The sequence below is a fragment of the Spirosoma sp. 209 genome, assembly GCF_002006735.1.
GTDB lineage: Bacteria > Bacteroidota > Bacteroidia > Cytophagales > Spirosomataceae > Spirosoma > Spirosoma sordidisoli.
Genome location: NZ_MVEC01000001.1, coordinates 172,716 through 230,386, shown reverse-complemented (window position 1 = coordinate 230,386; position 57,671 = coordinate 172,716). Strand labels below are relative to the sequence as shown.

General features: G+C 56.0%; 49 protein-coding genes and 1 riboswitch (2 of these 50 cut by a window edge). Of the genes, 25 read left to right on the top strand and 24 right to left on the bottom strand.

What is annotated here, in order from left to right:
- From B1C80_RS00990 to B1C80_RS00950, 9 genes are all read left to right on the top strand, one after another.
- On the top strand, positions 1–521 hold the 3' portion of the coding sequence (locus B1C80_RS00990) for a sugar phosphate isomerase/epimerase (RefSeq protein ID WP_077919179.1). 349 nt of this gene lie to the left of the window's left edge; the window shows 521 of its 870 coding nt (coding positions 350–870); the start codon falls outside the window, past its left edge; the stop codon is at positions 519–521.
- A gap of 62 nt (positions 522–583) precedes the next feature.
- Positions 584–1,693, top strand: a complete 1,110-nt coding sequence (locus tag B1C80_RS00985) for a Gfo/Idh/MocA family protein (RefSeq protein WP_077919178.1) — start codon at positions 584–586, stop codon at positions 1,691–1,693.
- A gap of 106 nt (positions 1,694–1,799) precedes the next feature.
- Positions 1,800–5,621 carry a PVC-type heme-binding CxxCH protein gene (locus B1C80_RS00980; RefSeq protein WP_369822658.1) on the top strand — a complete coding sequence of 1,274 codons (3,822 nt, stop codon included), beginning with the start codon at positions 1,800–1,802 and terminating at the stop codon, positions 5,619–5,621.
- 91 nt (positions 5,622–5,712) lie between these two features.
- Complete coding sequence (locus tag B1C80_RS00975) at positions 5,713–7,236, top strand: arginine deiminase family protein (RefSeq protein WP_077919176.1); 1,524 nt, start codon at positions 5,713–5,715, stop codon at positions 7,234–7,236.
- A 266-nt stretch (positions 7,237–7,502) separates the two neighbouring features.
- Positions 7,503–8,432: a citrulline utilization hydrolase CtlX gene (gene ctlX, locus B1C80_RS00970; RefSeq protein ID WP_077919175.1), complete on the top strand. Its 930-nt coding sequence runs from the start codon at positions 7,503–7,505 to the stop codon at positions 8,430–8,432.
- 113 nt (positions 8,433–8,545) lie between these two features.
- A complete protein-coding gene (locus tag B1C80_RS00965) occupies positions 8,546–9,010 on the top strand; it encodes a MarR family winged helix-turn-helix transcriptional regulator (RefSeq protein WP_077919174.1) in 465 nt (154 codons plus the stop codon).
- Positions 9,011–9,061: 51 nt separating this feature from the next.
- Entirely contained in the window at positions 9,062–9,271 is a 210-nt protein-coding gene (locus B1C80_RS00960; RefSeq protein ID WP_077919173.1) for a hypothetical protein, read from the top strand.
- A 77-nt stretch (positions 9,272–9,348) separates the two neighbouring features.
- Positions 9,349–10,236: an NmrA family NAD(P)-binding protein gene (locus B1C80_RS00955; protein WP_077919172.1), complete on the top strand. Its 888-nt coding sequence runs from the start codon at positions 9,349–9,351 to the stop codon at positions 10,234–10,236.
- Between the two features lie 204 nt (positions 10,237–10,440).
- On the top strand, positions 10,441–11,280 hold the full coding sequence (locus B1C80_RS00950; RefSeq protein WP_236648553.1) for an SDR family NAD(P)-dependent oxidoreductase: 840 nt from the start codon (positions 10,441–10,443) through the stop codon (positions 11,278–11,280).
- A gap of 69 nt (positions 11,281–11,349) precedes the next feature.
- On the opposite strand, the gene B1C80_RS00945 is transcribed toward B1C80_RS00950, so the two are convergent.
- Complete coding sequence (locus tag B1C80_RS00945) at positions 11,350–12,405, bottom strand: porin family protein (RefSeq protein ID WP_077919170.1); 1,056 nt, start codon at positions 12,403–12,405, stop codon at positions 11,350–11,352.
- Between the two features lie 143 nt (positions 12,406–12,548).
- Here B1C80_RS00945 and B1C80_RS00940 point away from each other — a divergent pair, with 143 nt between their 5' ends.
- Positions 12,549–13,262, top strand: coding sequence for an SDR family oxidoreductase (locus B1C80_RS00940; RefSeq protein WP_077919169.1), 714 nt, complete (start codon positions 12,549–12,551; stop codon positions 13,260–13,262).
- A gap of 175 nt (positions 13,263–13,437) precedes the next feature.
- On the opposite strand, the gene B1C80_RS00935 is transcribed toward B1C80_RS00940, so the two are convergent.
- Positions 13,438–15,108 (bottom strand): S8 family peptidase, encoded by a 1,671-nt coding sequence (locus B1C80_RS00935; RefSeq protein WP_236648551.1) that lies wholly within the window; start codon positions 15,106–15,108, stop codon positions 13,438–13,440.
- A 79-nt stretch (positions 15,109–15,187) separates the two neighbouring features.
- On the opposite strand from B1C80_RS00935, the gene B1C80_RS00930 reads away from it, so the two are divergent.
- Positions 15,188–15,919, top strand: a complete 732-nt coding sequence (locus B1C80_RS00930) for a sulfite exporter TauE/SafE family protein (protein WP_077919601.1) — start codon at positions 15,188–15,190, stop codon at positions 15,917–15,919.
- Between the two features lie 3 nt (positions 15,920–15,922).
- Here the strand turns inward: B1C80_RS00930 and B1C80_RS00925 are convergent, their stop codons facing one another.
- From B1C80_RS00925 to B1C80_RS00895, 8 genes are all read right to left on the bottom strand, one after another.
- Positions 15,923–16,327, bottom strand: a complete 405-nt coding sequence (locus tag B1C80_RS00925) for a MaoC family dehydratase (protein WP_077919167.1) — start codon at positions 16,325–16,327, stop codon at positions 15,923–15,925.
- Between the two features lie 29 nt (positions 16,328–16,356).
- A complete protein-coding gene (locus B1C80_RS00920) occupies positions 16,357–17,415 on the bottom strand; it encodes a 3-oxoacyl-ACP synthase III family protein (protein ID WP_077919166.1) in 1,059 nt (352 codons plus the stop codon).
- Between the two features lie 238 nt (positions 17,416–17,653).
- Complete coding sequence (locus B1C80_RS00915; RefSeq protein WP_077919165.1) at positions 17,654–19,156, bottom strand: RagB/SusD family nutrient uptake outer membrane protein; 1,503 nt, start codon at positions 19,154–19,156, stop codon at positions 17,654–17,656.
- 84 nt (positions 19,157–19,240) lie between these two features.
- Complete coding sequence (locus B1C80_RS00910; RefSeq protein WP_236648584.1) at positions 19,241–21,436, bottom strand: SusC/RagA family TonB-linked outer membrane protein; 2,196 nt, start codon at positions 21,434–21,436, stop codon at positions 19,241–19,243.
- Positions 21,427–22,386, bottom strand: coding sequence for a carboxypeptidase-like regulatory domain-containing protein (locus tag B1C80_RS28620; RefSeq protein WP_236648549.1), 960 nt, complete (start codon positions 22,384–22,386; stop codon positions 21,427–21,429). Before B1C80_RS28620 ends, B1C80_RS00910 begins: the two co-directional genes overlap by 10 nt.
- Before the next feature lie 393 nt (positions 22,387–22,779).
- Complete coding sequence (locus tag B1C80_RS00905; protein ID WP_077919164.1) at positions 22,780–23,271, bottom strand: hypothetical protein; 492 nt, start codon at positions 23,269–23,271, stop codon at positions 22,780–22,782.
- A 60-nt stretch (positions 23,272–23,331) separates the two neighbouring features.
- Positions 23,332–24,831 carry a RagB/SusD family nutrient uptake outer membrane protein gene (locus tag B1C80_RS00900; RefSeq protein WP_077919163.1) on the bottom strand — a complete coding sequence of 500 codons (1,500 nt, stop codon included), beginning with the start codon at positions 24,829–24,831 and terminating at the stop codon, positions 23,332–23,334.
- 23 nt (positions 24,832–24,854) lie between these two features.
- A complete protein-coding gene (locus tag B1C80_RS00895) occupies positions 24,855–27,959 on the bottom strand; it encodes a TonB-dependent receptor (protein WP_077919162.1) in 3,105 nt (1,034 codons plus the stop codon).
- Positions 27,960–28,247: 288 nt separating this feature from the next.
- Here B1C80_RS00895 and B1C80_RS00890 point away from each other — a divergent pair, with 288 nt between their 5' ends.
- Positions 28,248–29,585: an amidohydrolase gene (locus B1C80_RS00890; RefSeq protein ID WP_077919600.1), complete on the top strand. Its 1,338-nt coding sequence runs from the start codon at positions 28,248–28,250 to the stop codon at positions 29,583–29,585.
- Positions 29,586–29,671: 86 nt separating this feature from the next.
- Here B1C80_RS00890 and B1C80_RS00885 read toward each other — a convergent pair whose 3' ends face one another.
- Positions 29,672–30,484 (bottom strand): SDR family oxidoreductase, encoded by an 813-nt coding sequence (locus B1C80_RS00885; protein WP_077919161.1) that lies wholly within the window; start codon positions 30,482–30,484, stop codon positions 29,672–29,674.
- Positions 30,485–30,490: 6 nt separating this feature from the next.
- Positions 30,491–31,420 carry an LD-carboxypeptidase gene (locus tag B1C80_RS00880; protein ID WP_077919160.1) on the bottom strand — a complete coding sequence of 310 codons (930 nt, stop codon included), beginning with the start codon at positions 31,418–31,420 and terminating at the stop codon, positions 30,491–30,493.
- A gap of 239 nt (positions 31,421–31,659) precedes the next feature.
- Between B1C80_RS00880 and B1C80_RS00875 the strand changes: the two genes are divergently transcribed.
- Positions 31,660–32,154 carry a nuclear transport factor 2 family protein gene (locus B1C80_RS00875; protein WP_077919159.1) on the top strand — a complete coding sequence of 165 codons (495 nt, stop codon included), beginning with the start codon at positions 31,660–31,662 and terminating at the stop codon, positions 32,152–32,154.
- Between the two features lie 166 nt (positions 32,155–32,320).
- Here B1C80_RS00875 and B1C80_RS00870 read toward each other — a convergent pair whose 3' ends face one another.
- A complete protein-coding gene (locus tag B1C80_RS00870; protein WP_077919158.1) occupies positions 32,321–33,337 on the bottom strand; it encodes an ion channel in 1,017 nt (338 codons plus the stop codon).
- A gap of 163 nt (positions 33,338–33,500) precedes the next feature.
- Between B1C80_RS00870 and B1C80_RS00865 the strand changes: the two genes are divergently transcribed.
- Positions 33,501–34,499: a glycosyltransferase family 2 protein gene (locus B1C80_RS00865; protein ID WP_077919157.1), complete on the top strand. Its 999-nt coding sequence runs from the start codon at positions 33,501–33,503 to the stop codon at positions 34,497–34,499.
- A complete protein-coding gene (locus tag B1C80_RS00860) occupies positions 34,451–35,242 on the top strand; it encodes a polysaccharide deacetylase family protein (RefSeq protein ID WP_077919156.1) in 792 nt (263 codons plus the stop codon). Before B1C80_RS00865 ends, B1C80_RS00860 begins: the two co-directional genes overlap by 49 nt.
- Here B1C80_RS00860 and B1C80_RS00855 read toward each other — a convergent pair.
- Positions 35,235–35,561 (bottom strand): DUF721 domain-containing protein, encoded by a 327-nt coding sequence (locus B1C80_RS00855; RefSeq protein ID WP_077919155.1) that lies wholly within the window; start codon positions 35,559–35,561, stop codon positions 35,235–35,237. The two genes, B1C80_RS00860 and B1C80_RS00855, sit on opposite strands and share 8 nt — an antisense overlap.
- 188 nt (positions 35,562–35,749) lie before the next feature.
- A riboswitch (SAM riboswitch) is annotated at positions 35,750–35,868 on the top strand.
- Between the two features lie 202 nt (positions 35,869–36,070).
- Between B1C80_RS00855 and B1C80_RS00850 the strand changes: the two genes are divergently transcribed.
- The 3 genes from B1C80_RS00850 (at position 36,071) to uxaC (ending at position 40,012) form a co-directional block, all read left to right on the top strand.
- Positions 36,071–37,387: an O-acetylhomoserine aminocarboxypropyltransferase/cysteine synthase family protein gene (locus tag B1C80_RS00850; protein ID WP_077919154.1), complete on the top strand. Its 1,317-nt coding sequence runs from the start codon at positions 36,071–36,073 to the stop codon at positions 37,385–37,387.
- 88 nt (positions 37,388–37,475) lie between these two features.
- Positions 37,476–38,549: a homoserine O-acetyltransferase gene (gene metX, locus B1C80_RS00845; protein WP_077919153.1), complete on the top strand. Its 1,074-nt coding sequence runs from the start codon at positions 37,476–37,478 to the stop codon at positions 38,547–38,549.
- 47 nt (positions 38,550–38,596) lie between these two features.
- A complete protein-coding gene (gene uxaC, locus B1C80_RS00840) occupies positions 38,597–40,012 on the top strand; it encodes a glucuronate isomerase (RefSeq protein ID WP_077919152.1) in 1,416 nt (471 codons plus the stop codon).
- Here the strand turns inward: uxaC and B1C80_RS00835 are convergent.
- Together B1C80_RS00835 and B1C80_RS00830 are read right to left on the bottom strand one after the other, a co-directional pair.
- Entirely contained in the window at positions 40,009–40,818 is an 810-nt protein-coding gene (locus B1C80_RS00835) for a LytTR family DNA-binding domain-containing protein (RefSeq protein ID WP_077919151.1), read from the bottom strand. The two genes, uxaC and B1C80_RS00835, sit on opposite strands and share 4 nt — an antisense overlap.
- 5 nt (positions 40,819–40,823) lie before the next feature.
- A complete protein-coding gene (locus B1C80_RS00830; protein WP_077919150.1) occupies positions 40,824–42,638 on the bottom strand; it encodes a histidine kinase dimerization/phosphoacceptor domain -containing protein in 1,815 nt (604 codons plus the stop codon).
- A gap of 264 nt (positions 42,639–42,902) precedes the next feature.
- Here B1C80_RS00830 and B1C80_RS00825 point away from each other — a divergent pair, with 264 nt between their 5' ends.
- A complete protein-coding gene (locus B1C80_RS00825; RefSeq protein WP_077919149.1) occupies positions 42,903–44,306 on the top strand; it encodes a condensation domain-containing protein in 1,404 nt (467 codons plus the stop codon).
- On the opposite strand, the gene B1C80_RS00820 is transcribed toward B1C80_RS00825, so the two are convergent.
- The 3 genes from B1C80_RS00820 to B1C80_RS00810 form a co-directional block, all read right to left on the bottom strand.
- Positions 44,248–45,525: an amidohydrolase family protein gene (locus tag B1C80_RS00820; protein ID WP_077919148.1), complete on the bottom strand. Its 1,278-nt coding sequence runs from the start codon at positions 45,523–45,525 to the stop codon at positions 44,248–44,250. The genes B1C80_RS00825 and B1C80_RS00820 overlap by 59 nt on opposite strands.
- A 79-nt stretch (positions 45,526–45,604) precedes the next feature.
- Complete coding sequence (locus B1C80_RS00815; RefSeq protein WP_077919147.1) at positions 45,605–46,024, bottom strand: hypothetical protein; 420 nt, start codon at positions 46,022–46,024, stop codon at positions 45,605–45,607.
- Positions 46,025–46,088: 64 nt separating this feature from the next.
- Positions 46,089–46,544: a DUF4920 domain-containing protein gene (locus B1C80_RS00810; protein WP_077919146.1), complete on the bottom strand. Its 456-nt coding sequence runs from the start codon at positions 46,542–46,544 to the stop codon at positions 46,089–46,091.
- 57 nt (positions 46,545–46,601) lie between these two features.
- Here B1C80_RS00810 and B1C80_RS00805 point away from each other — a divergent pair, with 57 nt between their 5' ends.
- Positions 46,602–48,650, top strand: coding sequence for a M13 family metallopeptidase (locus B1C80_RS00805; RefSeq protein ID WP_077919145.1), 2,049 nt, complete (start codon positions 46,602–46,604; stop codon positions 48,648–48,650).
- A 55-nt stretch (positions 48,651–48,705) separates the two neighbouring features.
- Here the strand turns inward: B1C80_RS00805 and B1C80_RS00800 are convergent, their stop codons facing one another.
- Positions 48,706–49,791, bottom strand: a complete 1,086-nt coding sequence (locus tag B1C80_RS00800) for a spore photoproduct lyase family protein (RefSeq protein WP_077919599.1) — start codon at positions 49,789–49,791, stop codon at positions 48,706–48,708.
- Between the two features lie 297 nt (positions 49,792–50,088).
- On the opposite strand from B1C80_RS00800, the gene B1C80_RS00795 reads away from it, so the two are divergent.
- The gene (locus B1C80_RS00795) at positions 50,089–50,610 is read left to right on the top strand and encodes a DinB family protein (RefSeq protein ID WP_077919144.1); all 522 of its coding nucleotides are present in this window, start codon (positions 50,089–50,091) and stop codon (positions 50,608–50,610) included.
- 22 nt (positions 50,611–50,632) lie between these two features.
- Here the strand turns inward: B1C80_RS00795 and B1C80_RS00790 are convergent, their stop codons facing one another.
- From B1C80_RS00790 to B1C80_RS00775, 4 genes are all read right to left on the bottom strand, one after another.
- Positions 50,633–51,562 carry a sensor histidine kinase KdpD gene (locus tag B1C80_RS00790; RefSeq protein ID WP_077919143.1) on the bottom strand — a complete coding sequence of 310 codons (930 nt, stop codon included), beginning with the start codon at positions 51,560–51,562 and terminating at the stop codon, positions 50,633–50,635.
- 174 nt (positions 51,563–51,736) lie between these two features.
- Complete coding sequence (locus B1C80_RS00785) at positions 51,737–52,201, bottom strand: hypothetical protein (RefSeq protein ID WP_077919142.1); 465 nt, start codon at positions 52,199–52,201, stop codon at positions 51,737–51,739.
- 73 nt (positions 52,202–52,274) lie between these two features.
- Positions 52,275–52,805, bottom strand: a complete 531-nt coding sequence (locus B1C80_RS00780) for an RNA methyltransferase (protein ID WP_077919598.1) — start codon at positions 52,803–52,805, stop codon at positions 52,275–52,277.
- 110 nt (positions 52,806–52,915) lie between these two features.
- Positions 52,916–53,536: a hypothetical protein gene (locus tag B1C80_RS00775; protein WP_129600351.1), complete on the bottom strand. Its 621-nt coding sequence runs from the start codon at positions 53,534–53,536 to the stop codon at positions 52,916–52,918.
- Between the two features lie 373 nt (positions 53,537–53,909).
- Between B1C80_RS00775 and B1C80_RS00770 the strand changes: the two genes are divergently transcribed.
- From B1C80_RS00770 to B1C80_RS00755, 4 genes are all read left to right on the top strand, one after another.
- Positions 53,910–54,647 carry a tyrosine-protein phosphatase gene (locus B1C80_RS00770; RefSeq protein WP_201723539.1) on the top strand — a complete coding sequence of 246 codons (738 nt, stop codon included), beginning with the start codon at positions 53,910–53,912 and terminating at the stop codon, positions 54,645–54,647.
- A gap of 290 nt (positions 54,648–54,937) precedes the next feature.
- A complete protein-coding gene (locus B1C80_RS00765; RefSeq protein WP_236648546.1) occupies positions 54,938–56,560 on the top strand; it encodes a glycosyltransferase family 39 protein in 1,623 nt (540 codons plus the stop codon).
- 28 nt (positions 56,561–56,588) lie between these two features.
- Complete coding sequence (locus tag B1C80_RS00760) at positions 56,589–57,452, top strand: lysylphosphatidylglycerol synthase transmembrane domain-containing protein (RefSeq protein ID WP_077919138.1); 864 nt, start codon at positions 56,589–56,591, stop codon at positions 57,450–57,452.
- A 155-nt stretch (positions 57,453–57,607) separates the two neighbouring features.
- Positions 57,608–57,671 carry the start of a capsule assembly Wzi family protein gene (locus B1C80_RS00755; RefSeq protein WP_077919137.1) on the top strand. 1,436 nt of this gene lie beyond the right edge of the window, so 64 of the gene's 1,500 nt are visible here — the first part of the coding sequence; the start codon lies at positions 57,608–57,610; its stop codon lies beyond the right edge, outside the window.

The following is a 57,671-nucleotide window of genomic DNA, read 5'->3' as shown; positions in this document are numbered from 1 at the left end:
GGGCCGCTACAGCTCAGGAGTGGGACTGGTCGGTAACGGCCATGCGGGAGGTTGCCGAACATGCACAAACGCAGGATGTCACGCTGGCCATCGAATCATTGAACCGGTTCGAGATCTACCTGCTTACCTGCGCCGACGATGTATTTCGGTACATTGAAGCGGTTAACCACCCCAACTGCCGGGCTGCTTTTGACACGTTCCATGCCAATAGCGAGGAGAAGAGCCTGGGCGCGGCCATCCGTACCTTAGCGCCCTATCTGGTGCACGTGCAGATCTCGGAAAACGACCGCTCAACGCCCGGCCAGGGGCATATCAATTTCGATGATGTGTTTGCTGCGCTGGACGAGGTAGGTTACGATGGACCTGTCGCTATCGAAGCGTTTGGCCCGAATCCGCCGGAGCTGGCTGCGGCTACGCACATCTTCCGCCCCATGTTTCCCTCGCCCGAGCAACTGGCCGTAGACGGACTTACTTTCCTAAAAAGCGAGCGACATAAAGAACGCAAGAGTATTACTGTATAGCCACTCGTTCGCTGATACGTCAGCGTACTGATTCACTCATTTGCCTTTTCACGCATTACTTTATGAAACTGAACATTGCCATTGTCGGCCTCGGTTTTGGGGCTGAATTTATCCCGATCTACCAGCGGCATCCCAACACCACGATGTACGCCATTTGCCAGCGTAATGTTGAGAATCTCAACAAAATCGGCGATGCGTTCGGGATCGAAAAGCGGTACACCAGTTATGATGAACTGCTGGCTGATCCGGCCGTTGACGCTGTTCACATCAACTCGCCCATTCCGAACCATGCCGAGCAGAGCCTGAAAGCGCTGCGGGCGGGCAAACACGTAGCCTGTACCGTACCGATGGCCACCACGGTAGAAGAGTGTGCCGAGATTGTGAAGGCCTGCCAGGAATCGGGTAAGAAATATATGATGATGGAGACCGTAGTGTACAGCCGCGAGTTTCTCTACGTCAAAGAACTGCACGAAAAAGGGGAGCTGGGCAAAGTTCAGTTCCTGAAAGCCAGCCACCAGCAGGATATGGACGGCTGGCCCGACTACTGGCCGGGTCTGCCCCCCATGCATTACGCCACCCATTGCGTTGGGCCGGTAGCCGGTCTGCTGCGGCTCCAGGCCGATTATGTGTCGTGCTTCGGATCGGGGACCATTCGCGAAGAGCTGGCCTCTATCCATAACTCACCCTTTGCGGTTGAGTCGGCGCATATCAAGTTTAAAGACAGTGATCTTTCGGCTTACGTGTACCGGTCGCTTTTTGACGTGGCCCGGCAATACCGGGAAAGTTTTGAGGTCTACGGCGATAAGAAATCGTTTGAGTGGCAACTGATTGAAGATGAGCAGCCAGTATTACATACGGCCAAGAAACCGGAACCGGAAATTCCTGAAAAGGTAACCGTGCCCGACTACGCGCATCTGCTGCCGGAACCCATTCAGCGGTTTACGACGAAGGGCGTCTATGATGCTGACGAAACCCAGCACCTGTCGTTCACGCAGGGTGGGGGCCACGGTGGTTCCCATCCGCACATGGTCCATGAGTTTGTGTCGGCCATCGTGGAGGATCGCGACCCGTTCCCCAATGCGGCACAGTCGGCAAACTGGACAAGCGTTGGTATCCTGGCGCATGAGTCGGCTCTGCGGGGCGGAGAGATCATAAAGCTGCCGGATTTTTAGCGGTTCCGGACCGGGCGGGTACCAGTAGTGTCGATGCGCCGGCTTCGGAAATGAATAGTATGTCCTCTATCGCCGAAGCCGGAACTTCGGCACTACATGAACATCAATGATGTATCGTACCTACTCTCTTATTGGTCTGCTGCTGACGGCTATTGTCCTAACCCAGTGTACCCGCCAGTCGACCACACAGACTACCGTTCGGTCGGAAGCCGCCAAACCCCGGCGCACCGAGATTCTGTTTCTGGGCGATAACGGCCACCACAAACCCCGCGAGCGCGTGGCGCAACTCATGGCTGCCCTGGGTAATCGCGGCATCAATATTACCTATACCGATCGGCTGGCCGACCTGAATACCGACAACCTCAACCAGTACGACGGGCTGCTGATCTTCGCCAACTGGGACAGCCTGCCCAAACCGCAGGAAAAAGCCCTGCTGGATTACGTGTCGGCGGGCCACGGGGTCATTCCGGTTCACTGCGCGTCGTACTGCTTCCGCAACTCGTCCGAATACGTCGACAAAGTGGTTGGCGGGCAGTTCTGGCGACATCGGATGGATACCATCCAGACGCGGTTCACCCAACCCAACAGCCCCATTACGGCTGGTTTGCCTTCGTTCAAGGCTTACGACGAAACCTACCTGCATACGCACTTGCAGGCCGATAACAACGTGCTGGCCGTTCGCGATATTAAAGCCGACCAGGCTAAAGACAAGCCGGGGGTAGCCGAAGAACCGTATACCTGGACCCGCTCGTACGGCAAGGGACGGGTATTCTACACGGCCTATGGACACGACGAGCGCACCTGGGGGCAGCCGGGTTTTCAGGCGCTGCTGGAACGAGGTATCCTCTGGGCCGTGGGTGATGCGGTTAAGCAGCAGCATGACGCCCTCAACCCGCAGCCCTTTGCCTACGGCGAAGCCAAACTGCCGAACTACGAAAAACGGCCTGGCCCTCAACTGCGGCAGGACCCCCTCTCGCCCGAGGAGTCGATGAAACACATTCAGGTGCCGGTTGGCTTTTCGCTGGATCTGTTTGCCCACGAGCCGAACGTCATGCACCCCATTGCCCTGGCCTGGGATGAGCGGGGCCGGCTGTTTGCCCTGATCACGAAAGATTATCCCAACGAACGCAAAGCCGAAGGAACCGGCTCCGACTACATCGTCATCTGCGAAGATACCAACGGCGATGGCAAGGCCGACAAGTTCACCAACTTCGCCGAGGGGCTGAACATCCCCACCGGTATGACCTTCGCCAACGGCGGCCTGTACGTGGCGCAGGCTCCGCATATGCTGTTTTTGCAGGATACCAACGGCGACGACAAGGCCGACGTGAAGAAAATCGTTTTTACCGGCTTCGGTACGTTCGATACCCATGCCGGTCCAAGCAACCTCCACTATGGATTCGATAACTGGATCTGGGGCAGTGTTGGTTACTCGGGCTTCAAAGGGGTTGTCGGCAACAGCAAAGATTCGCTTCGCTTTTCGCAGGGCTTTTTCCGGTTCAAACCCGACGGTTCAGCGCTCGAATACGTAACGGCCACCTCCAACAACACCTGGGGTATGGCGTTCAACGAAACGGGCGACGTTTTCGGCAGTACGGCCAATAACGCACACGGCTGGTACGCGCCCATTCCGAATCGCTATTTTTCGGGCGGGCCGCACCTGAGGGAGAACGGGAGCCGCGGTACCGATACCCACAAAGACATGAAGCCGATTACCGAGCGCGTTCGGCAGGTCGACGTGTTTGGCGGGTTTACGGCGGCTGCCGGTCATAACGTCTACACGGCGCGTTCGTTTCCGGCTTCGTACTGGAACAAGGTCGCGTTCGTGTGCGAACCAACGGGGCATATCGTTCACCAGAATGTGCTGAAGAAAACCGGTACCGACTATGAAGATGCCGAAGCGGCCGGCGTAGGGTTCAACCTGATGGCTGGTGCCGACGAGTGGTTCGCGCCCGTATTTGCCGAAGTAGGCCCCGATGGTGCCGTATGGGTAGTAGACTGGTACAGCTTCATTATTCAGCACAACCCCACACCCAAAGGCTTCGAAAATGGAAAGGGAAATGCGTACGAAACCAATCTGCGCGATTTCACCCACGGCCGTATCTACCGCGTAGGCTATAAGGGCGCCAAGCCCTATACCGCCATGTCGCTCAGCAAAGACCGGCCCGCCGAACTGATTGCCGCGCTGAAAAACGATAATATGTTCTGGCGCCAGACCGCCCAGCGCCTGTTGATCGAGCGGAACAACAAAGACGTTGTTCCCCAGCTGATTGCGCTGGTCAACGATTCGTCGGTCGATGAGATCGGCAACAACCCGGCTGCTATTCACGCGCTCTGGACCCTGCATGGCCTGGGCGAAATAAACGCTGCCAATCAGCCCGTCATGGCCGCGCTAACGTCGGCGCTGAAGCATGAGTCATCGGGCGTACGCAAAACCGTAGTACAGGTCATGCCCCGCACGGCTGAGTCGGCCGCTATGCTGGTGCAGGCCGGTGCGCTCAACGACAAAGAACCGCTGGTGGTGCTGAACAGCCTCCTGGCCCTGTCAGAGATGCCGGGTAGCGCGGCTACGCAGCAGGCTATTCTGGCCCGGCTGGGTTCGGCCCGGGAGGTAACGGACCGCTGGTTGCCCGATGCGTTTGCGCTGGCACTGACAACCAACAAAGGACAACTGCTGAAGACGTATCTGAAACAGGTGTCGGCAAACGCACCGACCCAGCCCAGTACGGCGCCAGCCGATCAGCACCACAATCATACCGGCGCCAGACAGGGTGGTGGCCCCAGCGCGCCCGAAGAGATGCCCCGGCGGGCCATTGCGCAGTCGAAAAACAACAAGCCTGACCTAGTCATTGCCGCTGTTCGGTCAACGCCCCAGTCGCCCGAGTTGCGGCAGAGTGCCAAGATCGAAGTTGACGTGATGAACGCAGGCGATGTGGCCATACCGGCCGGAACGCCGATCCCGATGTCGGTTCGGATCGAAGGACCGGTTGGGGCTGATGAACCTGCCCGGCTTGATTACGTCAGCGTATCGCACACAACCGGCATCAAGCCCGGCGAGACGGTAACCATCAGCAAAGGCAACAACGGCCCCTGGAACACCGAGTTCTGGATGAATTTTGAACGGGCCGGCCAGTACAACGTAACGGTCATGCTCGATCGGGAGAACAAAATCGCGGAGGATAACGAGCAGAATAACAACACCGTATATAAGGTGACCTACCGGGCGCCCCAGGACATGAGTGCTTATGTACTGGAGCGGGCCAGCCGTAGCTACGCATCGGCTCAGCCCATCGATTCGGTTGTGGCGCTGCTCAAAACCGCTCAGAAGATTGGTTCGGCCCACGGGCAGGCCATCATCAAAGGCGTAGCCGAAGGCTGGAACCCGCGGCAGAAAGCGCAGGTTGCCGACGCCGACAAATCGTTTCTGGCCAGCCTGAGCAATACCGTTTCGCCCGACATCAAGGAGCGGCTCGGCCGGTTATACGAAGCCTGGGGCGTGGCCTCGGCCGAACCCGTCGACCCAAACGTGGAGATCGTGCGGCTCAAAACCGTGCGGGAAGAGATGCGGTACGACAAAAAGACGTTTACCGTAACGGCGGGTAAGTCGGTCGAGATCGTACTCGAAAATCCGGATGCCATGCAGCACAACCTGGTCATTGGGAAGCAGAAAACCATAGATGCGATCGGTGCGGCTGCTGACAAGATGATCACGGCCAAAGATGGCGCCGAAAAGAACTACGTGCCCGCCATACCGCAGGTCATTGCCGCTACGCCACTGGTCAACCCGGACCAGACGTACCGACTCAAGTTTACGGCCCCTGCCCAGCCCGGCGATTATCCGTTTGTCTGCACGTTCCCGGGCCACTGGCGGCTGATGAACGGGGTGATGAAGGTAGTGGCGGGTAAGCCCGCTACGGCTACCCGGTAACCCAGAAACGAAGACACCGTTCGTTTTCAGCGGTCAAAGCTGTACATTGCAAACCGGCAGGTCTGTCCTAAAGCAGGCTTGCCGGTTTTGCATGAAAAACGAGAAACAAAACCACGAAAGCGATACGCTGCTGTCAGAACAGCCCGTTGCTGCCGTCACCTCGCCTGCCCAGACACCGCTTGCCACCATTAACGTTTCGTCAGAAATAGGGACGCTCAAGCGGCTGCTCATTCACAGCCCCGACCGTGGACTGGGTAAAGTAGTGCCGTCGAAGGCGCAGGACTGGCTCTTCGAGGATATCGTTCATCTGGACATGATGCGCCGGGATGAGTACGATTACTACGTGAAGATTCTGTTATATTTTCTGGACCCTGATAAAGTAAGCGGCCGCATAGCCAGCCTGGGTCCCGACTCGGATCGTAACTTCTTCAAACCCGACCATCCGGCCTACTTCCGCTCCGATAAGGTCATCGATATACAGTGTCTGCTATCCGATATTCTGGCCGACGAGGCCATCCGGACCCGGCTGATCGCGGCTATATGCGGCATCGAGCGAACGGCGTTCCGGACCCAGCAGCTGCTCAACCAGTTCGATGCAGTCGAGCTGGCCAAGATCATGATCTCGGGATCGCTGCCCGACCAGACCATGCTGTTCTCGCCCCTGCCTAACTTCATTTTCACGCGCGATATCGGCATTGTCATCAACGACCATATTCTGCTGAACAAACCCGCCAAGCTGGCCCGCACCCGCGAGGCTTTACTGGCGCAGTATATCTTCTTCAACCACCCCATCTTTGCCAGTTACCAGGATAAAATCATCGAAATTCCGGATAACGAGCACGCCTTCCTGCTGCCCGATGCCGACGTAAACAGCGACGTTACCCGATCAACGCTCGAAGGGGGCGATGTGATGATGATTGCCAAACGACACCTGATGATCGGCGTCAGCGAACGAACCACCCTGTACGCGGCTCAGCAGGTGATGCGGCTGGTGTTCAGCAAGAACCTGGTCGATACCGTAACGATCATCAAGATTCCGAAGAAACGCGACTACATGCACATCGACACCGTATTTACGCAGGTGAAACGCAATGTGTGGGTGCTGCTGGGCTCGCTGGCCCGCACCGGCGATGAGGCCAAGAAACGGGATGTGCTGCACTTTTTCTCGCCCAAAGACCTGTCTGAAGAACTGAAAATACTGCAGTTTATTAAAGGACTGGAACATAAGCCGATCGAGATCGACAACCTCGAAGACCTGCTGGCCGACATCAGTAAGAATGATCTGGGCGCTGCAGAACCGGTACGGTTCATCTATTCGGGCAATAACGAATTTCCGTTCGGAGCCCGGGAGCAGTGGACCGACTCCTGCAACCTGCTGGCGTTGAAGGATGGGGTAGTGGTGGGCTACGACCGCAACCAGAAAACGGCCGAAGCGTTCCGGGAAGCTGGGTTCGACGTTATTGAAGCGGCCCGACTACTCGATCGGTTCGAACGGGGCGAGTCGTCGCCGGCCACCATTCAGAATACCTTCATTATGCTGCCTTCGGCCGAGCTGAGCCGGGCACGCGGGGGTTCCCACTGCATGAGCCTGCCGCTGCTCCGGGAAGAGGTCTAAACCCAATCGGGCCGTCGCCGGGCCTGAACGGGTAAATTACCCTGTTAGCTGGTTGTCAACTAAACAGCCGTCAGCCAGTTAGCCAGCCTGTCGGCCGCTTTCGATCGGTAGAACCCGATTCGGAAGGCGGCCGACAGACTTTATGAATGCACCCGGATCGCCAAAAATCATTGGCAAAATGACATTGAGGTGCTAATTTGCCGGAGGTTTGGCGATGGCTGACCCGCTCCACTCACACGACAAACGACCTTTACTCTACTTCTTTTATGCAATCGCAAGCTACCTCCCGTATTCTCATGATTCGTCCGGTTCGCTTTGGCTTCAACGCCGAAACGGCTGAGTCCAATGCGTTTCAGGATATTAAACTGGCTGCGCAGACAAAAGACGTAGCTCAGGAAGATGCCCGTCGGGAGTTCGACGAAATGGCGCGCCAGCTCCAGGCTGTCGGGGTGGATGTGATGGTGTACGACGACACCACTGAGCCCTATACCCCGGACTCTATTTTTCCGAACAACTGGGTATCACTGCACGCCAGCGGAACGGTGGTCTTGTACCCGATGCAGGCCGAAAACCGGCGGCTCGAACGCCGTCCGGATATTATAAACGATCTGGCCGAGCGCTTTCACGTAGCCAAGGTGGTTGACCTGACGCACTTCGAGCAGGAAGGCAAGTTTCTCGAAGGAACGGGTAGTATGGTGCTGGACCGGATGAACAAGGTGGCCTTTGCATGCCTGTCGCCCCGCACGCATCCCGATGTGCTGGCTGAGTTTTCGCGGCAGACCGGCTACCGTATTGTCTCCTTCCGTGCGGCCGACGCCGGCGGAAAAGCGGTTTACCATACCAATGTGCTGATGTGCATTGCCGATACGTTCGCGGTCGTTTGTTTGTCGGCCATTACCGACCCCGACGAGCGGCTGATGGTACGTCAGGAGCTGGAGCGGCTAAACAAGCGGATCATCGATATTTCGCTGGAGCAGATGGCCAGCTTTGCGGGTAATATGCTGATGGTACTGACGCAAAAAGGACAAAAGTTACTGGTCATGTCGACCCGGGCTCATGCGTCGCTTACGGCCAAGCAGATTGACTTGCTGGACGATTACGCCACACTGGTTCATTTCGATCTACCCATCATCGAAGGCAACGGGGGCGGTTCGGCCCGCTGCATGATGGCCGAAGTTCACCTGCCTCTGCGGTAGAGCCCGCACCGGCGACCCTTCGCATCTCGATTATCTCTACGTAAAAAAACCATTCGTTGCTTGCACATACAAATATAATTACCTACCTTTGTTGTGTCAATATGAGAAGCGAGATGATTAACGAAATAGAGACCCCTGCCGTTGCCGGACAGAAAGACAATCGCTACAGCGCCTGTCTGTTGTTCTCGGCAAACGCCCTGGCCCGGGCCATCACCGCCATCGGTGATGAAGAGTTCGGCCGGATCGGGTTGTCGTATTCGTACGCTTACCTGCTCTGCGAAGTGGTCGACCAGCCTGGTGTCACCCCATCAAAATTGAGCGAAACGCTTTTCCTAACGCCGTCCACCATTACCCGGCTGGTAGAGAAACTGGAGCTGAAGCAACTGGTCCGGCGGGAGTCGGAGGGGAAGAAGACGCTGATCTACCCGACCGAAGCCGGCGAAGCGTTACGCCCCGCGATTGCCGAAGCCTGGGGGCGGGTTGGTGCCCGGTACTCCAGTGCCATTGGTCCTGACGACGTGTGCCAGTTGACCCAGCAGGTTTTTAAAGCTGCCCGGTCACTCGACGATCTGGACTAATATTTTTTTGTTAAATCTATTGTATGTGCAAACAATATAAACTGAACCGCTATGAAAAACGAAGATAACGCCGTCTGCCTGCTGGCTGGCAAAGGTGACGCTACCGCCAAAGACATATGCCGTTCACTGGCTAAAGAAGGAATTTCGGCCGTGGTGAAGCAGAAAGAAAGCGTACCGACCGAAACCGTTGATCCGATCAAACATTGGTCTGGCCAGCCGGGTAAGGACCTGTTCTTTAACGGCTGGAAGCTGATGTTCTGACATACCAGACGGCCAGAATACGCCAGCTGTTTGCTTGCTTAATCCAGTTTTTACCAGATAATTTCTATTAAACCACTATGCACTACGTCATTACCGGCTCGTTAGGTCATACGGGCAAACCAATTACGGAAGGATTGATTAAGGCGGGTCATACCGTTACGGTCGTAACCAGCAAGCCCGAGAATGCAGCCGCTATCGAAGCGCTGGGTGCCCAGGCCGCCGTAGGGAGCGTTACCGACGCTGATTTTCTGAAACAGGCGTTTGCCAGGGCTGACGCGGCCTATCTGCTCATTCCCAGCAACTGGGGCGTTACGGACTGGCGCGCGTTCCAGAACCAGATTGGCGATAACTACATTGAGGCCATCAAAGCCAACGACATCCGGTTTGCGGTATTGCTGAGCAGCATCGGGGCCCACCTGGGTGAGGGAGCCGGCCCGATAGACGGGCTGTATGATATGGAACAAAAACTGGCGGCCGTAACGGGTCTGAACAGTAAGTTCCTGCGTCCGTCCTACTTCATGTACAATCTTTTTGGCATGATCGGTATGGTGAAGGGAGCGGGCATCATGGGCAGCAACTTCGGCGACGAAAAGGTGGTGCTGACCCATACCGACGATATTGCCGCTGTGGCCCTGCAGGAGTTGCTAAACCTGGACTTTACGGGTCAGCAGGTTCGCTACATTGCCGGCGACGAACGGACTGGGCCCGAAATTGCCCGCGTACTGGGCGAAGCCATCGGTAAGCCCGAAACGCCCTGGATTGTGTTCTCCGACGAGCAGAACAAGCAGGGCATGCTGCAGGCAGGTATGAGCGAAGAGGTGGCCAGTCAATACACCTACCTGGGTGAAGCCATGCGAAACGGCAAACTTCAGGAAGATTTCTACGCCAAAAAACCCGCCGAATACGGCGCGGTGAAGCTGGAAGACTTCGCTAAAAATGAGTTTGCTCCCGCTTTCAACGCTTAGGAGCCAACGCCCCTGAAACCCCGAAGCGTCTGGATGATCCGGGCGCTTTTTTCGTTTGCGGGCACTGGCTCCTGTTCTACAGAGACCGGATAAATCCCGAACAGACCGGCAGAATCTGATTCCCGGTCTGAACAAAGACGGCTAACGGAGAGTCAATTAAAGATAGTAGGCACTAGCCCTGCCATCACTTTACCAGAGCATATCGTGAAACAAGCACTTATTACCGGAGCCAACTCCGGACTAGGCCTGGCCACGGCCCGGGCGCTGGCCCAGCGGTCTTTCAACCTTATTTTGCTGTGCCGCAGTGAGCAGAAAGGCCGGGCGGCTCAGGCAGAGGTACAAAAAGCGAATCCAGCCGTGCGGGTCGACCTGGTTACGGCTGATCTGGCTGATCTGAACTCGGTACGACAGGCGGCTGCCCACGTGAAAACGACCTACGATCGTCTCGATGTACTGATCAACAATGCTGGCTATACACCGGCTAAACTGGAGTTTATCGATACCATAGAAAAGTCGTTTTATTCGAGTCACATCGGGCACTTTGTGCTGACGCACCATCTGATGGATCTGCTGAAGACTACCGCTGCCCAGACTGGCGATGTCCGGATACTGAACCTGTCGTCGGCGGCTTACCTCGGTGGTCGAACGGCGCGCTTCTTCCGCCGGATCGATGATCTGTCGCCGACTTTCGCCTACTGTGATGACAAACTGGCCAACCTCCTCCACGCTAAAGAGCTGGCCAAGCGCACGGCTGGTCAGGGCATAACGGCTTACTCGGTTCACCCGGGTGCCGTTCGGACCAATTTTGGGGCCGATACGCCTGGTTTTCTGGGGAAAGTGTTTTCGCTGGCAGGGCCGCTGATGCGCACGGCCGAGAAAGGGGCGCAAACGTCGGTTTTCCTGGCTGCCGCTCCGCTCAAGGCAATTGGAGCGAGCAATAACGGCGGCTATTTTGCCGATAGCCAGCCCAAAAAGGTATATAATCGGGATGCGACCGAGGAGAAAGCCGCCTGGCTTTGGGAGAAGACCATGCCCTTTGTCTGATCACAAAAATGGCGATGACCAGCCAGCCATCGCCATTCCGAAAACCCACTCTATGAGAAACAAAATCGGTTAGCGGCTCCCCAGCGGTACCATGTAGCCGATGGCTGCCTGTGTATATATAGTCTGGGAGTCGGTGTTGAATCCGGCGTCGGTATCGCCCAGCGAGTACAACCCCCGTACCTCTATGGTCAGATGACCAGGCCCGGCTTTCAGCGCTGTGCCGATACCGGCTGCTGCACCGAAACCAAACCGCCCCTCTACGCCATTCAATGACTGGGTTTTGCCGTTGACACTGATGTTGAGTGCGTAGGAAGCATAGGGGCCTACGTTCAGAAAGAACCGGTTGCTGTTCGGAGTGCCGGTCGCAATTTTCAGGAACAGCGGCACCTCAACCTGATCCGCAGCGCCGTTCAGGGTTGTTTCGAGTACTGTACCCTGGCCAATGGTGGCTCTTCCGGCATAGCGGGCGTAATTGATCTCGGGCTGGAACGACAGCGTACCGCGTCCAACGTTGAAAACAATGCCCCCCACAAAACTCACCGTCGGGTCGCCGGCAATGTCCGGATCGAAGTTATACGGGTAGGTAACTCCACCCCGCAGGCCGATCCGTACGCCCGAGTTACTCTCGCTGGATAAGGCCGGACTGGCCGACTCCCGACGCGCAACGGGGCCGGTCGATGCGGAGCCAATAGGTTGGGATGGACGCGTATCGGCTGGTTTGCGTTCGGCCGTCCGGGATGGGTCCGGCCTGGATGGGTCCGGCCTGGATTGGCCCGGTCGGGATAGGCCCGGCTGGGCAATCGGGGCTGAGGTGGTCGAGGGTTTTTTGCTGATGCCGTGGTATTCGTCGTACAGCTCCTGCCGGCGGTTCGGATTGGTGCTGACGGCCGCAGCGGGCGCCGTAGTGGTTGACCGGGTTGCAGTGATGCTGGCCGATGTGGCTTTCGCCGTGGTCGTAACGGTCGTAGCCGATCGGGAAGCCGACGTCGTGGCCGACGTTGACCGGGTCGCCGACGTAGTAGTAGACAGCGGTTTAGTCGTCGATTTCGTAGTTGGACGGGTTTGGGCTATTGACAGACTGACGGTCAGCGCGCTCAGCGTCAAATAGAAGCAAAACGATTTCATTGGCTCGGTAGGAGTGAACTTGCTTGTTGTAAGATTAGTCGCTAAGGTAGTATATTCTGTAACAGCACCGAGGGAACGGTCATCCTTTGAGTCTACGGTCCGCTGCCCGTGAACAATTTGGCGGGTAGCGAAGTACCCATAGTATGAAAACTGAACATCAGCGTACGGCTTTGATTACGGGAGCCAATAAAGGAATTGGTAAAGAAACAGCCCGGCAGCTTGCTCAGCAGGGGTTTGCCGTATTTATCGGGGCTCGTGATATAGCAAAAGGCCGCGAAGCCGCCGAGGAGCTTTGTCAGGAAGGCTACGAAGCAACCTTTATTCAACTCGACGTGACGGATCCGGTCAGTGTCAAAACAGCCTTCGGCACGCTCTCGCAGAAAGCCGATCACCTGGATGTGCTGATCAATAACGCGGGTATCCTGGAAGACCATGGCGAAGATATCGTGAAGCTCAACCCGGAAATGCTCGACCGGACCCTGAAAGCGAACGTGACCGGTCCAATTATGGTCACCCAGGATGCGTTGCCCTATCTGCAGAAGTCACCCAACGGAGGGCGGATCATCAACGTCTCGAGTGGAGCCGGTGCGCTTCAAACAATGAGCACCTATGCCCCGGCGTATAGTATTTCTAAAGCGGCTCTCAATGCGGTTACCCGTCAGTTTGCGGCAGCGCTTCAGGAGCATCGCATCGTTGTCAACTGTGTCGATCCGGGCTGGGTCCAGACAGACATGGGCGGGCCGCACGCCAGTCGTCCCGTCGAGAAAGGTGCCGAAACCATCGTCTGGCTTGCCACCTCAGCGCCTTCTACCGAAACCGGTAAGTTCTGGCACGATAAACACGAAGCCGCTTGGTAAAGATGAGCTGGGTTTCCCGTCACCGTGGTCCGTGAGGACACCGGGACGCGCAGTCGGACCACACTGATAAGCCAATACCATCCGGACGAGTAGTCCGTGGGGACACGGACCACGGTAACGGAGTTAGGTTTCCCGTCAGTGTGGTCTCTGTCCCCACGGTGACGGATACGGTAGCCTATTTCTCCAGGGCCAGCTTTACGGCCTGATACGCGTTGACAATTCCCCCTGACCGGCTTAGGCTGCGGAAAGGAACCAGGGTAGCCGAGCGGCCGGGTTTTCGAACCTGAATGTCGGGGCGGTAGCTGCTCGCCAGCAGAATCTCTTTGACCTGTAGGGCCGTTAATGTCGGGAAATAGGCGCGCAGCAGGGCGGCTACACCGGCCACACAGGGAGCCGACATGCTGGTGCCCGAAAAGCTGGCGTAGCCGCCGTTCGGTACCGTAGACAGTATATCGGTGCCCGGCGCAAACAGGTCGACGGTTTGCGCGCCGTAGTTGGACGACTGGCTGGGGAGATTGGCATCCAGTTGCCAGGTGCTGTTGCCTACCGTGAGTACGTTCTGCGCCAGCTGCCCGTCTGCATACCGGGCCGATGGGTAGGAGGGGAGAGAATCGTAGTTTTCACCGTTGTTTCCGGCCGCGTGTATGATCAGCACATCACGGGCTTCGGCAAAACGAACGGCCGCATCGATCTGCTCCTTGAAGGGCGACAGCCTCTTGCCAAAACTCATGTTGATGACTTTGGCGCCGTTTTCCACGGCGTACCGAATGCCATTCGCAATGTCTTTGTCCCGTTCGTCGCCGTTGGCAGGCACCATCGATACGGGCATAATCCGAACGTTATCCGCGACGCCGTCGATACCCCGTCCGTTGCCGCGCCTGGCGCCGATGATGCCGGCTACGTGGCTGCCGTGCACCGCCAGCTGGTCGGAGCCGGCGAGCCGCATGGTTGGGCTGCCGTAGAAACGCTCGTTCAGGTTTGCCGGATCGTCGCCAACGAGCAGCTGGCGGGCGTTGTAGTCCGGATTGTAGGCAATGAGTGCTTCTCCCCCCACGATCTGCCGGAAGCGTAGCCAGTTCTGACGAACCAGCCGGAGGTAGGTGCCAAACGCGCCGTATTGCGGATTATAGGCGTCGGCCAGTACGTTACGCACCGCAATCGCTACTGAATCGGGAGCCAGATCAACGGCCCGGATGGCCTGCTGGCTTACAGAGGACCCGGGCAGTAGCGGAGCGAGCCGTTCGGCTACCTGCCAGAACCGGGCCGTATCGGTAAACGCCAGCAGTTTGGCCCGGCTGGCCTGGTAGCGGGGCAGGTAAAGTCGTTTGGCTGCGCGGTAGGTTTCGTACTGGCGCTGTTGAGCCGGTGGTATCGTGGCTGGGTCGGCGGTGTCGTAGCGACTGCGGAGGAGCAGGTATGTTTGGGTGATTTCGGGTTGGTCGTACTCGTAGGTTTGTCCGTTTGGTCCGCCCATGAAGTTCCAGCCGTTTCGATCGTCCGGGTAGCCGTTCTTGTCGTCGTCGACCTGATTGCCGGCTATTTCGTTGTCGTTGGTCCAGATCACCTCGCGCAGATCTTCGTGCTCGATGTCCACGCCCGAGTCGAGTACGCCCACCACGACCGGTACCGACGGCCTGCCTTTGAGGAGTTCATATGCCCGGTTCAGGCTGATGCCGGCCACAGAGTCGGTCAGCGGGTCGAGGTGCGCCCAGGTACGGGGTGGCTGATCCGGACTGGATAATACATCTTTCCAGCGCGTATTTTTAATAGGCTGCTGGGCGCTGGCCCGGTTGGCTGGCAACAGGCAGAAAAGAGAAACGATAAGCGACAGGGCGCGCAGAATCATGGCAATCGGGACTATCTTTCGACAAAATACGACCTTCCCGGCGGGAGTTGGTGTCTCTTTGGTAGAAACGGTTTGTTGTATGGATTCTTCTCTCGTTTTTCTGGTTTGTCTGTTCATGGTCGGCTTTGTCTATGCGTCCGTTGGGCATGGCGGAGCCAGCGGGTACCTGGCTACCATGGCCTTGTTCGGCGTAGCACCGGCTTTGCTGAAGCCTTCGGCCCTGCTGCTGAACCTGTTCGTATCAACGGTGTCGTTCATTCAGTTTTACCGGGCGGGGCATTTTCGCTGGCGTACGTTCTGGCCATTTGCTGTAGCCAGCGTGCCGCTGGCTTTCATAGGCGCTAAAATTCCGCTGAGTGACACCCTGTATCGGCAGCTGCTGGCGGCCTGTCTGCTCCTGGTGGTGGTCCGACTCCTCTGGTCGGTTCGGGGCGACGAAGCCGAACCGAGGCCCATTCCGCTGGGAGCGGGCTTACTGACGGGCGGACTTATTGGCCTGTTATCAGGCATGATCGGGATTGGCGGAGGGATCCTACTTAGCCCCCTCATGCTGCTGTTTCGGTGGGCCCGGCTCAAAGAAGTGGCGGCTACGTCGGCCCTGTTCATTTTTGTAAACTCGCTCTCGGGCTTTTTCGGCCTCCTCAGCAAAGGCTACTCGCCCGATCCGGCAGTGTACAGCTGGATCGGTGCTGCTTTCGCCGGCGGGGTGCTGGGCGGCTACCTGGGAAGTCATCGGTTCAACGTACCCACGCTACGGTACCTGCTGGCGCTGAGCGTTGGGGTAGCCTGTATAAAGCTGATCTTTACGTAGGACCTACACGAACATGTCTTTGTGGAACACGACGCCGGTACCGCGCAGGGTAGCCTTGCCGGTGGCCGGGTCTACCACGGTACAGGTGATTTCGGCCGTATGGCGACGGGTATCGATGGATCGGCATTCAAACCTGGCTTCGTAATCGGTATCGGGATACATGGGGCGCACAAATTCCAGCATTTGCGAGAGATGAACGCCCCCCGTGCCGCCAAAATTACGACCAAACACGCGGGCGAAAACGCTCGCGCTCAGCATACCGTGCATGATCGGGCGTTTAAACGGCGTAGTAGCCGCGTAGGCCGGGTCGAGGTGAAGCGGGTTATCGTCGCCGGTAATGTCGGCAAACCGCCGGACGTCATCCTGCGAAAAGTGATAGAGGTAGGTAAAGGTATCGCCAACTTGCATAGGAGTAAACAGCCAGGTGAGAGATCAGATTACCAGCGAATCAGCGCCGACGCCCACGTAAACCCACTGCCGAACGCCGACAGGCAAACCACATGACCATCGCGGATCTTACCGGCTTCCCAGAGTTCGCTGAGGGCAATAGGAACCGAGGCCGAAGTGGTGTTGCCATACCGTTGTATGTTGTTCCAGAGTTTTCCGACGGGCAAATTCATGTTGCGCTGCACGAACTCCAATATACGTCCGTTGGCCTGATGCAGCACAAAAAAATCTACCGCGTCGAGGGTCAGGTTATTGGCCCGGATAGCCTCCCCGATTACGGCCGGAAACTTCTCGAACGCTTTTTTTATGACCTGAAAGCCGTTGAACACCCCCGTAAACAGATAAGGTGGTTCGAACGGCCCATCGTTGGGATGAACAAACTCGTTCTCGGCGTTCAGGTACTGGGGCTTATATCGGTTAAAGTGATAGTTGCCATGGCTACCGGGGTTGATAATGCTCAACTCTTCGGCATAGGTACCATCGGCATGCAGGTGCGTTGATAGTATACCCCGGTCGGGCTGGTCGGAGGGCTGCAGCACAACCGCACCGGCGCCATCGGCAAACAACACCGCCACATCGCGGCCGCGGGGGCTGTAATCCAGGTTGAACGATTGTCGCTCGGCACCCACCACCAGTACGTTCCGATACGTGCCGGTTTTGACGAATTTATCGGCTACCGACAGCGCATATAAAAAACCGGAACACTGGTTTCGGATGTCGAGCGCGCCCACCTCGCGATGGGTTATGCCCAGTTCGCGTTGCAGCAGGACTCCGCAGCCCGGCACCAGGTAGTCGGCACTCATGGTCGCGAATACAATAAAGTCGATATCGTCGGGGGTTATACCGGCTCGCTCGATGGCAATGCGGGAAGCCGCAGCGCCCATAGTGGTAGCCGTTTCTTCTCCAGACAGCGCATATCGGCGTTCGCGGATGCCGGTCCGTTCTTCGATCCAGGTATCGGCTACGTCCATTCGGGGCGCCAGTTCATTGTTGGGCACTACCCGTTCGGGCAGGTAATGGCCGATACCGGCAATTCGGGCGTTAATCATTCAGCAGAAGTTCACGGATGTTGTAGTCGGGACGTTGTGCGCCGGCTAACTGGCTTTCGTAGGGAAGTAATAGCCCCGGGCTTTACCGTGGCCGACCAGCTACACCTCAAGCCTGATTGTATACACAACCCAAAAAACGTCTGTTTGTCAGTAAATCGGGCAACAAAAAAGTCTCCCGCAGAGGCAGGAGACTTTTTTGTTGGACAACGATCAGCCAATATGGGTATCGGCTGGTTGCTTATGGGTTCTGAACAGCGGCTTTGTTCACGTTCAGCTCCGTTTGCGGAATTGGCCAGATGTAGACTGAAGCGGTTGCCGGCACAGCCTGGATCGTGCCTTTGGCAGGCAGCGGCTGGTTGGTCCGAAGGAGGTCGTTTGACCGGAACCCTTCGCCGAGCAGTTCGATCCGGCGTTCGAGCAGAATGGCGTTGGCCAGGGCGGTACCCGTGCCCAAACCAGCTGCGGTATACACACCGGCGGGGTTAGACCGGCCGCGAACGGCGTTCAGCAGGGCCAGGCCCTGTTCATCAACCGCGCCTGGGGTCAGCCGGGCTTTGGCTTCGGCCAGGTTGAGCAGCACCTCGGCATACCGGATTACGGGAACCCAGTCGGTATGCTGCGGCCCGGTCGGGAATTTGGTCAGGCGGTTGCGGCTCTGATCGCTTACAAAGTCATTCCGAATAAAACCACGGCGGGCGTCGGTGCTGGCGAAGGCTGCGTTGCCAATGATCCCGGCGGGGTTCAGGCTGAAGTCACCGATACCGATTACGGCCAGGTAGTAGCTGCCGAGGCCATTCTGGGTGCCGGGCAGGTCGTTGCTGCTCATCGGCATCGAGAAGATCGACTCGGTCGTGATGTAGTTCGAGAACGGCGTCAGAACGCTGGCCTGCAGCTGATGCGCTACACCCGATGCCGCCCGGAAGGGAGCGGCTGTCGACACGATCTTGTTGGCTTCGGTCACCACGTCGGCCCAGCGGCCCATGTTCAGATACGCACGGGTCTTGAGCGCAATGGCGGTGTTCTTGTGCGCGCGGGTCGTGTTCAGGGTGGCGTTGGCGTAGGTAGCGGGCAGGTTCTGCTCGGCAAAGTTCAGATCCTCCAGCACCTGGGCATACACCTGAGCAACCGTAGAACGGGCCAGGTCGTTGTTGCCCGTTCCTACTTCAGCTTTCAGGCGAAGCGGCAGACCGGGGCTGGCACCGTTGTCTTTCGTGAACGGCTGCGCGTAAAGCTGCACCATCTGCAGATACGTCAGCGCGCGCAGGAACCGGGCTTCGGCGCGGTACTGGTTGGCCAGCGCTGCGTCAATGACGCTTGGGTTCGCGTCAAGACCGGCCAGGAAGAGGTTCATCCGGTTGATGGCCAGATAGGCCGCGTTCCAGAGGTTGGTCGGTTCGTTCGAGAGCGAGTTCTGCGTGTGGTTCCAGGCACCAAGGGCAGTAACCCCGTTGTTGGTTACGTTCAGGAACTCCTCACCCCGTACGTCGATGTAAACCAGGTAACGGCCCCCCAGAAACTGGCCCGACTTAACGCTGGCGTACAACCCGTTCACCTGTGCCAGTACCCTGTCGGGGTTCTTGAAGGCTTCAAGATCAGCCAGCGATGTCAGGGGCGTTGGGTTCAGCAATTCGGTTTCGTTACAGGCTGTCAGCGATACGCTGATCAGCGCCGTGGCGAATACGGACTTGAGCAGTCCACGCCGGGTACGAGAAAATGTATGTTGAAATGGATATAATTTCATGGTCGATATGCGTCGTTTATAGACTGCTGCCTGAGTCTGGCCGAACAAAATGGTTCGGCCAGACCCGGTCAGCAAACCGGCTGATTAGAAGTTAAGACCAACGCCAAACGTGTAGGTCCGGGCCTGTGGGGCCGAGTTCCGGTCGATGCCGGGAGCAATGTTGGTATCGCGGTTGGTCGATACCTCGGGGTCAGCACCGGTGTATTTGGTGATCACGAAGGCATTCTGCACCTGAGCGTACAGACGCAGCGACGAAATGTTAGCCTTGCGGAGCAGATCGTTCCGGAGCGTATACGACAGCGACAGGTTACGACCCCGGATGAAATCACCTTTTTCTACGTTTTCGGTGATCGGGTTGGCCGATCCGTTCGAGACGTTATCGTTCAGCACCGGACGTGGAATGTTGGTGATGTCGCCGGCTTGCTGCCAGCGGTTCAGCATGTCGGTATGGTTGTTCCAGGGGCGCTGATCGCGCAGACCGGCTTTGGTACCATTGTAGATTACGTTACCACCCGAATACTGCAGGAAGATACCCAGCTCCAGGTTGCCGTAGCGGAAGGTGTTGTCGAAACCACCGAACCACTTGGGCAGGGCGTTACCCACCACTACGCGGTCGCTACCCGAAATGGCCGGCGCTACCGTCCCGTTGTCAACGTAAGTCCAGCGCTGGGCAGGAGCGGCTGCGTGGTTGTACTGAATTTGGCGGTCCTGGGTTGTACCATCGGCGTTGGTGACGGTGCGAACGAAGATCCGCTGACCGTTAGCCGGGTTAACGCCAGCCGTCCGGATGGCAAAGATGCTACCGATCGACTCACCTACGCGAACAATGTTGGCGCTTTCCAGATCGCCCGTGAAGCCGAAGATATCGGCATTGTTGTTGGCCAGGGCCAGCACTTTATTCTCGAGGGTGGCAATGTTGAAGCTGGTTGTCCAGTTGAACTTACCTTTCGTGATGTTATTCGACGTGATGGCCAGTTCAATACCTTTGTTCTCCATCGAGCCAACGTTGGTCGCAATGCTGTTGCCCGGAATACCACGCGATGGGGCAGTCGGTTCGGGCAGGACCAGGTCGTTTACGCGCTTCTGGTAATAAGTGAATTCGCCCGTGATGCGGTCGTTGAACAGACCAAAGGCAATGCCCAGATCCAGGCTGTTGCTGACCTCCCAACGCAGATCGGGGTTACCCGCCTGAGCAAACACGAAGGTAGGTACGGTGCCGTACAGGCCGGAGTTGAACAGGCTGAGCGAGGCAAAGCTGCCAATACCGGTGTTACCCACCTGACCGTAGCTGGCCCGCAGTTTGAACTCGTTCATAACCGAACCCAGCCGTGAGTTTTTCCAGAAGTCTTCTTCTGAAATACGATAGCCAACCGATCCGCCAGCGAAGTTACCCCACTTGTTACCTACTGCGTAGGCCGAGTAGCCGTCGCGCCGGAAGTTGATGTTGAAAAGGTATTTCTTATCGAAATCGTAGTTGACCCGGGCGTAGTAAGACGACAGACCAGTCTGCGTCTGAAAGTTACCAGCGGGCGGGTTGTTGGTGGTGAAGTTACCCTGGTAGGTCGTGAAGAACGGATCGGAGAGGCCCTGACGCGAACCGCCCCAGCTGTCATACGTGAACTTCTGCTGCTCGGTACCGACTACGGTCTGGAACGAGTGCTTCCCGAAGCCGAAATCGTAGGTCAGGTAATTCTGCAGGTTCCACAGTTTGACGTTCGAATAAATGTTGAACGCCTGGCCACCGTTGGTACCGCCTTCGCCATGGACGCCGTTCCGGAAGTCGATGTCTTCTACCGTTGTCCGGTCGGTACCGTACGAAGTGCGGAAGGTCAACCCTTTGAACAGGTTCACATCGGCAAAAATATTACCAATGATGTGAGTGTTTTCCGAGGTGAATTTGCTCAAATCAAGGTCGGGCAGCGGGTTGTAGTAGCCGCCGGGGCCAACCAGGTTATTACCCAGGCCCAGGTTATTGCTGGAGCGGTTAATGTTGTACGTACCATCGGCGTTATAAGGGGCTACGTTCGGAGCCAGTACCAGCGGCAGACGACCCAGACCACCCGTGCTGAACGCACCGCGGGTACCCGTGTTCGGCGACCGGTTGAAGCTGTTGGCGAGGGTAATGTTCGACCCGATGCGGATGGCTTTGTTCAGCTGATGCGAAATATTCATCCGGCCCGTAACCCGACTGAAATCGTTTTTCTGAATCATACCCTGCTGATTGGTGTAGCCAACCGAGAAGGCATAACGCGTGTCTTTGGTGCCGCCGTTTACGTTGATGTTGTGGTTTTGCTGGAAACCCGTCCGGTATAATCGTACCAGTCGGTGTCAACAATGCTGCCATCGGGGTTCAGGGTCGGGAAGAACTGATCGGGCAGACCGGCGTTGCGGGCGGCTTCGTTCTTGATGGTCATGAACTCCTGCGCGTTGAGCATGTTGAAGAGACGGAACGGCTGCGTAGCACCCGCCCAGCCGTCGTAGCTCACCTGAGCGCGGCCTTCTTTTCCTTTCTTGGTGGTGATCAGGATAACCCCGGCCGCAGCGCGCGACCCGTAGATAGCCGTCGCTCCCGCGTCTTTCAGAATTTCGAGCGATTCGATGTCGTTCGGGTTGATGTCGCCCAGGGGGTTGTTGACCGTAAAGCCGCCCGACGATACGTTGCCCGAGTTGATGGGCAAACCGTCAATCACGATCAGCGGAGACGATGAACCACTAATCGACGATACGCCCCGCACGCGAATGACCGGAGCGTTGTTGAGGACGCCGTTCGGGGTGACGATGTTCACGCCAGCCGCCCGGCCCTGCAAGGCCTGATCAAAGCTCTGTACGGGCTTGTTGGCAATTACCGACCCTTCTACCGACGATACCGCACCCGTAATGGTTTTTTTGCTTTGCGAACCGTAGCCGACTACAACGACTTCGTTCAGGTTCGAGGCATCGCTGGTGAGCGCAACGTTTACGCTGGCCCGATTGCCAACGGCTACTTCCTGGCTGGAGAAACCAATGAAGCTAAACACAAGCCGGGCGTTGCCCGATACATTGATCCGGTACTTGCCATCCGCGTCGGTTGTTGTGCCACGGGTAGTACCTTTTACCTGTACGCTCACGCCTGGAAGGGCGGAGCCGTCGTCTGATGAAGTGACGCGGCCACTCACTGCTGCATCCTGCGCCAAAGCAGGAATGAACAAAAGAAGTGTAAGTAGCCAGCTTCCAAATAAAATTCTGATCATACTTATGATTAGGTTAGAAAAAATGGTAAAACTTGGCTGCAAAAGTACAAACAATTTATTCGGTATAACAAATGGACTATTAAATAAATTATATTCCTATATGAATAGTTGTATTAAAATTACTTTGTCCTTAGATCTAGTAGACTTATTTATAAAAAATAACCTATGTATAAATACTTATACGTATCATATTTACGTCCAACGTTTGTAAGTATATATACTTAGCTATAGGTAAGTAATTGGCGAGTTGTATAACGCCGACTTTTATGATTGACGTCCATTTAGGCTCAGGTAGGCGTATATTGACATTTTCTTAGTTGAAATAGACTTTTTTTAGCAAAAAAGGCCCGATTCATGACGAATCGGGCCTTTTTTGTCGAGTAAGTAGATCAACTATTGACGGAATGAATAACCGAGTCTCTTGTAGTTCTGGCTTGGTTTGAACTCCGTGCTGGTACTATCAATGACCAGTACCAGATTGGCCATGGGCGCGGTAGAACTGGTGGCCCGGCCAACTGTCACCGTGAGTGACCCTGCATTGCGTCCATTGGGTCCTCCCGGAATAGTTACATTTCCGCCGTTAGAGAGTGTGTAGCTGTTCGGAGAGGCTGTAGTAGCTGCCGGATCAACGAAGACCCGCACCGTCAGGTCGCTGGTCCGCTGGCGGCCAACCAGATTGATGGTGGCAACACTGGAGCTGCCGGCCGTTACGCTATTGGGCAGAGCCGTTATCGAATAAGGCCGACCCGTAGCATTGGTCCGCAGAATGGCTTCGTTAAATTCGACCAGGGTCTCTTCGTCGAAGACTTTATCGATACTATTGTCGCAGGCGTGGAGCATCAACAGCGCTAAAGCACCCGCTATAAATCCAGGTATTTTTTTCATTGAAAACGAATGGTTGATGTCTTCAGGCCCTTCGTGCTGAAGAAGGGCCTGAAGAGCAGGTTAGTAACCGAAATTCTGCCGAACGCTTTTGTTGGTCGATAACTCATTGACCGGAATAGGCGCCAGGATGCGGAAATCGTTGTACGGAACGTTATTAGGCGTTGTAGTGAGCGGAATGGTCTTGATGACATCCTGCCCGCGCCGTTTCAGATCGAACCAGCGGTGACCTTCAAACCCAAACTCCAGCCGACGCTGCCGCAGAATCTCGTTCAGCAGGGCATCGCCGGTCAGGCCGGTACGCTCCGGCAGACCCGAGCGGGTGCGGATAACGTTCAGATCGGCCAGTGCATTGGCGGTGTTACCCAGCATGGCGTTGGCTTCGGCCCGGTTGAGGTAGGCTTCCGAGATGCGGATAACCGGAACGTTGTCCAGGTTGATGATGCCGTTTTTGCCCAGGAACTTGGTACACTCGATGAAGGCGTTGCCCCGACCCGTCGTGCCCAGCTCGTACAACTGCCGACGGATGTCGAGGGCTTGGCCGGCTGTGTTCTTCTCGGCTTCGAGTTCGGCGATAAAAGCATTGTTCGGCACCAGATCACCAAAACCACCCGTTGCCGTCCGATCACCAACGCGAACCAGCGTCGTGTAGGTCGTTTGCAGCGCGTTATTCACCCCGATGTTTTCCGGCGTGGTGTACGCCAGTTCGAACACCGACTCCGGATTGCGCGGAGCCCGCCAGCCACCTACGTACGATGCATTCGGCGAGAGTTTAACCGTGCCAGCGATGGCATCCGTCGCGTTTTTGACGGCTGTGGCGTAATCCTTGTTGTACAGGGCTACCCGCGAGAACAGCACCTGAGCGGCCTGTAGGTTCCCGTTGGTTGGCAGTGTGCCATTGCTACCTGCGCTGCGGCCGAACGAATTGATCGAACCCTGCAGGTCAGAATAGATCTGTGTGTAAACGTCGGCAATAGGCGCCCGGGCCGGGAACGTAATCTGTCCCTGGTTCAGCACGCCAGTCGTCAGCAGGGGAACGCCACCCCGACTGTTCTGGGCGATTTCTACCCCTGGATCATACGCGTAAATCCGCATCAGATCATGGTACAGCAGCGCCCGCAGAAACTGAGCCTGTCCCCGGATCGAGTTCCGACGGTTGGTGTCGGTCAGGGCCGTCACGCCGGGCAGGGCGTCCAGAATCAGGTTGGCCTGGTTAATGGCAAAATAGGCAGATTGCCAGGTGCCCGGAGCAAAGGTTGTTCCGAATGATGAACCGGCAATGTTCCGGTTTTCGTTGTTCAGACGACCCGACTTGTTAGTTGCCTGAGCATTGTCGGCCAGCGCTTCGGCTACGGCCAGCATATCGCGACCGTAGAGTGCTGTGTTTTGCAGTCGGTCATAGATACCATTCAGGCCAGCATCGAGGCCTTCGGCAGTGGTCAGCGCCGACTGCGAGTCAACGTTCGATCGTGGATCGACATCGAGCAGGTTTGAGCAGGCCGTTACCGTCAATATACCGGTAGTGAGCAGGCCCAGGGACCATATATGTTTGATTGTACGCATGGAGTCAAAAATCGTTGGCTGAATTAGAACGTTAGGTTGATACCTGCCTGGTAGGTTTTCGAGTTCGGTACAACCCCGGTGTTACCGTTGCCGCCGAAGTTTAGGAACTCAGGATCGTAGCTCGTCCAGTTGGTGAACGTAAGCAGGTTGGCGCTCTGGATGTATACCCGGGCTTTCGACGCACCAATCCGTTTCGAAACGGCAGCTGGTACATCATACGCCAGCGTGATCTGCTTCAGGCGCAGGTACGAAGCGTCTTCGAGGGTACGGGTACCGCCCAGACCACTAACCCCGCGGGTTTCGATGTTACCGTTGATGGGGCGCGGCACATCGGTGATGTCGCCCGGCTGTTGCCAGCGACGGTCGTATACCGAGCGCAGGGCGTTGAAGTCACGACCAGCCAGCTCGGCCAGGAACGACGTCTGCGAATTGAACGACCGCCGGCCGTAATCGTACTGGAACAGCACGTCGAGCGTCAGCCCACCGTAGGTGAAGGTGTTGTTGAAACCGCCGTAGAACTTGGGCAGCTCCGTACCGAAATACTTCTGATCACGGGGCGTAATCGGAGTGTAGGTAATATTGCCGGCAAAATCGCGGAACATCGGCCGACCCGTGGCTGGGTTAACACCAGCATAGTCGGTGGTGTACTGCGCCTGCAGCGGCCGACCCAGGATGGCCGTCCGGCCTACTCCGTAGAAGTCGGTATAGGCGAGGGTAATGGCACTGTCGGGGTTGGCCAGGGGGACGATACCCGGGTACAGCGACGTTACCTTGTTCTCGATGAAGGTGATGTTGAACGTAGAGCGCCACTGGAACGGCCCTGCTTTCAGGTTCACCGAGTTCAGCTCGATTTCAAGCCCTTTGTTCTCTACCGAACCCACGTTGCGCGAGATGGTCGAGTAACCGCTGGTAAACGGCAGGTTGAACGGCAGCAGCAGGTCTCTACTAACCCGTCTGAACACGTCTACCGAACCCGTCAGGCGGTTCTGGAAGAAACCGAAGTCAAGACCGATGTTGGTCGTCTCGTTGGTTTCCCACCGCAGGTCAGGGTTAGCCAGCTGCGTGGGGGCAAAACCGGCCGCACCGTTGTAATCAAAACCCGCGCTGACCAGACCCAGGCCGGGGAAGTTCGACTGGTTGAACAGCGAACCCAGCTGGTCGTTACCCGTTGTACCGAACGAGGCCCGCAGTTTCAGGTCGCTGACCAGGTTGTTGCCTTTCAGGAAATCCTCTTCGGTAACCAGCCATGCTCCCGATATGGACGGGAAGAAACCATACCGATAGTTGGATCCGAACCGGCTCGAACCGTCCAGACGACCAATCAGGCTCAGGTTATACTTCTTGTTGAAGTCGTACTTGATGTTTCCGAAGATAGATGCCTTACGGAAGTTGTTGAACGTGCCGAAGATGTTCTGGGGCAGCGCTGCCGCACTGGCGTACTTGAAGTCAGGCGTCGGTACGTTGGTGATGTTAGTCGCCAGGTTCTCGTTCACATCGGAGCGGTACTCGGCGCCCAGCAACAGACCCACATCATGCTTGCCGGCAAACAGCTTGTTATAGTTGGCCGTGATGTTGGTCAGGAAGTTCTTGTTCTCGTTCAGCTGATCCTGAATCCGGCCGCGTACGTTGAAGCCATCGGCCGTCCGTGGATCCGAGAAGTTCCGGCCCCGGATGATACGATAGTCGAGGCTGACAAACGGACGAATGGTCAGACCGTCGATCACTTTGTAGTTCAGCGCCAGGCTACCGACAAACTGGTTGATGTCGGCCCGGATGGTGTTCAACTCACTAACCTGCAGGATATTCTGGTTCAGGATACCCGGGATACCCCCCTGCGAGGGTGGTCCGAAATACGACCCGTCCGGGTTGTAGATGGGAATACTTGGAATAATCAGGGGCGAAGCAAACGCACCCGCACCCAGGAACGATCCGCCGTTCGGGCCACCGAACTGACCCCGTGCCGAGATGGTACTCATCTTGAGCGTCTGGTCAATAGACAGCTTGGGGTTGATCTGGTGCGTCAGCGTCGTGTTCAGCGTACCGCGCTTGAAATCGACATTGACGATGTTAGCGCTTTGGGTGTAATACGACCCCGATACATAGAAGCGGGTTTTGTCGTTACCACCGTTCAGGCCCAGCTCGTAGTTGTTGGTGATACCCCGCTTGTATACGGCATCCTGCCAGTCGTAGGTAGGCAGCGCGGCAATGTCGGCGTCGCTCAGGGTCGTTGGCTGACGAATGGTGCTCAGCACAGCTGCCCGGGCGGCTTCGCTGGTCTGCCCCCCGTTGATGCGGGCCTGCGTGCGCAGGGCAATCCACTCCTGGGTGTTGAGTACGTCGAGCTTTTTGATCGGATCGGCAACCCCCGTAAAATAGTTGACGGAAATCTGGGTTTTACCGGCTTTACCGCGCTTGGTCGTTACCAGTACAACCCCGTTGGCGGCCTGCGATCCGTAAATAGAAGCGGCCGCTGCGTCTTTCAGAATCTCGATCGATTCGATGTCGCTGGGGTTCAGAAACGCCAGTGGGTTACTGCTGGTAAAGGTTGAGTTGTTGGTGGTGTTCAGCTGAACACCGTCGACAACGTAGAGCGGATCGCTACCGGCCGAGATCGAGCCGACACCCCGAACCCGTATCTGAATCGCGCCACCCGGTACGCCGTTGGCCGACGTTACCTGCACACCGGCTGCCCGGCCTGCCAGGGCCTTATCGAAGCTACCAACCGGCAGGTTCGAGACCGTAGCGCCGGCTACTTTCGAGCTGGCGCCGGTAAACTCGCGCCGGTTCACGGTACCGCCGTAACCCGTCACTACGACTTCGTTCAGCTCCTGGGCGTTATTATCCAGACGAACGTTCACGGTACTGCGGTTGCCAACGGCTACTTCCTGCGATAGAAAACCGATAAAACTGAATACCAACCGGGCGTTGGCAGGAGCACTAATCCGGTAATTACCGTCGGCATCGGTTGTTGTGCCGCGGGTAGTACCTTTTACCTGTACGCTCACACCGGGTAGGGTGGAGCCGTCGTCTGATGAAGTGACGCGGCCACTTACTGCTATTTCCTGCGCCAGAACCGGCAGGCAGAACAATAACGAAAGCAACCAGCTTCCAAATAAAATTTTGCGCATTTGTGAGTAGAGATTAGAATTACATTGAGATGTACCGTTAAATAAGACGCAAAGATAAGAGATGTGAAATCTGTAGCATATATAGATGATACATTTTTATTCTTTTCCGGAGAATAAGTAGTCAGACCGTTACATATTGGCTAACCATCTATAGATGTACGAGTATTAACTGATTATTAGCTCTATTGGTTAGTTTAATTGCTGTTTTTATGGAAAGTATTTACGATTTATTTGGTATTTTTGGCAAAAATCAGATTAATGTACGTACAGATAAACTTGGATATTTTGATGATTTCATACAAACAGCGCTTTCAAATTTTTGCCGGTCTGGCCTTGATTGCTCAAACAGTAAATGCTCAGCAAACGAGTCTTTCAGCCCGAATGGATAAAACAGCCGAAGGTTTGGAGAAAAAAGTGGTTGCCTGGCGTCGTGATTTTCACCAGTACCCTGAGCTCGGCAACCGGGAGTTCCGGACGGCGGGTAAGGTGGCTGCTCATCTGCAGGCACTGGGTATGGAGGTAAAAACCGGCGTCGGTAAAACCGGGGTGGTCGGTATACTCAGGGGTGGTAAACCCGGCCCGGTGGTTGCGCTGCGGGCCGATATGGATGGCCTGCCGGTAACCGAACGCGTCGACCTGCCTTTCAAGTCCGAGGTCCGTACTGAATATAACAACCAGCAGACAGGCATCATGCATGCCTGTGGGCACGACTCCCACGTGGCTATGCTGATGGGGGCGGCCGAAGTGCTGGCCTCGGTAAAAAATGAACTTCACGGAACGGTAAAATTCATTTTCCAGCCCGCCGAAGAAGGAGCACCCCAGGGCGAAGAGGGAGGAGCCTACCTGATGGTTAAAGAAGGGGTACTCGACAATCCGAAAGTCGACGCCATTTTTGGACTGCACATCAACTCGCAAACCGAAGTCGGCACCATCAAATACCGGCCGGGCGCTACCATGGCTGCAGTAGATCAGTTTGCCATCAAACTGAAAGGGAAGCAGACGCACGGTGCTTCGCCCTGGTCCGGCGTCGACCCGATCGTAACGGCCTCGCAGGTGGTGATGGGCCTCCAGACGATCGTTAGCCGGAACCTGCCCCTGACCGAGAATGCCGCGGTGGTTACGGTAGGGGCTATCCACGGTGGCATCCGGCAGAACATCATTCCGGAAGAAGTAAACATGATCGGTACGATCCGGTCGCTGGACAACAGCATGCAGAAAACCATCCACCGCCGGATCAACGAGGTGGCTACGAACATTGCCGAGAGCGCCGGTGCCCAGGCCGATGTGAAAATCGATATCATGTATCCGGTCACTTATAACGATCCGAAACTGACCGATCAGATGGTGCCAACGCTCGAAGCGGTAGCGGGTAAGAACAATGTCAGAATTACACCGGCGCAAACCGGGGCCGAAGACTTCTCCTTCTACCAGCAGAAGATACCCGGCTTCTTCTACTTCCTGGGCGGGATGACTAAAGGGAAGAAGGTAGAGGAAGCGGCCCCGCACCACACCCCCGATTTCCAGATCGATGAGAGCTGCTTCGTACTTGGCATGAAAACGCTCTGCCACCTGACCGTCGACTACATGAGTCAGACTGGCAAAGTAGCTGCGGTAAGCGGCAAGTAACGCCTGAGTTATATCAAACAAAGCGACTACCGGATCGATTCCCTGCTCAAAAAGGATCGATCCGGTAGTCGCTTTTTGTGGGTCGATCAGCTGCCTTCACGATTCCGCAAAATCCGGGACAGAAGGCCAGGGAAGAATCGTTTGATATAAATACCGTACGTTTCCGATCCGCCTATATACACTTCTTCTTTTTGCTGCTTCACGGCCCTGAGCAGCCGCTGGGCAAAAACAGCCGCGGGCATACCCACTTCCTGATGCTTGTCCATTTTGCCGTGTACCTGTCCGTCGGGGCCAAGAGCATGGAGTGAAATAGGCGTTTGAATGTAGCCGGGGCAGACTAGCGTGACCCGCAACCCGGCCGCGTGGGTTTCGGCCCGGAGCGCATCGAAGAAGCCGTGCAGCGCGTGTTTACTGGCGCAGTAGCCCGACCGTTGTTTGGTACCGAGCTTGCCCGCTACGCTGCTCGTCACCACAAAGTGCCCCTTACCCTGTTCCAGCATGGCAGGCAATACGGCTTTGGTGAGGGCCACTACGCCGAAAAAGTTGACATCCATCAGCCGGTGGTAAACGGCCAGGTCGGTATCGGCCACGGTACTGCGCTGGGTAATGCCGGCGTTCTGAAAGACGTAATCGATACGACCGAAGTGTTGGAAAACGGTATCGACATGCGCGGGCAGACTGGCCACATCGGTCATGTCTAGGGGAAGCACCAGCAGGTGCTGACTGGGGAGACCGGTCAGGTCGGCAACCCGCTGCAGCTCCTCCGCACGCCGGGCCGACAAAACCAGCCTGGGATTAGGAAAGGGGGAGTCGGGCTGCGCCAGCGCCAGGCCCAGAGCCTCACCAATACCCGAGGAAGCTCCGGTAATCCAGATTACTTGTCCGGCAGATACGTCCATATGTTTTTATCGGAATGTAAGAGTAGCTCCCGAGGGCTCGGTCGTTACGATAGCCTGTTTCCCGATGGGCAGGGCCAGGTTAACATCGACATGACCCGCCGGAAAGTTGAACAGAACCGGGTACGAGTAGGCGGACACGGCCTCGGCAATCAGCTGGTAAGCGTCTTTTCCGAACGGCAACGACGGATTGGTACGCATGTCGGTGAACTGCCCGACCACGAGCCCCGCCAGCTTCGCCAAACGACCACCCCGGCGCAACTGAGTCATCATGCGGTCGAGCGAGAACAGGGTCTCGTCAATATCTTCAATGAACAGAATCGTGCTGGTCAGATCCACATCCGTTGGGGTGCCGATCGAATTGATCAGCATGGTCAGGTTGCCGCCTACCAGTGGCCCCGACGCCTGACCCGCCCGGTTGAGGGGATGAGCAGCTACGGTATAGGCACCGGGCTGCTCGCCGAACAACCATTGCCGTACCGACTCCAGGGCCTCGGCGCGTTCGGGCTGGCCGTACTGCCGGGGCATCAGGCCGTGCAGGCTGACAATACCCGCCGTATAAAATAAGCTGAGCAGCACCGTCACATCGCTGAATCCAACGAGCCATTTCGGGGAAGTCCGCAAACCGGTGAGGTCAAGTTCGTCGGCCAGCCGGTAGCAACCGTATCCACCCCGCGTAGCGAATACGGCCTTCACCGACGGATCATCGAAGAACCGTTGCAGATCCGCCCGGCGCAACTCGTCAGAGCCCGCAAACGGACCCTCCTGGGCCCGCAGGCTGTTGCCCTCGATAACCGTAAGCTGCCAGTCGTCGCGTAAGATGCGTAACCCTTCGGCCAGCTCTTCATACGGAAACCAGCTGGCGGGCGATACAACCCCCACCGTATCGCCGGGGCGCAGAACGGGAGGAGTTACTAGAACAGATTCGTCAGTAAACATGCTGGCAAAGTAAACGGATTGTTCTGCTTTTGGGTAGTGCCGGGTCGGGAAGTTGAGGGAGAGTCGCCAGGTGAAGCTGGGCTTTCGTTTGCCCTCTTACTCAACAGGAGGCACCGTTCAATCAACCCGTTTTGTGGTTTAGGGGATGTGGTTTAGGTTTGATCGGGTTCGGCTCTGTCTGAATAAACTATTGTTTGTCAGCGGTTTGTTATGCTGCCCTGAATCCTTCCTTCACGACTATGAACCGCGTGTATCAATTTGGTATTACCCTTGGTTTCGTGCTGTTTAGCCGGATCCTTATTGCCCAGTCGCTGCCAGCCGATGAACGGGCAATCTGTGTCGTTATTGAACGGGAGGCACAGGCTTACCTGAACCGCAATGCGACAGAGCAGGCCAGCTGCTGGGCTACTCATACGGAACTATCGCAGCGGGTTAGCCTGGGAGACGGCCGGGTGGTCGTGGCGCAGGGCGAACAGACGGCCCTACGCCGGGGGCTGACCAGCTCGTTTCGTCAGATGGCCGAACCCGACTCATCCGTGTTTGTCAATCAGGACTATCGAATCCGGATTCGGGGCGATGCCGCTTTCGTCACCTTTTGCCAGGTAATGCGCTGCCATGGTCGGCCAACTACCCATAGCCAGCAGGTACGCTACCTTGAGCGGGAGGGAGAGCAGTGGAAAATTGTACATGCCGGTGTCATGTATTTTGAACCGGAGCCGGCCGCTAACCGATAACGCCAATCCTGACTAAAATCAGGGAGCGAAGGTACCCAAGCCGATGGGTTTGTAAACATAAAGTTCGTATTACTCAAAAATTATACTTATACATACGTAGATGGAAGAGTGAATTATGGCTAAGTACGTGCGGTAGGCGGGCGGTGAGCTAAGCAAGCCAACGAGGTCAGTTGAGCGGAGCGTCGACCGTGTCATCCAGCTTGGCGAGATCGAGTAAGGCCCCGCCCGATTGGTTGCCATCCAGCATCGGCAGAAATTTCCGGCCCCATAAAACCTCATCGTACCGATAGGAATAGCGGGTATGCACAACCTGCGAAAAGGTATCGTCAGTAGCTCGCAACAGGATCAGAAATTCGGCATCCGATTCGGCCAGATCGTCGGGCGTACATTGCTGTAACGGGCTGCCCGGCGTGATGGGATGTACCAGCGTCCAGTTGGTGGGAAAGAAGTTTACCCGATTGCGCTCCAGCTCCAGATTGTAGTATCGCCGATAACGCACTCCGTCGGGTCGGGTTTCCAGCCGCGACAATGATACGTCTACCTGCACGTCGATCAGCTGATTAGCGCGCTGGTGAACGATACGAAACATCCAGCCATTCACATCCAGGTAAGGCGCAAACAAGGCGTGGGTCGAAAAGCGTATATGTGCCACAGGACGCGAAAAACGGCCATACAGAAGCCCCGTCACCAGCGCGAAAGCCAGCAGACCGATCATTGACTCAAGCGCGGCAATAGCGCTGACTAAGTAACCTGAGGGGCTGATGTGGCCGTAGCCAACGGTAGTAAGGGTCTGGGCGCTGAAGAAGAAGGCCCCCCAGAATTGTCCCAGAGGACTCCCATCTGTCACCTTATCCAGACCGAGCAGGTATTCAGGACCGACCAGCATATAGATGCAGGCGAATACCACATTCTCCGAGAAATACAGCAGGAGTACCACCCCAAAAAAGGAGGGCCAGTTCATCGTAATCAGCCGGTTGTAGAGGTTTACCCGATCCCAGAACGAGGTGTTGGTTCGGGTAACGTTAATGCTGCCGTCCTTATTAATCAGTCGGGAGTTAGGATCGGTAAAGGTGGAGCCGAAGCCCAGATCGAGCCGTCGTTCTTCCTGATCAACCAGCTGGCTGTCTGCGCCGTATAACCGCTGCTTTCCTGATTTTCTGTTGGATAACATGGGCTTTTTCATGGATAAACAATACAAGTTGTGGCATTATTGCTAAGCCGATCCTGCGTTAAGTTTAAGCTAACTTTAATTTTTTAGTTATTTGGCATTAAGTATATGTACTTAACTTTGACTTCGCGCAGCAGCGTAACCACCGTACCTATCTAATTATTTAGTAAGTAAACCTATGAAGCTGCAACCAGGTATGATTAGCCTAGTCGTGCCAGCCTTTAATGAAGAAGAGAACCTGACCGTGTTGGTACAACGACTAACATCGGTCATGGCTTCTGAGGGTCTTTACGAAATACTGATCGTTGATGATGGCAGCAGCGATCAGACCCGCTATGTGCTCCGGCAGCTGAGCCAGACGTATCCGGCGGTTCGATTTATCTCGTTCTCGCGCAATTTCGGTCACCAGATGGCCTTACGGGCCGGCTACGAAAACGCGCGTGGCGACGCCGTCATCTGCCTCGACGCCGACCTGCAGCACCCCCCTGAACTGATCCCGACGCTGATCGAGAAATGGCGGCAGGGCTATGAGGTCGTTTACACCGTACGTCGTCCCGATCCGAAACTCTCCTGGTTCAAACGAAACTCGTCGAAGTATTTCTACCAGCTGCTGCGCCGGGTTTCGGACCTGGAGCTCGAAGATGGGGCTGCGGATTTCCGGCTGCTCGACCGGAAAGTTATCGACGTAATCCGGCAATTCAAGGAGAATGATCTGTTTTTACGCGGGGCCATTTCCTGGGTTGGCTTCCGGCAATGTCGTATGCTGTACGAGCCCGCTGCCCGGTATGCCGGCCGATCAAAATACTCCATCCGGAAAATGCTGAAACTGGCCGCTATGGGGATTACCTCGTTCTCTACCCGGCCGCTTTATTTGTCCGTTATGCTGGGTTTCGGTATGTCGCTGTTTGCTATTCTGTTCGGCGTGGAGGTGTTGTATGAATATTTCTTCACCGACGCGACCGTGTCGGGCTGGACAACGCTGGTTGTGCTGCTGGCCCTGATTGGTGGCGTGCAGTTCATCATGATCGGTATTATCGGTGTGTATTTAGGAAAAACGTTCGTTGAAGTAAAAGGAAGACCGGCCTACATCATCAGCGACACAAGTGATATTGACGAGACCGTAACTTCATGGCAACCCACTACCCAGAACGATCTATTTTATTCACCGTTGACGTAGAGGAATTTGACACGGCGCTGGAGTTCGGCCATGCCATTCCGCTGAGCGAACAGGTAGCCGTATCGACGCGGGGCCTGATCAGCCTGAACCAGCGGCTCGAATCGAATAATGTACGGGCTACGCTCTTTACTACGGCCAACTACGCACTACACGAACCTGTTCTGATGGGGCAGCTGGCCGCCCGTCATGAGATTGCATCTCATGGCTATTACCATACTACCTTCGAGCCCGCCGATCTGCTGAAGTCCCGACTGGCGCTTGAAGAGTTGCTGGGTCGCCCGGTTACCGGTTTCCGGCGCGCCCGCATGGGCTATGTCAACCCGGTTGATGTACAGCAGGCCGGGTATCAGTACAATTCGTCGCTGCATCCGACCTGGCTGCCGGGCCGGTATAACCACTGGGGCGAGCCCCGGCATCCGTTTCGGGAGTCGGGCGTCTGGCAGATTCCGGCGTCGGTAACGCCTTCGATTCGGCTGCCCCTGTTCTGGCTTAGTCTGAAAAACTTTCCGTTTGCCCTCTATAAACAATTATGCCGCCAGACCTTGCGGGCCGACGGCTTTCTGAATCTGTACGTACATCCGTGGGAGTTTACCGATCTGGCGGCCTATGGTCAGATTCCGGCTTACGTTCGCCGTCATTCGAGCGGGCTGCTGCTCGACCGGGTCGACGCCCTGTTGCAGGACCTCAAAGGCCGGGGCGAGTTTATGACAATGCAGGAGTTTGCCGAAGGATTACCTAGATAAAGACCACATCATCAATCACTTCGGCATTCATATCGCGGTTGATCACCTGAATCAGTTTCTGCTTCGCGTTGACGAGTTCGTTGCGGAGCGGGGCAGAGGTAATCTCAATATAGAGCTTACGTTCGCGGACGTACAGCCGTTTGGTGCGTGAGGCAATGGCCTGGCCCATCATGCGGCTCCAGAACGCTTCGAGGTAAGTTTCGTTGAAGCGCGTCTGTAACTGATACTGTTTCAGCAGCTGCCCGATAGCGTCTTTAAGCGTGGTTGTACCGGCCACCCGGGTGGCGTTTTCACGATTATATCGGTAGGTTTGGCTCATTGATTGGGTGTGTTACCAGACAAAAGTAGCGAACAAACACGATATCCGGCAGGCGGTCTGACCCCGAAAAATAAAAAAAGAGGGAACGGACAGAAAAACCAGATTAGGTTTGGTTAAAGACGTTTTGCCCTGTATACTTGCGTCATCAAGTCAATTGTTACGCGCCTTTTTCTTCAGGGGCGCGGGTTGATTTATACAGAAGCGGGGGAGAGATCAGGCTCTGTGAACCGCTGGCAACCTACCACACGGCAAGGTGCTAACTCCTGCCTAAAGCAGCCGCTCCGGCGGACATTAGGGACTATAAATCGTTTATGCACATGCTCTACAGCCAACAGTGTATGCCCGCTCGGGCCTACTAATTACCACCCACACTCCGCCACGACAACCGGGAGGGTTGATCGCGCGCCTGGCCGCCGGTATCTGTCAAGACCCGACGAGGCCAGCCTGTAACCGGACCGCTCAGCCGTCCGAATCCACTGGAATATTCCAAGCCAAAACCACTAAATACCATGTCTTCTTCACTGCATTTCGATACGCTGCAGTTACACGCGGGTCAGGAAGCCGACCCAACCACCAATTCGCGGGCGGTACCTATCTATCAGACAACCTCGTATGTCTTTAACGATTCGGCCCACGGTGCGGATCTGTTTGCGCTGAAAGCGTTTGGCAACATTTATACCCGCATCATGAACCCGACGTCGGACGTGTTCGAGAAGCGGATTGCTGCCCTCGAAGGCGGGGTAGCTGCTCTGGCAGTGGCGTCGGGACAGGCGGCTCAGTTTATTGCGCTGACCAACATCCTGAGCGCCGGCGATAACTTCGTAACTACCTCGTTTTTGTACGGAGGTACCTACAATCAGTTCAAGGTTTCGTTCAAACGCCTGGGCATCGAAGCCCGCTTTGCCGATGGCGACAAACCCGAATCGTTCGAGCCGCTGATCGACGATAAAACAAAGGCGATTTACCTCGAAACGATCGGTAATCCGGGTTTCAACATTCCCGACTTTGAGGCCATCGCGGCCCTGGCGAAGCGGCACGACCTGCCCATAATTGTCGACAATACGTTTGGCGCCGGGGGCTATCTGTTCCGGCCTATCGAACACGGAGCGGCCGTTGTGGTCGAGTCAGCTACCAAATGGATCGGTGGTCACGGCACGAGCATTGGGGGCGTCATTGTCGACAGTGGCAATTACAACTGGGGGAATGGTAAGTTTCCGCAGTTTTCGGAGCCGTCGGAGGGGTATCACGGAATGGTCTTCAGCGACGTCTTCGGGGTGGGTGGTCCGTTCGGCAATATTCAGTTCATTATCCGGGCCCGGGTAGAGGGGCTACGCGACTGGGGCCCGGCCATCAGCCCGTTCAACTCCTTCCTGTTGCTGCAGGGGCTGGAAACCCTGTCGCTGCGCGTAGATCGTACCGTACAGAACGCACTGGCGCTGGCGCAGTGGCTCGAACAGCACGAGCGGGTAGAAGTGGTCAACTACCCCGGCCTGACCAGCAGCGCGTATCACGAGCTGGCCAAAAAGTACCTGAAGCGGGGCTTCGGGGGCGTCTTTACGTTCAAGGTGAAAGGCGGTAAGGAAGCGGCCGACCGCTTTGTCAATAGCCTGAAGCTGGTCAGTCACCTGGCCAACGTGGGCGACTCGAAAACGCTGATTATCCATCCGGCTTCGACTACGCACCAGCAGTTAAGCGAGCAGGATCAGGCCAGCGCTGGGGTCGAACCCGGTCTGTTGCGGATCTCGGCGGGTATTGAACACATCGATGATATTAAAGCAGATCTGGAGCAGGCCTTTGCGGCCATTGCTGAGCCAGTAGCGGTTTAGTATGAACAGCGCAGTTCGCTGGTTTGGCCGTCTGGACCGACGATGGATACGGGCAGCCAAACCAGCGAACTGAAAACCTTTATTACGTTTGGACCTTCAGTATTTCGACTACAAGTATTCATTTCCACTCGAATCTGGCGCGAGCCTGCCCGGGTTTCGGCTGGCCTATACCACCCGCGGAACGCTGCAGCGCGACCGCTCGAACGTGGTCTGGATTTGCCATGCCCTGACCGGTAACGCCGACGCCGGAGACTGGTGGGGCGGTATGATCGGTGCCGGTAAATACTTCGATCCCGATCGGGATTTTATTGTTTGTGCCAACGTGCTGGGGTCTTGCTACGGGTCTACTGGCCCGCTGTCGGCGAATCCGGAAACGGGTCAGCCGTACTACCATGACTTCCCGGCCATAACGGTTCGGGACATGGTGGGGGCGCTCGACCTGTTACGACAGGAGCTGGGCATCGATAAAATACATACCTGCGTGGGGGGGTCGCTGGGTGGCGAGCAGGCCCTCGAATGGGCCATTGCGCAGCCCGGCCTGATCGATAACCTGATCGTGGTGGCAACCAGCGCCGTGGCCTCGCCCTGGTGCATTGCATTTAATGAAGCGCAGCGGATGGCCATCGACGCGGACCCGACCTGGCGTGAACGACGCGCCGACGCCGGGGTTGCCGGCATGAAAGCCGCCCGCGCCATGGCCATGATCTCCTACCGCAACTACGATACCTATAGCTTTACCCAGGCGCTGGATAATAACGAGCAGATGGATGGCTACAAAGCCGCCGGGTACCAGCGGTATCAGGGGGACAAACTGGCCGAACGCTTCAACGCGTTCACCTACTGGACGCTCTCCAAGGTGATGGACTCGCACAATGTCGGGCGAAACCGCGGAAGTATCCTGAATGCACTGGGCCAGATTCGGGCCCGGACGCTGGTCGTTGGTATCCGGTCCGATCTGCTCTTTCCGGTATCGGAGCAACAGTTCCTGGCTCGTCATATTCCCGACGCGACTTACGAAGAAATCGACTCGCTATACGGACACGATGGTTTTCTGATCGAATTCAGGCCGCTGGCCGGGATTATCCGAAAATGGATGGCCAGCGTTTCGGCAGCCGATGCGTCGGCTGTCAGCCCCCGTCCTCTCGAAGCGGATAAACCATAAAACCACGATCAACGGGGAGAAATCCGGATTTCGTTCCTTTTCCTGTTATGAACACGCTGACGCCGACCCCTACTTTTCTTTCCGACGACTTTCTGCTGCAAACCGAGACGGCACGACGGCTTTATCACGATTACGCCCGATCAATGCCGATTATCGATTACCATTGCCACCTGCCGCCCGATCAGATTGCGCAGGACCGGCAGTTCGACACCATAACCCAGCTCTGGCTCTACGGAGATCACTACAAGTGGCGGGCCATGCGGACGCACGGTATCGATGAGCGCTACTGCACTGGCGACGCCAGCGACTGGGAAAAGTTTGAGAAATGGGCCGAAACTGTGCCGTATACCCTGCGGAACCCGCTCTACCACTGGACGCATCTGGAACTCCGCAATCCGTTCGGTATGGCCGAGGTGCTCAGCCCCGCTACGGCCCGCGACACCTACGACCGCTGCAACGAGCAGCTACCCCAGCTGTCGACCCGGCAGCTGCTAACTCATTTCGACGTACGGGTGGTCTGCACCACCGACGATCCGCTCGATTCGCTCGAGTACCACCGCGCTATTGCCCAGAGCCGGTTCGATGTTAAAATTCTGCCTACGTTCCGCCCCGACAAGGCGATGGCCGTTGACGACCCAAGGGCGTTTCGGGCCTATGTTCAGAAGCTGAGCGCCCTGAGCAACCGCGACATCCGTACCCTGGCCGATTATCTCGACGCGTTGAAAGCCCGCCACGATTACTTTGCCGACATGGGCTGCCGCCTGTCTGACCACGGGCTCGAGTACATCGATGCTGTGGCTTACACCGAGAGCGAGGTACAGACCATTTTCAACACCCTGACCCAGACTGAGCAACCACTCACCCCCGACGAGATGGCCCGGTTTCGGTCGTTCATGCTGGTGCAGTTTGCCGAGTGGGATCACGAAAAAGGCTGGACGCAGCAGTTTCATCTGGGCGCGTTGCGCAACAACAACCGTCGGCGGCTTCGTGAGCTTGGCCCCGATACGGGCTGGGACTCGATCGGCGATTTTCAGCAGGCGGCTTCGCTGTCGCGTTTCCTGGGTGGCCTCGACGACCGGAATAAGCTGGCTAAAACCATTCTTTACAACCTAAACCCGGCCGATAACGAAGTGATTGCTACCATGATCGGCAACTTCAACGACGGTTCGGTACGGGGGAAAGTGCAGTTCGGGTCGGGCTGGTGGTTCCTCGATCAGAAAGACGGGATGGAGAAGCAGATCAACGCCCTGTCGAATATGGGGCTGCTGAGCGCCTTTGTGGGTATGCTAACCGATTCCAGAAGCTTTCTATCTTACAGCCGGCACGAGTACTTCCGCCGGATTCTGTGCAACATCTTCGGAAACGACGTCGAGAACGGCGAGTTGCCGGCCGACATCGACTGGATTGGCCAGATCGTGCAGGACATCTGTTACCGGAATGCCGAGCGGTATTTCGGGTTCTAACAAACCGGGAAGTGCCGCAGAAACTCGTCCTTGTAGTTACGGCCGAGCGGTAAGGAGTGCCCGCCAACCATAACCTCATGGTCGCTGAAGGAGTCGATCCGATCCAGGTTGACAACGAACGACCGGTGGGTGCGGGCCAGCCGGTTGGCCTGTAGCCGTTCGATCATCTGGCTCAGCGAGAGCCGCACTACGTACTTTCGACCCGTGGTGTTGATGGTCGTATAGATGTCGTCAGCTTCGAGGTACAGCACTTCGCTCAGGAGTACTTTTACAAACTGGTAATTCTGTTTCACGAACAGCGTATCGTTGATTCGCAGAATGGGCGCGGTTCGGCTGGGGTCTTTCTCCGGGGTCGGCTTTTCGCCAGTAAGCGGACGTACTTTGGCCTCCGTAACCGGCGTAGCGGGTAGTTGGGGAGCCAAAATCCGCAATGAAAAGCTGTTGAGGGCCATTTCGATGGCCAGACGCAGTTGCGCGCTGTCGAAGGGCTTGGTGATGTAGGCCGCCGGAAACGTTTCTTTAGCCCGGGCAATGGTCGAGCGGTCGGTGAGGGCCGTCAGGTAAATTACCGGTACTTGCCGAACGCCGACCAGCTGCCCAATGGTTTCGATGCCATCCCAGTCGCCCTTGATGGTAATATCGCACAGCACCAGATCGACCGGATTATGCTGAAACAGATCGAGGGCTTTTCGGCCGTTATTGGCCGTACCGACAACGTAGTACCCTTCGTCTTCGAGCATATCGCTCAGATCCATGGCCAGGATGGCTTCGTCTTCAACGATCAGTATATTGATGCGATCGGTCATGATGATCAGGCTGCGGCCCGTAGTTTGGTTTGAGGAATGTAGAGCCGGCAGAGGGTGCCGTTCTGCCGAATCAGTTCAAGCTGGCCATCCAGTTGCTCACTCAGGGAATAAATAAGCCGCTTGCCAAACGAGGTCCGGTGGCCGTCCCGCTGCCAGTCGGCGGTATCGAGTCCGGGGCCATTGTCCTGCACTTCCAGCGTCAGGCCGGGCTGCGCCAGCCCATTCTGCCGGTGCAGACTGATCCGCAGCTTCGGCCGCTGTACATCGGCATAGGCGTACTTGAAGGCATTGGTAACCAGCTCGTTCACAATAAGCCCGAGCGGCATGGCCACGTCGACATCCAGTTCGTTGAGCTCGATGTCGAGTTGCAGGTCGAAATCATCGGGCGCAAACCCGTACGCCCGCATAAGGCTCTCGCTGAGATCGGTCAGGAACTCGCTCATATTGACCGTAGATACCCGGTCGGTCTGGTACAGCCGCTGGTGAATCATCGACATCGCTTCGACCCGCTGCTGGCCAACCCGCACCGCAGCAATGGCTTTCTCGTCGTCGAGCCGGTTCGACTGAAGCCGGAGCAGGCTGGAAACAATGGCGAGGTTATTCTTGACCCGGTGATGCAGCTCTTTCATCATCAGCGTCAGCTGTTCCGACTGCTGCTGAATCTGAGCGCGGTTGCGCCGAATCCGGCGGTAGAAGACAAACAGGGTGCCCGACAGGATAGAAAGCACTAAGATACCGATGGCGCCGGCCCAGACCTGGCGGGTTTTCGCGGCATTGATGGCGTCCAGTACCTGAATCTGAGCCTCTTTTTCCTGCGTCTGAAAGCGCGCTTCCACCTCGGCCAGCTGGCGGTTCCGAATCTCGTTGAAGACGCTGTCGTGAGCGGCTGTTCGCTGCTCGTAATAGGCGAGAGCCTGCCTGTAATTGCCCCGCTTCTGGTAGGTTTTGCTCAGGTTGCCGTAGATATCCTCCAGGATGCTATACTTACCGGCGCCAGTCTGTTCGGCCCAGATCAATGCCTGTTTACAGTGGGCTTCGGCTTCGTCGAGTTTACCCTGCGGAATCAGGGCGTTTGGTATGTTGGTATGGGCATAGCCTTCCAGAAAAGCGTCGTTGGCCTGTTTACTATAGTCCAGAATAGATCGGAAAATAACTTCTGACTGCGCATACTGCCCCAGGTTCTTGTAGGTAAGAGCTACGTTGATCAACACCCCGTAGTATGTGCTCCAGTCCTCTTTTTGCCGGTAGTAATCCGCAATTTTCTGGTTGAGAACCAGCGCCCGGTCGTGCCGGTTGCTTTTGGCTTCTACAATGGCCAGCTCGCCATCCAGCTCCATCAGCAAATCAATATTTCTGGACTGCTGCGCTACGGTAACCGCCTGGTTCAGGTAGTGCCGGGCCATTTTGAGATCGTTCAGCCGGGTGTAGGCTCCGCTGATGAACTTGAGGGTCCGGGCCACGTGGAAGGTGTTCCCATACTGCCGCAGGTAGCCAAGTGCTTTCTGGTAATACTGAATGGCTTCGCGCAGCTCGTTGGCCTGTTCGTACCAGTAGCCCACTCCCCGGTAGGATAAACCAATGGTACCAGGGTCGGGTTCTTTGGCGGCCAGGGATACATCCAGCGCTTCGAGGTAAGCCTGTTTGGCGGGGGCGAGCTGGCTGACCCGAACGAGGGAGTCGCCGATCTGGCGTAGGGTCCAGGCCCTGGTGCTGTCGGGGGCGTGGGTTAGAGAATCGGGTAAAAAGCGTTTCTGGGCTGAAGCCCTGTAGCTGCCCAGAAGAGAGGTACAGACTAATAGCCAGCAGGTTAAAACATTCATAGAGGAAGGTAGGAAACTACAAGTGAACAGTCATTCATGTGTCAAGTTACTAAAACTGCAACGTTCAGTATACTACTTTCTAGCGAATGGTATCGCTGTGTCTTTGCCGGGATACCGTTCAAAGGAAATCGCTTACCCGCACGTTTTACTCGTTCGCCTACGCTGGCGGGCTGTTTACCGACAAGTGCTGCCTGTGCGTAGTAACATGGTGTACCTTTCGTGTGGTATTTACTGTGCTCATTACGCCTAAACCAACGGGCATGTATGAAAAACTCATTTCCTTTTTTAACCACTTCCCTGCCATTACACCTGGCTCAGGAAGAACTTCTTAATCGACAACCGGGCCAGGCCGGCAGCCCTGATCAGGCTGTCGGCGGCTGCCTGGTCATAACGGGTTCACTCAATTACGCGCTGGTTCGTCGGGTCGTTGATCACCTGCCTGTCATGTTCGACGTATTCCGGTGGCAGTTCGACCCGGCCGAAGCAGTACCACGGGTATCGGTCGCTGACCAGTTTCGCCGACCCATCCTGCCATTACTCGACTGCAGCGAAAACCCCAATCCCCGTCAGGCTGCCGATGCCTGGGCCATAAACTGGTTCGTCAAGCCTTTCGATCTGGCCGACCGCCGATTTTTCGATCTGGCCTTGCTGCGGGTGTCCGATTACGAGCATCGGCTCCTGGTGCGGGGCCACCGCCTGCTACTCGACGACACCGGCTTCGATCGTCTGGTACGCTACATCACCGAAGCTTATTCCGCCATGCAGGCCGACGAGCCTATGCCGTCGCAGGCGCCATCATATGCTGATGAGGTAGAGTCGGCCCGTGTTTACCTGAACAGCCTGGCTTATTCCGAAGATCATGTCTACTGGCAGAAACAATTCTCCGATCTTCCGTCTCCGTTGTTAAACGAGCAGGCTACGGGGCAATTCCTGACCCGGCAACTGTACCGTATACCGGCTGACGAAAGCCTTGGCCGTACGCTAAATCTGGCCGTGGCCAGCACAGGAGCCGCTCCCACCGATCTGTTACTAGCCGCACTGACTATCTATTTCTCGCGCGCCAGCCAGCAGTCGGTCTGTGTGTTTGGGCGGGTGGTAGCCGGTCGGCAGTCGAAGCGGCAGCGCTCAACGCTGGGGCGTTTCGACTGCCTGTTACCTATCCAGATCAAGTACGACCCGGATCAGACTCTGCCTATGCTGCTGCGCACCATCAAGCGTCAGAGCCGGGCCGACGGCAGCCATCGGTTTTATCCGATGAGCCACTTGATTCAGCGGCTTAGCGATACCGACAGGCCACAGGCCCGGCTTTTCGACGTGCTGGTGAAGCACATACCCCCGGTTCCGGTTTTACCCATCGAGGGTCTTGAATGCCGGGTTGAGCGGTTTGCGAGCGCCGAAGGCGATCTGCCCCTGCAGCTGCTCTGGCGGGATAACGAAGCCCAGCGGTCGGCAAGCCTGCAGCTGATCGGTAATCCGGCCTATCTGAGTATGCGCGACGCCCGGAATCTGAGCTACTGTATTGAGCACCTGCTGCTGGATTTTGCTCATCGGCCCGAGGCCGCCGTCGGCACGTTCGAGAGTACTGCCCCCTCAGCCAGAACCCGGTCGGCTACTGCTTATACACGGTGCCATCCTTCATCACAAATCGGACGGCTTGCAATGTTTTGATTTGCTGCACCGGGTTGTCGTCCACGGCTATGATGTCGGCCAGCTTCCCCACTTCGATCGAGCCGATCTGGGTGTCCATACCCAGTAGCCGGGCGTTATTGAGCAGGGCGGTTCGAATGGCTTCTACCGCTGGCATACCGGCTTCGACCATGTATTCGAACTCTTTGGCGTTATAGCCGTGGATAAACACACCGGCATCGGTACCGAAGGCGATGTTGACGCCTGCTTTATAGGCTTTGGCAAACGTATTCTGAATTTTGGGACCGATGGCCAGCGCCTTTGGCCGAACCAGCGCCGGGTAGTAACCGAACATACGGGCCGAGTCAGCCACGGTCTTGCCGGCAATGATGGTGGGAACGTAGTAGGTGCCGTGTTTTTTGAAAAGCGCAATGGCTTCGTCATCCATGTAGGTGCCGTGCTCGATGGTTTGAACGCCTGCCCGGATGGCTCGTTTCATGCCTTCGGCACCGTGGGCGTGGGCGGCTACCGCAAATCCGTAATCTTTGGCCGCCACAACAATGGCTTTTACCTCTTCGTCGGTGAACTGCGGACCTGACCCATCTTTAGCGTTGCTCAGAACGCCCCCCGTCGCGGTAATTTTGATCAGATCGGACCCTTCCTTGTAGCGTTGCCGGACGGCTTTATGGGCATCGTCGGCACTGTTGATTACGCCTTCGGCCGGACCCGGATCGCCCATCAGATCCCGACGGTAGCCGTTTGTAGGGTCGGCATGGCCGCCGGTCGTTGCAATACTTTTCCCAACGGTCAGCACGCGCGGCCCTTCGATCAGCCCCTGGTTGATGGCATTGCGCAGGGAAATGTTGACCCCCGATCCGCCCAGGTCGCGTACGGTGGTGAAGCCGGCGAGCAGGGTCGTTCTGGCATGTTTAGCGGCTTTGTAAGCAATGTCGGGTACATTCTGCGTAAACGCATCGATCTGCCCTCCGCGCCGGGTTTCGGACTCGAGGTGAACGTGCATGTCGATCAGGCCGGGTAGAACCGTTTTGCTTTTCAGGTCCAGCACCCGGTCGGTACCAGCGGGGGCCAGGTAGCCTTTCTGAACGGCTGTAATCTTGTTGCCTTCAACAACCACCGTCATTTGGGGTTGCAGGTCATTACCGGTTCCGGTGAAGAGGTTGCCGCAATGGAGCAGGGTCCGCTGGGCCAGCAGGGGAGTAGACAGCAGACAGAGGCCTGCCAGCAGGTACAGGGTACGCATGAAGTAGACGGTTAAGTACGAAAAAGGCCGCAACGGGTTGTTGCGGCCTGAAAAATACGAATTTTGCAGCTATGCTTTACTACAGCCGGGCTATCTGAATGATGGCTCGCTGTTCGGGTCGTTCGTTGCCAACCGGGTAGGGGATGACCTCGCGCAGGACGACCTTGTAGGTGACGTTGTCGAACAGCACCGTTGTCGAGTCTCTTCGGTTCGTCTGCCCCGGCTCCAGCACCAGTCTGCGCGTTTGGGCGTCCGCTCCTGAGCTGATCGTCACGGCAGCTACGGCCTGACCTGCCCAGATACAGGTAACGTTGGTTGGGCAGCGGCTGTCGGTCAGGGAGTCGACGCGCACGGTCAGGCCAGACGCCAGCCGGGCTGATTTTTGAAAACCCAGGGCCACTTTATCGGAGGGAATGGCGTCTGAGGGTTGCGATTGGCAGGCACAGAGCATACTCAGCCCGAGGAGCGGTGCCGCAAAAAAACGGATGAGCGATTTCATAAGGGTGATGCGTGAGTAGTTGTCAGTCAGACCTACGCCGTTCCCGTATGGTTGCAAGCGTCCGTTATTTTTTCACAATGACCCCGTCGGCAACAAACGTCAGGGCCTTTTCGGGCTCCGTAATTTTCTCGATATCTTCTTTCGACTTACCGGCGTCCTGGGCGTAATGACGAAGTTCGTCAACGGGCGTGACGCTGGTTTCGGCAGTTCCCTGAACCACGACTGTCTTACCGATAATGTCTTTCGGGACAAAGAAGCCGTAATCTTTGAAGGTCACCCGCATGGTCTGCCCATCGCCGGTTTTTACCTTCATCCAGCAGCCTTTTACCTTGCAGACCGACTCGACGGTGCCTTCTACTTTAGCGGGCATCTTTTCCTTACTGCCCATCTGGGTGGCCAGCTCAGAGGCCTGAATAGCCCCTTTTTCGTTGATTTTTTTGCCGTGGTAGCTGACCGCCTGCTGGGCAAAAGCACCCGAGGACAGACCCAGCACTAAGCCGATGATGAGTAATTTCTTCATAATCCAGACTGTTATCTTTACCCAAAAGTACAAAGCAAACACCTAATACCGGTATTCATGCGCTATATACAGCAATTTTCCTGCCTAAGCCTGAGTCTGTTAACCCTGGCCGCCTGTCAGCAGCGGAGCGATACCAGCGAACCCGCCCGCCGAACCGTTTTCTTCGACAAGGCAGGTATGGACACAACCATTAGCCCTGGTAACGACTTTTTTTCGTACGCCAATGGCGGGTGGGTCCGCCAAACGAAGATCCCCGGCGATCAGACCGGCTGGGGCTCGTTCTATCAGCTCTATGACGAAAACCAGCTGAAGACGAAGTCTATTCTGGAAGAAGCAGCCAAAGCAGACGCTAAAACGGGCACCGTGGAGCAGCAGGTCGGCGATTTCTACGCCAGCGGCATGGATACGGCTACCATCAACAAGCTTGGCTACGAACCCATAAAGGCCGAGCTGGCCCGGATAGCTGCCCTGACTACCTACAAGGATGTGCTGAACTATATGGCCGCCAGCAAAAGCAACCGGGGTGGGGCCTTTTTCGGCTTTTACATCGGCGCCGACGACCGGCAGAGCAGCATCAACCGGATCAATTTCGGCCAGTCGGGTTTGTCGCTGCCGGAGAAAGAATACTACACCAAGACCGATGAACCCACCCGCAAAATCCGGACGGCTTTTGTGGCGTATGTTGCCAGACTCTTTACGCTGACAGGCGTGGATACGGCTTCTGCCCGGACCAAAGCGGAGGCTATTCTGGCGTTCGAAACAGCCCTGGCCCGCTCGCACAAAGCCCCCGCCGACCTGCGCGATCCCGTAGCCAATTACAACAAGCTGGCCGTTGCCGACCTGACCCGGCAGATGCCCAACCTCAACTGGCGCGCGTTTCTGAATACGATGGAGCTAAGCCGGATCGATACGGTGCTGGTTGCCCAGCCGGGCTATTACCAGGCGCTGGACAGTATGTTGCCCAAAACGCCCGTCAGCCTGCTCAAAGACCGGCTGGTGTTCGACCTGCTCGATAACAGCGCCAGTTTGCTGAGCCGCGAGTTCGAGCAGGCCCGGTTCGACTTCAACAACAAGACCCTGTATGGCCAGCCGCAGATGCCCGACCGCTGGAAACGCATCGCCAACCGGGTCGACGACGCACTGGGCGAGGCTCTCGGGCAACTGTGGGTGAAAAAATATTTTACCGCCGAAGCCAAAGAGCGTATGCTGTCGCTAGTAAATAACCTGCAGGTCGTATACCGGGAGCGGATTCAGAAACTCGACTGGATGGCCCCCGAAACAAAAAAGGTAGCGCTGGATAAGCTGGATAAGTTCGTGAAGAAGATCGGCTATCCCGACAAATGGAAAGACTACTCCGACATCACCGTGAAGCGCGACGATTACTTTGGTAACGTGCAGCGGGCGCGGGAGCACTACTATATAGAAGAGTTTGCGAAAATCAATCAGCCCGTCGATCGGGCCGAGTGGGGCATGACTCCGCCAACGGTTAACGCCTACGCGAACCCGACCAATAACGAAATTGTGTTTCCGGCCGGCATACTCCAGTTTCCGTTCTTCGACAAAGACGCCGACGACGCCATCAATTACGGCGGTATCGGCATGGTAATCGGGCATGAGATGACCCACCTCTTCGACGATCAGGGTCGCCAGTACGATGCCAGCGGAAACCTCCGCGACTGGTGGACGAAGCAGGATGCCGAGCGCTTCGAAACGAAAACCCAGGCCGTTGTCAATCAGTATAACGCCTATACCGTTCTCGATAACCTGCACCTGAACGGTCGGCTGACGCTGGGCGAAAACCTGGCCGACCTGGGGGGCATTACGCTGGCCTATCAGGCCTTCAAGCTGACCAAACAGGGACAAAGCAACGACAAGATCGATGGATTCACCCCTGATCAGCGTTTCTTCCTGGGGTTTGCCCAGGTCTGGCGGGTCAAAATCCGCGACGAAGCCGAGCGGGTCGGGATTGCTACCGACCCGCACTCGCCCGCTAAATTCCGGGTCAACGGTCCGCTGACCAACTTCGCTCCTTTCTATACGGCCTTTGGGGTTAAACCAGGCCAGAAGCTATACAAACCCGAGGTACAGCAGGCCCGGGTGTGGTAGTTGGCCGGATGTCGGGCGGCTTTGTTCTACGGCCAGAGCCGCCCGACCGTACCGACTACGTCCAGTACAGAATGGGTGCGTTGGGAAAGCGTTTCTGCCATTCGGTGTAAAAAAACGCTTTCATGGCGCGCATGTCGTCTGGCCGGTAAACGTACTTCGTGCCCCCAAACTTGTTTCGTTTCTCGGCACGGGTTGCTTCGTCCATATCGAGTGAGGTGTTGGGATACCATTGGAGCAGCACATCCTTAGAACCGGGGGTGAACCGGTGGCTGATGAACTCCACGTTCATATCGATGGGGCCGTAATGGGCCGGCCAGGTAAGCAACTCCTGCATCCGGTCGAGCAGCGCCGTATAGTGCTGCTGCCAGTCCGGAATAGGCATGATAGGGGCAATGACGAGGCCGATCGGATACCCACCACCGCCCTGTGCGCGTGGTAACGCCAGCTGGCGGATGGCCTGCAGACGAGCCTCGACCGACGCGGTGCCGCCTTCGATCCGGCGGGCAATGCTATCAGCGTTGAGACTCACGCGGGCCCGGGTCTGGCCATGGTGGGGCAGATCGATCAGGCTGTCGACCTGGCCGTATTTCGTAACAAAACGCAGCTGACTTTGCTCGCGGGTGCCGAAGTAACGAATACACTCGGCCAGGCTACCGGTCAGGTGTTCGATGCCGAGTACATCGGTATAGCAGCTAACTTCAAAGGTCGTTGGGCGGTTACCAGCCGTCCTATCGGCGGAGTTCTGCCAGGTTCGGTTGGGCGGATAAGTGCCTTCGTAGGTGGCGGTATGCGCCAGTAGTTTAGGCAAATTGGCAAAAGCTTTGACCACCGGTGGGCCACTCAGACTACCGGCCAGGTAACAATACTGACAGTGGGCGGGGCAGCCTTCGGCCAGGTTCATCTGCCAGTCGGCCGAGGGCGGAATGGGTTGAAACTTAAACGCGCCAGCCGGGGCGTTTACCACGGCCAGGGTATTTTTGGCCAGTCTGTAGGTTTCCCGTTCGTCGGCTCCGCGCAGACCCGTAATCCGGTTGTTTTGGGCAATGTCGATGGGCAGGCCAAGGGCTGAGATTCGGTCGTACATAGCCTGACCGAATGGCTCTTTAAGCGCGTCGGCGGTAAATACGACCCGCTTAGGCATCCACAGGCGAGGGTGGCGGGGCTGGGTAGAAAACAGATCGGCTGTCGGTTCCGGCTGGGGCAACTGGATCAAATCGGGCTGCATACGTTCGTTGAGTAAAGCGGTCAGATTCGGCCTCAGGAATTGCTTTATCTGCCTATAGTACTAACAAACAGATCGGCAGTATAGATCATTTTTAGTTAGTTATTTTTCAAATTAATATATTGATTATCAGTAGATTGTAAATATTTTTAACCATAAGCCTATGCCACGTTGCGTAACGGCACCGATTGGGTTCACCTGTAACATCAACGGATTATGACACCAGACATCCCAGCCGGTGTGGATCGGCTTCTGAGCCGCTACCAGGCATTTGCCGATCAGATTGGGCCTTATTCGGAAGCAACGTTTCGGGAGCAACCGCCCGGGAAATGGTCTGTTGCGGAGGTGGTTCAGCACCTGTATCTGTCGGCCCGGCCCGTAGCGCGGCTGGTGACGGGACCACGCGAGGTTTTGCTGGCGTGGGGGCTTGCCGAGAAGCCATCGCGGTCATATGCACAGCTGGCGGTCAATTATGAAAAGGCGCTTGACTCGGGGGTGAAAGCGCCCGATGGCATGGTACCCCGGTTGACTGATATATCGATAAGCCGGGCTGAGCTGATGGAGCGGTTACTGACGGTGTATCAGTCGGTGGCGGCTGGCGTATCCGGCTGGTCGCCGGCCGAGCTGGACCGCTACCAGATGCCCCACCCCGCTCTGGGTAAGCTGACCGTTCGGGAGATGATCGACTTCATCAGTATTCATACGGAACATCACCAGCGGTTATTGCCAGCCGGGTAGCGTTGAAGACGGCTGTAGAAAGCTAGACGACCTGCTTGCGGGTCGTGCTGACGGCGTTGGCCGATAGGACAGACGCGGTTGGAATGCGGATAATGAACTCGCTGCCCTGGTTAAGCTCGCTTTTGACGTCGATGTGCCAGTTGTGCGCTTTTACGATCCGCTGTACGTAGCTCAGTCCCAGCCCGAAGCCTTTGATATTGGGCTGCCGACGGTCGTGTACCCGGTAGAAGGGCTGGAATATCTGCTGAATGTGCTGGGACGAAATACCTACCCCCCGGTCGCAGACGGCAATTTGCAGGCTACCCGCGTTCATTTTAGCGTAGAGGGTGATGTCCGGATGACCGTCGCTGTACTTCACCGCGTTATCGAGCAGATTATGCAACACGTTGGTCAGATGAAGCCGATCGGCCAGCAGGTAAGGGTCTGAACTGGGCAGGGAAAGCTGGAGATAGTCACCGTGGCGTTCGGCAATGGTGCGCAGCAGCTGCTGGATCGGAACTGGCTCCAGGTTCAGCAGGAGCGTATTCCGATCGGCGCGCGCCAGCGTCAGCATGGTCTCCACCTGCTGCTGGAGTCGTTCGGTTTCTTCGCGAATGATGCGGATGTATTTTTCTGACCGTTCGGGCTGGTTGCGGGCAATGGGCGAATCCAGCACATCGGCCGCCATGCGGATTGCGGTAATGGGCGTCTGAAACTCGTGCACCAGTGAATGCAGGACTTCCGTCTGAATAACCGATCGTTGCCGCAGCCGCAACATGCGCCACAGAATATAGCCCATGAACGTCTGGGAGATGAGCGCGAGAGCCAGAAAAGCCAGCCAGCGAAAGGAAGGGGATATGTGAGAAACCGCTACCGGCAGTGACAATAAATTGGTGTAAAGCAGCAAGGCTGTAACAGTAGCCAGCAATAACGCAATACCAACAAGAATGATAGTAGAGTAGCGGTTAGGCATGTCGCCGTTCAGTTCAGGTATATAAGAGTCTGGCGCGTGGATATCGCCTTAAGAGAACAATGGACGAACGGATGTTTCAATAGTCACAGTAAAATTACCATTTTTTGTAATTCATAAACAAAAAGCCTGCATTAATGCAGGCTTTTTGTTTATGAATTACAAAAAATGGTGAAATCAAGCCGTCTCGGCGGGTGTCTCCGTAGCAGTATCTGCTTTGGGTGTAGCCGTCTTGGCGGCTGTGGTGCGCGATGTGGCTGCTTTGGCGGGAGACGTCCGGGGGCGAGGTGGCGGAGTGATGGTGGGTGGCGTGCTGATGCTGATCGGCTCTGATCTGGGCGCTTCGCTGGCTTTCTGACTGGCCGTGCGTTTAGCGTTCTTTTCAGCCTTGGCCGCGTTTTTTGTGGCTTTGGCGGCCTCTTTCTTCGCTTTCTTATCAGTGGCTTTGGCTGGCTTTGCCTTCTTCTTTTCAGCCTTGTCCATTAGTCTGGCCAGCTTCTTGGCTAGTTTCTCGGCCGACTTCTCGATGGACTTTTTCATCTTCTTGGTAGCCTCACCAGCCTCGCCCAGTTTGGTCTCAATCGAACTGACGATGTCGGCTGCCAGCGATTTCTGTTTTGTTTTTGTGATTTTGTTTGCCATTGTATGAAAGAAAAAAATCTACAAATAAATACGAATTTCTTCTGACAATCAAAAGTCCAATGTTAAGTTTTTGTTACATTTTGTTGATGAAATCCCAGCAAACCACCCCAGCTGTAACAGCTACATTGAGCGAATGTTTGGTGCCAAACTGGGGTATTTCCAGCGTCAGGTCGGCCTGCTGAATAATCTGATCGTTTACGCCACTGACTTCGTTCCCCAGCACAAAAACGTAGCCCTGCCCCTGAACCGGCTGAAAATCAGAGAGCATGGTGCTGCCTTCGGCCTGTTCGACAGCGGCCACCAGCCAGCCTGCTGACCGGAGTTGCCTGACCAGCGTTACAGCATCGGCAACGTGCTCCCAGACAACGGACTCCGTGGCGCCGAGGGCCGTTTTCGTGATGTCGCGGTGAGGAGGCTGTCCCGTTATGCCACACAGATACAGCTTTTCGGCCCGGAATGCATCGGCCGTTCGGAATACGGAGCCTACGTTATTGAGGCTGCGCACGTCGTCGAGAAGAAGGCAGTAAGGAAATTTAGGCGTTTGACGGAAGGCGTCGACCGACAGGCGGTTGAGTTCCTGGAGAGCGAGTTTGCGGGGGGGCATGTAATCTGCACGATGGTTCAGCGCAAAAGTAAGGGCTGTCATCGGTAAGAAATACATGTCTGGCCGACTCACAAACGGGCCAGTATAGGAGAGGAGATACTATACGTAAATTAACGGATCGAAACCTGCATAAGCTGGCGGCCTAACTCACGAATCGACCGCTCGAGCCGGGTGGCCTGGTCAGGGCAGGGAAACGAAGCGCCCGTCATGAAACTGCCAAGCAGGTCTATGTCCAGACCGGTTTCGTCGGCAATATGATTTGCTTTCAATTGTTTGATCAGCTCCCACACAGCGGTGGTATCGTAAACCGGGTTAAAATGCATCGAGTCGATCGCTTTGCGATAACTGCTGTCGTACTGGTCGACCTGTGACAATAACAACGAGCGGAGCGTATCACGAACGCAGTCAACGGAGCAGCCCCGCGTAGCAATCAACAAACCCGGCAGCTCGATCCGACCCCACAGCATATCGTCCTGTTTCTCGAGAACAACGCGGGCTGTATGGGTGGTTAGCAGAAACGACAGCCAGTTTTCATGGCGCTTTTTCTGGCGGGCACTTCGCAGTATGGCGTTGAAGGTGCCGATTGGTACTTGTTCTGAACTCCCGAAGGGAATTAATAAAGAGGGAGAACCTGATTTGTGGCTGTACATAAACAAGGTGTGTGCATGCTGCGAATGGCTTGTTTGCCAGCCCTCTTCAAGTAGCAATTTGGTGAGTATAGTTAACTTCATATGATGTAAGAAGGAGTGATGATGATGGGGTGAAATTAATTAATTCCATGGACTAAAAAACATTAAACTAACATTTAGAAATTTTTTTTCATAAAACTCATTTCTTCATAATAAGTTATAGTTTTTTTGCTATTCGTGTAACTATAAGTTAGTATTGAGGTGAATTGTTTAAAACTGAAAACTAATGAATATAAGCATATTTGTTACTATCGGTAAAAACTTGTATATATTCGGTGTATGTTATTTTAAATAAGTTTCCTACTCTGCTGGTAGCATTACTAGATATTGTAGAGTAGATTTGAGTACCCTTAGCGTGGGTTTTAGCGATTACTGGAGGTAACTTATGAGTCTTTGGCAAACAATTCGCCAGGCAATGACAACCCGGTCTTCTCAGGGAGCATCGACGGAAGAGCCTTGTTTCTGGCGGGTTGATATGCATTCCCACCTGATTCCCGGGATCGACGATGGGGTAAAATCACCGGAAGAAGCCCTTACCTGTCTGAAACAACTGGCCGATTGGGGCATACAAACCGTCATCACAACTCCCCACGTCAGCAGAGACTGGTATCCAAACAGTTCTGCCGATATCAGAGCCGGTCAGGCGGTCTTGCAGGCTCTGGTCGACGAGCATAACCTACCCATACAGGTGGCCGTGGCGGCTGAATACATGCTCGATGAATTCTTCGGGGATATGCTGGAGGCCGACGACCTGCTTACGTTCGGCACTGCCCGCTATCTGCTGGTTGAGCTGGGCTGGGCAGCGCCCCCCCGTCAGTTAGAAGACCTTATTTTTCGGATGCAGACGCGTGGGTATACGCCCGTACTGGCTCACCCTGAACGATATACGTACTACAACGACGATCTGTCCAGCCTGGCCAGACTTCGGCAAATCGGGTGTTTGTTTCAGCTGAACTGGGGTTCTTTCACCGGGCGCTACCGGGAGCGCGCTCAGGCCCAGGCCCGGCTCTTGCTGAAAAATGAATGGGTTGATTTTATCAGCAGCGATTTGCACCGGCCCGCCGATCTGAAAAGTCTTGGCATGTTCTTTTCCATGCATGAATACGAACAACTTCGGAAACAGTCTTTATTGAATCTGTCATTGCTGGATTAAAAATGGTATTGCAAGTTTATATAAATTAAAGATTGTAAATAAATCATCAGATATCTTGCTTTTTTTGTTAACAATACTGCTAAATTTCCAACCCTATACTCATTGATGCGACGGGGTGGCGAGCGCTTACCAATACCGGGTCATCGTTGCCTGGTAGTCGCTGCCACGATCCGATTTCTGCTTCGTGGCCTGGTCTGCGCCACGCGGGCCTATTTTTTAACTGCCATGTAGGGGAAATAAACGGGTTGCAGCATGCATTTTTTGGTGGCCCGGGACAAAGTAGGAAACGTATGTCTGTAGTTGAAAATACATCTGTCGTAGCGGCACCGGTAGCCTCCTGTTTTCGGCCGGGCTGGACCCTGCTGCTCCTGTCAGGCCTGTGTCTCGTCTTGAGCAGCCATCTGGGATATATGCCACTCGACACGGGCGACGAAGCCCGGCGGGCACTGGTATCGCTCGAGATGATACTATCCGGCGACTACATAACCCCAACCCTGCACGGCGAGCGGTATTTCAACAAACCACCGCTGTACAACTGGATCATCATTGGCTCCTATCAGTTGTTTGGCTCGTACTCCACCTACGCGCTTCGTTTTCCGATGCTGGTGTCGCTGCTGCTGCTGGGGGTGACGTTATTCGCTATCGTCCGCCGGTATACCAGCAACACCATAGCGCTGGCCGCGGCCCTGATGACGCTGACCAACGGCCGGGTACTGCTCTACGACTCCATGCTGGGGCTGATCGAGATTACGTTTGCCTGGGTGACCTACGCAGCCATGATGCTGGTGTACCACTTTGACCGGAAGAAAAACTACTGGTGGCTGTATGCTACCACCTATGCGCTTACGGCCGTTGGATTCCTGCTGAAAGGACTGCCTCCCATTGCGTTCCAGGGGCTCACCCTGGCGGGCTGGTTTCTGTATACCCGGCGCTGGCGCCTGCTGTTCCACCCGGCTCATGCAGTCGGTCTGCTCATCTTTGTGCTGATTACGGGTAGTTATTACCTGGCCTATTTCAGCCGAAATGCCATCCCGTTCAGCGATGTGGCCAGCGTCATCCTAAGCGAAAGTGCCAAACGAACCGGTCTGACGTTTGGCCTGGGCGCTACCCTACTGCACCTTGTTTCCTTTCCGTTCGAGCTGATTTACCATTTCGTTCCGTATACCTTACTGGTGGTGCTGCTGTTTCGGCGGCATATACTGGCGCTACTGAAAGCCAATTCATTCATCGCCTTTAACGCGCTGACCTTCTCGCTCACTGTACTCATCTACTGGCTGTCTCCGCAGGTATACGGTCGGTACCTGATCGGGCTGGTGCCCCTGCTGTTTACGGTACTGGCCTACCTCTATTACGAACACTCGGTACCGGCTGAGCCCCGGCGGTGGTGGGTGGAGCGGATCTGGCTGGCTACGGCGCTGCTGGTGGCCGTGGGCTGCTGGGTCACCCTGTTCTACCCAACCACGAAAACCATTCCGGGGGTTGTCTGGAAAACCGCCCTTGTTTCGGGCTTACTGCTGGGGCTGGCCTGGCAGCTTTATCAGCCTTCCATGAACCGACTGGGGCTGATGGTGGCGGTAGTGGTGGTGGTTCGGCTGGGCTTCAACTGGCTGGTTTTGCCGGGGCGGGTCGAGAAGCGGCAGTTTTACAGGGACTCCGCTACCCAGGCCGCTCAGCTGACGCTGGGCCGCCCGCTATACGGGTACAAAGCAACGGTCGGTGCCGATAACGCTACAGATGTCAGCACATTTCACCTAACCGCAGCCCGGGGCAGTATCCTGCGCAGAACCGGTAAGAAATACAGCAAGGCACTCTACATCGCCGACTCGGCCAGTCTGGTCAACGAACGCTACCGGACCCTGGGCAAACTAACGCTGTTTGACCGGCATCCGGCCTTCATTGTACAATTCAACTGATGCTGATCACCAGCAAGCCCCGATCCGTATGCTGAGCAGGCCTACTACGTTGTCAAGGCTGCCCAGAATCCGGCAGCTGGTCAGTCTTAAAGGGCTGGTGTCGGTGTGCGCGCTGACCGTTGTGGTATATCAGCTGGCACACAACCGCCGGTTCTACAGTGCGCTCGACGTCGAACTGGTGCGGCTGCTGGCTGCGGGGGGGCTCATGGCGGTATCCAAATGGTTCTCGGCGGAGCGCTACCGGCTGCTGGTCAGGGAAGCCGGGGTTCGTATGGCATCGGCTGATCTGATCCGGCTCTACTGGCAGGGCATGTTCTACAACCAGTTTCTGCCGGGTAGCGTGGGGGGCGACGGCTTCAAGGTCTGGCAACTGCACCGGCATGGTGGCGGCAGCCTCCGAAAGCTGACCACCCTGACGCTGCTCGACCGGGTCATTGGTCTGGTTCCGCTGGTGGCGCTGCTGCTGATCGCTGCCTGGGCCCGGCTCCCTCAGCTCGGTATATCGGGGGGGCTCTGCCTGTTGCTGGTGCTGGCCATGTACGCCGTTTTTGTCGGTGGGCTGCGCTGGTTCATGGGCTGGACAGTCCGTCGGCAGGCGTTGCTACACCTCTATTCGGTCGGGGTCCAGCTGACGCAGTGCCTGATGACGGTCTACATCGTCTGGTCGCTGGGGTACACCGACGAGCTGGGCGCCTACCTGTTTCTGTTCCTGGCTTCGTCACTGGGTACGGCTCTCCCCATAACGGTTGGTGGAATAGGCATTCGGGAAATCGTTTTTTCGGCGGGGGCCAGCTATGTAGGCATACCCGCCGAGCAGGCCATGCTCATCGGCTTTATCGTTTACTGTCTCTCGCTGCTGGTAGCTACACCCGGCGGCTTTTTTAAGAGTTGACAAAACACTACCTATCAGGGGTAAAATTTGACAAAATTTTAGTTGATACAGATATATATAGTTACTGATAATTATATTTGAGAAACCTTTGTGTAATAGAAACTTATAAAAATCTATTTTCTATTACTATTAGGGGAAATATATACATTCCTCGTATGATAACAGGGCTACGAGTTCTCAAACTGTTAATTAGTGTAGCTGCAGTAAATCAAGTATGGG

Coding starts and splice junctions, on each gene's coding strand:
- B1C80_RS00965 (WP_077919174.1), top strand. CDS start 8,546: ATGATTAACGAAATAGAGACCCCTGCCGTTGCCGGACAGAAAGACAAT.
- B1C80_RS00980 (WP_369822658.1), top strand. CDS start 1,800: ATGATGTATCGTACCTACTCTCTTATTGGTCTGCTGCTGACGGCTATT.
- B1C80_RS00960 (WP_077919173.1), top strand. CDS start 9,062: ATGAAAAACGAAGATAACGCCGTCTGCCTGCTGGCTGGCAAAGGTGAC.
- B1C80_RS00850 (WP_077919154.1), top strand. CDS start 36,071: ATGTCTTCTTCACTGCATTTCGATACGCTGCAGTTACACGCGGGTCAG.
- ctlX (WP_077919175.1), top strand. CDS start 7,503: ATGCAATCGCAAGCTACCTCCCGTATTCTCATGATTCGTCCGGTTCGC.
- B1C80_RS00890 (WP_077919600.1), top strand. CDS start 28,248: ATGATTTCATACAAACAGCGCTTTCAAATTTTTGCCGGTCTGGCCTTG.
- B1C80_RS00880 (WP_077919160.1), bottom strand. CDS start 31,420: ATGTTTACTGACGAATCTGTTCTAGTAACTCCTCCCGTTCTGCGCCCC.
- B1C80_RS00830 (WP_077919150.1), bottom strand. CDS start 42,638: ATGAATGTTTTAACCTGCTGGCTATTAGTCTGTACCTCTCTTCTGGGC.
- B1C80_RS00930 (WP_077919601.1), top strand. CDS start 15,188: ATGGATTCTTCTCTCGTTTTTCTGGTTTGTCTGTTCATGGTCGGCTTT.
- B1C80_RS00825 (WP_077919149.1), top strand. CDS start 42,903: ATGAAAAACTCATTTCCTTTTTTAACCACTTCCCTGCCATTACACCTG.
- B1C80_RS00860 (WP_077919156.1), top strand. CDS start 34,451: ATGGCAACCCACTACCCAGAACGATCTATTTTATTCACCGTTGACGTA.
- B1C80_RS00770 (WP_201723539.1), top strand. CDS start 53,910: ATGACAACCCGGTCTTCTCAGGGAGCATCGACGGAAGAGCCTTGTTTC.
- B1C80_RS00760 (WP_077919138.1), top strand. CDS start 56,589: ATGCTGAGCAGGCCTACTACGTTGTCAAGGCTGCCCAGAATCCGGCAG.
- B1C80_RS00775 (WP_129600351.1), bottom strand. CDS start 53,536: ATGAAGTTAACTATACTCACCAAATTGCTACTTGAAGAGGGCTGGCAA.
- B1C80_RS00900 (WP_077919163.1), bottom strand. CDS start 24,831: ATGCGTACAATCAAACATATATGGTCCCTGGGCCTGCTCACTACCGGT.
- B1C80_RS00810 (WP_077919146.1), bottom strand. CDS start 46,544: ATGAAGAAATTACTCATCATCGGCTTAGTGCTGGGTCTGTCCTCGGGT.
- B1C80_RS00885 (WP_077919161.1), bottom strand. CDS start 30,484: ATGGACGTATCTGCCGGACAAGTAATCTGGATTACCGGAGCTTCCTCG.
- B1C80_RS00940 (WP_077919169.1), top strand. CDS start 12,549: ATGAAAACTGAACATCAGCGTACGGCTTTGATTACGGGAGCCAATAAA.
- B1C80_RS00875 (WP_077919159.1), top strand. CDS start 31,660: ATGAACCGCGTGTATCAATTTGGTATTACCCTTGGTTTCGTGCTGTTT.
- B1C80_RS00935 (WP_236648551.1), bottom strand. CDS start 15,108: ATGATTCTGCGCGCCCTGTCGCTTATCGTTTCTCTTTTCTGCCTGTTG.
- B1C80_RS00805 (WP_077919145.1), top strand. CDS start 46,602: ATGCGCTATATACAGCAATTTTCCTGCCTAAGCCTGAGTCTGTTAACC.
- B1C80_RS00865 (WP_077919157.1), top strand. CDS start 33,501: ATGAAGCTGCAACCAGGTATGATTAGCCTAGTCGTGCCAGCCTTTAAT.
- B1C80_RS00905 (WP_077919164.1), bottom strand. CDS start 23,271: ATGAAAAAAATACCTGGATTTATAGCGGGTGCTTTAGCGCTGTTGATG.
- B1C80_RS00895 (WP_077919162.1), bottom strand. CDS start 27,959: ATGCGCAAAATTTTATTTGGAAGCTGGTTGCTTTCGTTATTGTTCTGC.
- B1C80_RS00955 (WP_077919172.1), top strand. CDS start 9,349: ATGCACTACGTCATTACCGGCTCGTTAGGTCATACGGGCAAACCAATT.
- B1C80_RS00815 (WP_077919147.1), bottom strand. CDS start 46,024: ATGAAATCGCTCATCCGTTTTTTTGCGGCACCGCTCCTCGGGCTGAGT.
- B1C80_RS00785 (WP_077919142.1), bottom strand. CDS start 52,201: ATGGCAAACAAAATCACAAAAACAAAACAGAAATCGCTGGCAGCCGAC.
- B1C80_RS00920 (WP_077919166.1), bottom strand. CDS start 17,415: ATGATTAACGCCCGAATTGCCGGTATCGGCCATTACCTGCCCGAACGG.
- B1C80_RS00820 (WP_077919148.1), bottom strand. CDS start 45,525: ATGCGTACCCTGTACCTGCTGGCAGGCCTCTGTCTGCTGTCTACTCCC.
- B1C80_RS00870 (WP_077919158.1), bottom strand. CDS start 33,337: ATGAAAAAGCCCATGTTATCCAACAGAAAATCAGGAAAGCAGCGGTTA.
- uxaC (WP_077919152.1), top strand. CDS start 38,597: ATGAACACGCTGACGCCGACCCCTACTTTTCTTTCCGACGACTTTCTG.
- B1C80_RS00795 (WP_077919144.1), top strand. CDS start 50,089: ATGACACCAGACATCCCAGCCGGTGTGGATCGGCTTCTGAGCCGCTAC.
- B1C80_RS00925 (WP_077919167.1), bottom strand. CDS start 16,327: ATGCAAGTTGGCGATACCTTTACCTACCTCTATCACTTTTCGCAGGAT.
- B1C80_RS00975 (WP_077919176.1), top strand. CDS start 5,713: ATGAAAAACGAGAAACAAAACCACGAAAGCGATACGCTGCTGTCAGAA.
- B1C80_RS00790 (WP_077919143.1), bottom strand. CDS start 51,562: ATGCCTAACCGCTACTCTACTATCATTCTTGTTGGTATTGCGTTATTG.
- B1C80_RS00945 (WP_077919170.1), bottom strand. CDS start 12,405: ATGAAATCGTTTTGCTTCTATTTGACGCTGAGCGCGCTGACCGTCAGT.
- B1C80_RS00915 (WP_077919165.1), bottom strand. CDS start 19,156: ATGAAATTATATCCATTTCAACATACATTTTCTCGTACCCGGCGTGGA.
- B1C80_RS28620 (WP_236648549.1), bottom strand. CDS start 22,386: ATGATCAGAATTTTATTTGGAAGCTGGCTACTTACACTTCTTTTGTTC.
- B1C80_RS00765 (WP_236648546.1), top strand. CDS start 54,938: ATGTCTGTAGTTGAAAATACATCTGTCGTAGCGGCACCGGTAGCCTCC.
- B1C80_RS00855 (WP_077919155.1), bottom strand. CDS start 35,561: ATGAGCCAAACCTACCGATATAATCGTGAAAACGCCACCCGGGTGGCC.
- B1C80_RS00985 (WP_077919178.1), top strand. CDS start 584: ATGAAACTGAACATTGCCATTGTCGGCCTCGGTTTTGGGGCTGAATTT.
- B1C80_RS00800 (WP_077919599.1), bottom strand. CDS start 49,791: ATGCCTAAGCGGGTCGTATTTACCGCCGACGCGCTTAAAGAGCCATTC.
- B1C80_RS00835 (WP_077919151.1), bottom strand. CDS start 40,818: ATGACCGATCGCATCAATATACTGATCGTTGAAGACGAAGCCATCCTG.
- B1C80_RS00780 (WP_077919598.1), bottom strand. CDS start 52,805: ATGCCCCCCCGCAAACTCGCTCTCCAGGAACTCAACCGCCTGTCGGTC.